Consider the following 56,440-nt stretch of genomic DNA (forward strand, 5'->3'; position numbering starts at 1 on the left):
CCAGGAGTTCGTGGACCTGGTCACCTCCCCGGAGGGGCAGCAGGTGCTCGCCGCGCACGGGTTCGGCGGCCCGTGAGCTCGCTGCCCCGCTGGGTGCTGGTGCCCGCGCTGCTGGGCGGCGGCCTGGTGCTGCTGCCGCTGCTGGCGGTGGCGCTGCAGGTGCCGTGGGGCCGGTTCGGCACACTGATCACCAGCGACTCCAGCCTCGCGGCGCTGCGGCTGAGCCTGCTCACCGCCGGCGTCAGCACGCTGCTGTGCGTGCTGCTGGGGGTGCCGATGTCCCTGCTGCTGGCGCGCGCGAGAGTGCCCGGCCTGCCGCTGCTGCGGGCACTGGTGCTGATCCCGCTGGTGCTGCCGCCCGTCGTGGGCGGCATCGCCCTGCTGTACACCTTCGGCCGGCAGGGCCTGCTGGGGCGCACCCTGGAGCTGCTGGGGGTGCAGATCGCGTTCTCCACCACGGCGGTGATCCTCGCCCAGACCTTCGTGGCGATGCCGTTCCTGGTGATCAGCCTCGAGGGCGCCCTGCGCACGGCCGGCACCCGCTACGAGCGTGCCGCCGCCTCGCTGGGCGCGCGGCCCTCCCGGGTGCTGCTGCAGGTGACGCTGCCGCTGGTGCTGCCCGCCCTGGCCTCGGGGACGGTGCTCAGCTTCGCCCGGGCGCTGGGCGAGTTCGGCGCCACCATCACCTTCGCCGGCTCGCTGCAGGGCACCACCCGCACCCTGCCGCTGGAGATCTACCTGCAGCGGGAGAGCGATCCGGACGCCGCCGTGGCGCTGTCCTTCCTGCTGATGCTGGTGGCGGTGCTGGTGATCGCGGTGGCGCGGCGGAGGGCGACAGCATGACCCTGCACCTGCACGCGGACGTCCCCTCGCGGGGTGTGGACCTCCGCCTCCAGGTCCCAGACGGCGGCACTCTCGCCCTGGTGGGCCCGAACGGCGCCGGGAAGTCGACAGTGCTCTCCCTGGTGGCGGGGACCCTGCGCGACGGGCACAGCCGGGTGGAGCTCGCCGGGCAGCTGCTCACGGGGCCGGGCGCGTGGGTGCCGCCGCACGCCCGACGGGTCACCACGCTCAGCCAGGACCCGGTGCTCTTCCCGCACCTGACGGCCCGGGCGAACATCGCCTTCGCCCTGCGTGCCCGGGGCGTGAGCCGGGCACGGGCCCGCGGCGAGGCCGCCCGGTGGCTCGACGAGCTGGAGCTCTCGGCGCTGGCGGACCGTCGGCCCCGGCAGCTCTCCGGCGGTCAGGCGCAGCGGGTCGCGATCGCGCGGGCGCTCGCCGCCGCGCCGCAGCTGCTGCTGCTGGACGAGCCGATGGCGGCGCTGGACATCGACGTGGCCGCGGCCCTGCGCGAGCAGCTGCGGCACTACCTGGCCGGCCGCACCGCGGTGATCGTCACCCACGACGTGCTCGACGCCCTCACCCTGGCGGACTCCCTGGCGGTCCTCGAGGGGGGCCGGATCGTGGAGCAGGGGGCGGCCGCCGAGCTGCTCACCCGCCCGCGCTCCGCCTTCACGGCCCGCTTCGCCGGGCTGAACCTGCTCACGGGCCGCTGGGACGCCGGTGCCGTGGTGCTCGAGGACGGCTCGCGCCTGCCGGCCGCGGGGGCGCATCCCGCGGACGCCTCCGTGCACGCCGCCTTCCGCCCGGCCGCGGTGCGGCCCGTCGCCGACGGCGGTCTGCGGCGCACGGTGCGCAGCCTGCTCCCCCACGGGGACCTGGTCCGGGTGCGCACCGAGGATCTCGCCGCGGACCTCTCCGGGCAGCAGGTGGCCGCCCACGCTCTGCGCCCGGGCGCTCCGGTGCGGCTCGCGGTGCCGCGCGAGGACGTGGCAACCTACCGCGCATGATCGCTCTGCGCCCCCTGCACCGCGAGCTCCGCGCGCTCCACGGCCCGCAGGGCTGGTGGTGGCCCGGCGAGGAGCCCTTCGAGATCGCGCTCGGCGCGGTGCTGGTGCAGCGCAGCCGCTGGGAGCAGGCCGCCGCGTCCCTCACGGCGCTGCGTGGGGCGGGCCTGCTGGCACCAGCGCCGCTGGCCGCCGCCGAGGAGGGGACGGTGCGGGAGCTGGTGCGGCCGGCCGGGTTCCCGCGCGCCAAGCCCCGCCGGGTGCAGGCGCTGGCGCGGTGGTGGGCGGAGCACGCCGAGGCGGCCCACGCGCTGGACGATGCGGCGCTGCGCCGCGACCTGCTCGCCGTGGAGGGCGTGGGCGAGGAGACGGCCGATGCGATCAGCCTGTACTGCTTCGGCCGGCCCGCGTTCCTGTGCGACGAGTACGCCCGGCGCCTGCTGCGCGAGCGCGGCATGGCGGTCCCCGCCTCGTACCCCGCCTTCCGTCGCGCTCTCGAGCAGCCGCTGGCCGCGGCCGGGTTCACGGTGGCCGAACTCGCCGAGCTGCACGGACTGATCGTCGAGGAGGGCAAGGCCCGCGCGGCCGCGGCGTCCCGTCAGGCGAGCCGCAGCCCCCGGTAGCGGTTCACGGCCGCGTGGATCTCCAGGGCGCGCGGCCGGGCGAGGTGGCCGGGATGGCCGCGATGGGGCGAGAGGGCCTCGAGCCCCTCCGCGTCCAGGCGGGCGCACAGTGCGGCGATCGCGGTGCCGAGATCCTCGGCGGCTCCGGTGCCGGGGGCGTCCAGCAGCTCGGCGAGGCGGTCCAGGGCGTGCGCGACGGCCTGGGTCTGCGCGGCGTCGACCAGCTGGGACTGCGCCGCGAGGTCGATGCTCTCCTGCCCGAACCGGATCGTGGCCCGGCCCTTCGCGGCGGCGGGCCGGCGCTTCCCGGCCGGGCGCAGCACGCCGGGCGCGGGACGACGGGGGCGCGAAGGCCCGAACACCCCGCCCGCCGTCGCCTTGGGCGCGGCGCCGGCGAGCTCGCGGGCCCGGGCGGTGACGTCGTGGGGGACGTACTCGTCCATCGCGATGACGCAGTCGGCCACGTCGAGGAAGGCGGCGGAGCCGCCCGCCACCAGCACGGTGGAGACGCCCCGCTCGTGCAGCAGGGGCCGCACCCGGTCCACGAAGGGGGTGATCGGCTCCCGCTCGACGGAGACGAGGGCCCGCATGCGCTCGTCGCGGAACATCATGTTGGTGGCCGAGGTGTCCTCGTCCAGCAGCACCGCCGATGCGCCGGCGTCGACCGCCTCGACCAGCGAAGCGGCCTGGGAGGTGGAGCCCGAGGCGTTGGTGGTGGAGAAGGCGCGGGTGTCGGCGCCGGAGGGCAGGCCCGCGAGGAACGGGGAGATGTCCACACCGGCCACGGAGCGGCCGTCCTCGGCGCGCAGCGCCGCGGCGTCGGCCCGGGCGATCACCCATTCGCGGCCATCGCCCTCCACGTGCGGGTGCACGCCCCGCGCGAGCGCCCGCAGCAGCGTGGACTTGCCGTGGTAGCCGCCGCCGACGATCACCGTGACCCCGTCGGGCACGCCCATCCCCTGCACGCTCCGACCGCTGGGCAGCTCGAACCGGACCCGCAGCGAGGCGGGGCTCGTGAAGGGCACCGCGCCGCCGACGAGCGGGAGGTCCGAGTCCCCCGCACGGCGGGGCAGGATCGCGCCGTCCCCCACGAAGGCCACCAGGCCCCGGCCTGCCAGCCGGTCCCGCAGCGCCTCCTGGTCGCGGTGCAGGGTGACGTGCCGGCGCAGCGCCTCCACGTCCAGGGTCGCGGCCCGCAGCGATGACTCCGCGATCCGGGGCAGCGCCTCGGTGAGCAGGCGCGCCGCCTGCCGGCCGCGCACTCGGCGCCCGGAGGCGGGCAGCGGCACCGCCAGTCGCGCCTCGATACCCTCCGCGGTGACGGCCACGCTGGTGCGCTCGAGCACCTCCTGCCCGGGCGCTCCGGTGAGGATCCCCTCGCCGTGACGGGCGGCGGCGGCCGCGACGGCACGGGCGAGGAAGTCGGTGGTGGCGACTCGTCCGCGCCGGTCGTCCAGGAGGTCCTCGGGCAGGGCCGCCTCCGCCCGGTCCACGATCAGGCGCATCAGCGAGGGCGGGGCGTAGGGGTCTGCCTGCACGTGGTCGACCACCAGGCGGCAGGGCCCGAGGTCGTAGCGGCCGTGCAGCTCCTTGTAGGCGCCGTAGCCGCGGGAGTCGATCGCGGTGAGGGTGCGTGCCAGGGCGGTCGCGTCGGCGGTCATGGCTCTCGCGCCTCTCGCTCGGGGTCAGGGGCGGTGGACCACGCTATCGCCTGTCGGTCACAGCGCGTCCACCAGCTCCTGCACCGCGGCGTCGAACAGCTCCGGCGCCTCGAGGTTCGGGTAGTGGGCGGCGCCGGGCACCTCGACATGGCGCGCGGGACCGCTGACGGAGCGGACGAGCCGTGCCCCCATCCCCCGGTGATCGTCCCCGTCGAGCGCCCCGGAGAGCGCGAGCACGGGGGCGGCGATCTCCCCGAGCCGTCCCCAGGGGTCGGCGACCGGGGTGGGCGGGACCGGGGGCAGAGGGCGGCCGTCGGGGTCGAGCCGCAGGTGCTGGGCCAGGGTGTCCCGGGCCATGGTGTCGATGAGCGCCCACACCGCGGGATCGACCTGCCCGCGCGTGCGGTGCGGGCCCGCGGTGAAGCGCTGGAGCACCGCGATCCAGGCCTCGGGGTCGGTGCCCTGCTCCGCCTCCCGCCAGTCCGCGAAGGCCTGCAGCGCCCACGGGTCGGTGAACTCCGGCTGACTCGTGCCGGTGCCGCTGACCACGAGTGCGGCGACGCGCGCCGGGAACTCCAGGGCCAGGTCCACGGCGGTGCCGCCGCCCATGGAAATCCCGATCGGCACGGCGACGTCGATCTGCAGTGCATCCATCAGCGCGATCACGTCGTCGACGAGACGGTAGGGGGCCTCGGCGTCGCTCGAGCCGCCTTGCCCGCGCGCATCGGGCGCGATGACGCGCCGCCCCGGGAACGCGTCCAGCTGCGGTCCCCACATGCGGGAGTCCACCGCCCCGCCGTGCAGCAGGAGCAGCGGCGGGCCTCCCCCCGAGGGGCCGCTCTCGCGGTAGGCGATGGTCTGGTCCGCCAGGTCGAGGAAGTTCACTCCGGGGTGCGTCTCTGCAGGGCTCATGACACCCAAGGTGTCATGCCGCGCGCAGAATGACAACCCGAGTGTCATACTGGCCGGATGAGCGATGTCCCCCTCCCCCCGGACGCCCGCGCCGCCCGACTCGCCGAGGTGTACGTGGCCCTCGGGCCCGTGTACCGCCGCGTGGCCCGGATCGTGGAGCAGGACGAGCAGGTCAGCGGCCTGTCGGTGGGAGTGCGCAACGTGCTGGACCAGCTCCGGCGCGACGGGCGCCGCACCGTCCCGCAGCTCGCGCGCACCCAGGACCTCAGCCGGCAGTACACCCAGCGCATGGTGGACAGGGCGCGCGCCGACGGCCTGGTCGAGCTCGTCGACAATCCGGCACACCGCCGCTCCCGACTCGTGCGCCTCACACCGGCGGGCGATGCCGCCATCGCGGCCGTCCTCGCACGCGAGCGGTCCCGGCTCGAACGCGTGGGCGGCGATCTCACCGCCGCAGAGCTCGCCGGGACGCTGCGGGTGCTCCATCACATGGACCAGGCGCTCCTCGCCCTCGAGGAGGAGGGGTGACGGACGATCACCCCGACACAGCAGCAGGGCCCCGGCATCTGCCGGGGCCCTGCTGACGAGTCACTGTCTCACGGTTTCTCGAGTGGACGCGGGTGGACTCAAACCGAACACCTGGCAGCGGTTCGAGCGGCTCAGCTCCGCGTGGAATCAGGCGAAACTCGGCTCCGGCGATGAACCGCAAGATGCCGTCGAAGACGAGCCGAGCGTCGTGACGAACCCTAGGAGACGAGCTAGAACACCGCTGACGGACAGCCAAGTGGACGATATCCGAACTGCGCGAGCGAACGGCGAGAGCGTGATCTCCATCTGTCGGCGGTTCGATGTGCATCGGATGACGGTGTGGACGCACACGAAGCACCTGCTGTCGTGATCGACGCCGCGCCTCAACACACTCAGCAGGATTGCGACGTCAGACGGATCAGCTCCCCGTGATTGGGAGCGAACCGCGCTGAGGCTACGTTGCGTCGACCGTGAGCGGCACACGGAGATCGGTCGCGACGGGCGTGTAGAGGTCAACACCCTGTTCCCTGGTCTTAAGAGAGACGATCAGCGAGTACCAGACAGGCAAGTCAAGCCGATCCTTTCGGCTGATGAATCGCACCGGGTTCACTGGCTCTTCCCCAGCTGCCGGACAGGCCTAGCGCAACCGGGGCGAGCGCCTCATCGAGCAGCGCATCCGCGACCGTCCCTGCCACCGCGTCGAACGACATTAGGTCGACTCCGGCGGGATCGTTCGACCAGAGTGTGAGCGCGGGGGCAGTCACGACACCCCTCCGAACCATAACGCGGCACCACGCCTTGCAAGGTCGCGCTTGCGCTCCTCGTAATCCGGCATAGCGCGGGCGAGCAGTTCCCAGAATGTCGGGCCGTGGTGTGCCTCACGGAGGTGTGCTAGCTCGTGCACCAAAACGTACTCAACGAGTGCCGGTGGCAGCTGCAACGTTGCCCAGTGGATACGCACCTTGCGGCCCGCGGTCGCGGTCCCCCACTTGTGCGCGAGGTCCCGCACTTCGATCGGGACATCGTCAACGCGCAGCCGCTCCGCCCACGCCCCAGCACGTGGCCCGAGCCAAATCTCGCCGCAGCGGCGGTACCACGCGATCAGAGCCGCGTCGCCCGCCGGAGCAAGACGTTGAGGCAGGACCAGCCGTCCGCGTTCGAGGCGGACGTCGCCATCTGAGTCCACAAGCTTGAGCCGGTAGCTGCGGCCGAGGTACGAGAAGCCCTCGCCGTCAACCAGCTCCTTGGTGACCGGCTCGTGCTGCAGAACCTCCTTCTCCGCGAGCTTGCGGTAGACCCACTCGCGCTTCGAGGCAAGGAACTGCTGCAGCTCCTCGGTTGCCACGTCTTTGGCGGCACGCAAACGCAAGGAGCCGTCAGCCTCGATGGTGAGCTTTGCCCGGCGGCTGGTGCCGCCAATCTCAACAGGCACCTGGAGATCGTCGAGCTGAAGGAGGGCCGTCATGAGCGCCCTCGGCCCTTGACGTGCTCAGCGATCAGCGACTGGTTCGCCCGCGCCAGTTCCATGAGCCGATCGGCAATGGCAGCCTGCTCGGAGAATGGGAACAGATCCCGGTCGTCCAAGCGGCGGATGATGTCTTTATGCAGCTCATCCTGTGCATGTGAGTTATGCCAGAACCGGACGATGCCCGCGTGCTGAGTGACCTCAACGACGAGCTTTGCGGCCAGATGCATGATGTCCGCCCGCACCTCGTCGGGCAGGGTGGCGCTGGTGGCGAACTCACTCTCCAGCAGACCGTAGAACCGGGCGACCAGCGGGTCCTCATGCACGCGCGTCGCGGCCGGCTCGTCGACGACATCGCGAAGCAACACCTCAAGCGCCAGGCTGAGCTGATCCCACTTGCCGGTGAGGGTCCTTAGGATCTCGTCGAGCCGCTCGGAGAGCTTGGTGTAGCGGGCCGGGTCCTCGTCGAAGTTCTTCCGGATGTGGAATCGCAGAGCGTGCTCCATCTCGGAGGCCTTGGCCTTGTCCGAGGTGAGGCCCTTGACCTTGGCCAGGAACTCCGGGTCGGTCACCGAGACGGGCGGGATCTTGGTGGCGATGTCGAGCGCCGTCACGTGCTCGTCGATGAGTGTCCGGACCTTCTCGCCGTAGAGCGAGGCATCGAAGTCACCGAGTCCATCGTCGCGGTAGCGGCGCCTGGCGACCTTCTGAATGAGACCGAAGCGCTTGGCGTCGGCCACAAACGGCAGCGCCTCCGGACGAGGCAGGATGGTGTTGAGCGTGGTGAGAAACTGCTTGAGCAGCACGCCGAAGCGAGCCCTAAGAGCGTCGTCTGAGAGCAGATCGACACAGGCTTCAATGTCCTCATCGAAGTCGAAGCTCTCGATACCAGCCTGAGCAAAGAGCGCCACCACGCGTGCGTGCCGATCACGCAAGTTCGGCACCTCGTCGGTGATCGAGGCGAGCGCGCCAACCGCATCCTCGGCGTCCTCGGGGGCGTAGGCCTGCAGCGCCTTCTGCAGGTGGGCGCCGACGCCGAAGTAGTCGACCAGGAGGCCAGCCGCCTTGCCCGGTGCCGTCCGGTTCACGCGAGCGATGGCCTGGAGCAGCTCGGCGTCCTGGATGAAGCGGTCAAGGTAGAGCGCCTGCTCAACGGGGGCATCAAAGCCGGTCAGCAACATGGTGCGTACCAAGAGGAAGGCGACCGGGCTGGTGTGCTCTCCGGGCAAGCCGAGCGGCTGCTTGAACTCCGCAATGACCTTGTCCTGACGGCCCTTATCTGTCCACTGCGCCCAGGCCGGATCGTCGTTGTGGTCGCCGGAGATCACCGGCACGAAGTCGAGGATGCGAATGAGCTCGAGGTGGGGCAAGGCGCGCACGAGCACCTGCCGCCGTCGGTCCAGCCCGTCGATATCGAGGCTGCCGTCCTCAGCCCCGCGCACCAGGTACTCCGGGAGCCTCTCGATCTGCGCGACGAGTTCATCACGGGCCGTGAGCAGCGCCTCCCGGTAGCGGACGGTGGCAAGCCTGCTGGTTGCCGACAGCTGCGCCTTGAAGCCGCCAGGGAGCACCGTCGACACGTAGTGCCACAGAATCGATTTCGCCTTGGCTGCAATGAGCTTCGGCGCCTCCAACACCGCGCCGGTCGTGGCGTAGCGCGCCTTGAGCTTCTCGACCTCCTCGGTCGTGTGCTCGGCGAACATGTCCTCGAACAGCTCATCCAGGTCGCTGCCGCCAGCCACTGCACCCTTGGCCGTGCGCCCCTCGTAGAAGATCGGGACGACGGCACCATCGTGCTCGGCCTGTCGGATCGTGTACTTGTCGATGAACGGTCCGAAGATGGCGTCGGTGCGCTTCTTCCCTTCCCGCATGATCGGTGTGCCGGTGAAGCCGATCTTGGCCGCGTTAGGCAGCGCCGCCATGAGGTTGGCGTGCAGTGTTGAGGTCTGGGAGCGGTGCGCCTCGTCGACGAGGATCACGATCGTCTCGTCAGTGTTGAGCACACCAAGCGCCTCATTGGCGTCGTCCCCCGCTATATGGGCCACAGTCGCATCGGCATAGTCGGTGTCTCGGTACTTCTGGATCATGGCGAAGGCCAGCGCTGGACCCTTCTCAGCGAGGATCGTCTTGAGCTTGCTGGTACGGCGAGCGCGCACGACTCCTTCGCCGGAGAGCTTGGCGGTCTCGGACAGCTGCTTTTCAAGGTCGGTCCGGTCGGTGACGACCACGACTTTGAAGGCCCGGAGCACAGGGTCCGAGCGCATCGCGCGCACCAAGAAGACCATGGTGAGTGATTTGCCCGAGCCCTGCGTGTGCCAGATGAGGCCACCGCGTCGATCGCTCTCGCTATCCTGACCACGGGTCTTGCCGGTCTTGAGCCGCGTGAGCGCTCGGCCAACTGCGCGGTACTGCTGGTAGCGAGTGACGATCTTGATCCGCCGGCCATTTACTTCGGTGAACAGCGTGAAGTGGCGGACGATATCGAGCAGGTTAGATGGTGTCAGCATCCCGGCAGTGAGCAGCTCCTGGCCGGTGAGGTCCGCCGCGGGCTTGCCGAATTGTGATGCCAGCTCGTCACGGATGAGCGGGAAGGGGTCCTTCCACTCGATGAAGTGCTCCGGTCCAGCGGTGAAGGTGGCGACGCGAGCTTTGTCGCCGTAGGTGGAGACCACGAACTGGTTCGTCCAGAACAGCTGCTCGTTGCCCTCGGGAAGCCCGAGGTGACGCTGGTTGGCATAGCGCCGCAGCTGGTTGATGCTCTCAGCCATAGGGTCGGTGACGTACGGGCTCTTGCACTCGATGACTACAAGTGGGATGCCATTAACAAACAGCACGACATCCGGGGCCACGAACTTCTTGGCCTGGCCGCCGGGCTCATCCACCCGGAACTGGCTGATCGCTAGGAAGTCGTTGTTGGCTGGATTCTCGAAGTCGATGAACTGGACACGCTGTGAGCGCCCCTGATCCCAGTCCGGCAGGCCGGCTACCGACACGCCCTCAAGAAGGCGCTCAGTCATCCGCTCGTTGAGCTCGACGAGCTTGCCCACTTCAGCGCGTGTCAGGGACGAGACGACCTCGGCCAGGCGGCTGTCGTCCAACCACGCGTTGCCATCCGGGCCAGGGTTGATCTTGAGCAGCGCAGCGCGGAGCCGGTCCTCGAGGATCGAGCCACGGAACGAGTCGCGTTCCGTCACCGCCGGGTCCGACTTCGAGCCCTCGATCACCTTCCAATCGAGGCCAGACAACTGATCAAGCAGCGGCTTCTCGACCTCGGTGTACTCGGGGCTCTGGCTCATGAGGAGACCACGGCTGGAACGCGGACACGGCCAGTAAGGAGATCGCTCGCAAGCCCGAGTTTCAAAGTTCGGAGTTTCTCGCGCTCTTTCTCTTCAGCGACAATGCGCCTCTCGATAGAACGATAGACAGCAACCATTCGTTGCTGGCACTCAGGACTCGGTGCCGGAAACCCGAATTTCTTCAACACGTGGATCGAGACCTCAGCTCGCGTCGTGCCGACAACAGCCAGGTCGAGGCGTCGCTGAGCTTCGCGACTCAGAAGATAGAGGCGCGCAAACTCTGGCAATATATTCTTCCCAAACCGGAGGCGTGCCAGCTCTCGGCTGATGTTTCCCGTGTAGTGTTCCGGGGCAACTCCGGCACGCCCGATAGTCCCCTTGATCGAGAGTAGGACATCTCCCGGAGCAACCCGGCTTCGCCGATACTGTGCGTCGATTGCCGGCTTCGTACGATGCAGGTCAGTCTCGAAGTCGCCGCTGAGGTCTCGGATCGAGAGGACGGGGACACCACCGGCCACGAACTCACCGGACTGAACGATGCCGTAGCAAATGTCCGCCACACAGAGATGGGCTAGAGGCTCTCGTTGTTCTGCTGGGATCGCCGCGACGAGGTCATCGACGAGACCATTAGCCTGAAGCCGAAGCTTGTTCACCAACTCGTTTGAGATCCGAATCTGGCAATCCAGTGTGTCGAGCAGTTCCGCGATCGCCCCCTGCTCGTCGAGGCCTGGCAGTCGAATCAAATAGCGATCCAGGTCACCACGAGTTACGTGCTTCATTGTCGTCCCATGCGACTTCGCCGCAAGGCGGTCGAGGTGATAATTGATGAGATGGTGAAGGAATCGCACGTTCACATCGGGAGCCGGGGTCACCTTGAACAAGTGCTGATTGAGGTACGCGGGCCCGCGATTCCAGAACACAACTGCGAGTGTTGCGCTCCAGGAGAAAATTAGATCTCCGTCCTCAATGAGGTAGGGCTCTGCCGTCGGCCCCTCGTAACGATCCGGTTCAACGGTAGGATCGAGGAGTTCTCGAATCCTAACGATCGGCAGGCCGTTCTCGCCCCAATGCTGGGGCTTGAAGGCAAACCCGTTGAGATACGTGCCGAGGGAGGCTAGGGAGCGAGGTTCCCACTCCGAGTACGCTCGTCTATTCATAGCCGAGCTCCTTCAGCATCCCGGCAAGGGTTGTTGTGACGGCGTCACGTTCGGCCTCGAGCGTCGAGAGCGGCGTCCGGTACTTGTCCCACCATGCCTCGAAGGCCGCGATCGCGGCTCGTCGGTGCCTGGTGATTCGGTCGGTGGCCTCGGCCAGCAAATCGTGTTGTAAGGCATCGAGCACGATCAGGCGGGCCGACGTGTCGTCGAGGGCTGTGCTCGCTGCCGCTAGATGATCGGCGAAGGACGCCTTCTCGACCTTGCGCTGCTTCTTGGTGGCCGTCAACTTGCTCTTCAGCTTCTTGAGTTCGGCCGGCGACAGGGCCTCTTCGGCGGGTTCGTCGCTCTCCTCCTCATCATCGGAGACAGTGTCCGCCTTGATCGTCCTATCCAGCTCAGCGACCTCGGCTTCGAGCGTGGCCAGCCGGTAGAGGTACTCCGGCAGCAATGCACGGGCCACCTTGTGGTCGAGCGGGTTGACCTTGGCCTTCTCTTCGGCCAGGGCGTCGAGCACCGTGGCGACCCAGGCCTCAATAAGACCGCGGTAGCCGTGCGTCGCGAGCGTTTTCAGGTCCGGCAGGCTCTCGCCCCACCAGGACGCCACGATGCCGCGGATCGCGAACGGATCGAGCAGTGGCGTCGAAGCGAGGGCCTCCCGGAACGTCTCGATCAGGTCCTTGCGGAGGTCGACGAGGTCACCCGGCTCCTCCAGCTTGTCGACGCGGGCTTCCTGCTCCTCCCACCAGACGCCAATCACATCGAGTACAGCGCTCTCCGCCGCGAGCACTCCAGCGTCGGCTTCGATCAGGCGACGGAGGTCGCGCCGCTCGGTCACGACGTCCGCAAACTGTAGGTAGTCGTCACTCCTTGGCGCCAGCAGGTGCTCGGACATGAGGCCGTGCGCTGCGAAGAGATTCGCCTTTGCGCTCACCTCGCTCTTTGGGATGCCGCCGTGCAGGTGTGCCCGAACGTCCTGCGGTTCGGGAGGCGGCGTGGTGTCGACGTAGCGTCGGATGTTGAGGTTGTCGTCGTTCTCGGCCAGCTCGCTGCGACTGACTCGGCGCGCGAAACCGGGGACTTCCTCGAACGTGCGGTATGCCGAAACGATCTTCTCGAGGTGCTCGGGCTCCAGGTAGTTCTGTGCCCTGCCCTCTCGGTAGTCCCGGTCCGCGTTGATGAACAGCACCTTGCCTGCGCGGTCTCTCGGCTTCGAGCCGAGCGGCCGCAACACGAGGATGCAGGCTGGGATGCCCGTGCCGTAGAAGAGCTGCGGGCCGAGGCCGATGACAGCCTCGATGAGGTCGTCGTCCAGGAAGCCAGTGCGGATCCTCCCCTCGTCACCACCGCGAAAGAGCACGCCGTGCGGCATGACCGTGGTTACGAGGCCACCAGGCCGGGTGACGGCCAGCATGTGCTGGACGAACATCAAATCGGCCTTCTTGCCCTTCTCGGGCGTGTAGCCATAGCGAAACCGCTCAGGGAAGGGCATGGCATGGGCTGAGTAGTTCATCGAGAACGGCGGATTGGTGATCACGCGGTCGAAGCGCTGCAGCTCCCCGCCCGTGATATGGGCCGGGTCCTCGAGCGTGCCGTCGTCGTTGTTCCGCAAGTCAGCGTCGGGGATGCCGTGCAGGAGCATGTTCATCTTGGAGATGGCCCAGACGCTGCCGTCCTTCTCCTGTCCCGCGAGCGCCAGGTTGCGGCCGTCGCCGCCCGACTCCTCCACATACTCCTTCGAGAGGATCAGCATGCCGCCAGAGCCCGTACACGGGTCGTAGACGCTCATGCCGGGACGCGGGTCGGCGATCTGCACCATGAGACGGACGACATCGCGGGGCGTGTAGAACTCCCCGCCCTTCTTGCCAGCCGAATCAGCGAAGTCACGGATCAGGTACTCGTACGCAGCGCCGAGGAGGTCTGGGAACTCAAAGTCCTGCTGCTGGAGGGGCACCTTGTTGAAGTGCATGATCAACTCACGCAACTTCTTGTCAGACATCGACGATTGTCCGATCTTGCGGTTGAAATCGATGTGCTGCAGCACCCCGTCGAGCGACCGGTTGCTGTGCTCCAGCTCCTCCAGGGCCTTGTTCAAACCGCTGCCCACCGCCTTGTGGAGATGATCACGGATCTGCTCCCAGCGCGCCCGCTGGGGCACGTAGAAGGTCTTGTAGAACGACGGTGACTCGGCGCGCTGCTCGGCCTCGGCCTGGGAACGTCCACGGGAGCGCTGCTCGGCAATGACCTGCTGCTGCTCCGCCTCGAACTGGTCCGAGGCGTACTTCAGGAATAGCATCCCGAAGATGTACTCCTTGTAGGCGGAGGCCTCCATGGAGCCGCGGAGCACGTCGGCGGCGGCGAACAGGTGCCGCTCTAGTTGCGGCAACGTCAAGCGAGGCATCCGGCAGCTCGTCCTTTCTGGCGCGCGTCAGCCCCATCCCAGGGCCTGGCAGCGGTACAGGCGGAGCTACATACGGCAATTTTAGCAGTGGAGGCCGACAGAACGGCCCAACTCCAGGCAAGGCGCCAGGGCGGTGTCGGCGCAAGATCGTTCCCGCGAGTCCGACGGCGAGCACCGCTCGTAAACGAGGCAAGTCGGATCAGCCATGTGGCTGCGGCCACGAGCGGGTCTCCATGCAGTGCTCCTGGCGCCGCTGTATCGGTCATCGAGGTCGGAGCACCTGGCTGAACCCGCTCGCAATGCCATTCATTCGGGATGCGACACCAGCCGAGGCAAGGAGTCTCAACTAGAACTCTGTGGACGCGGGCGGACTCAAACCGAACACCTGGCAGCGATTCGAGCGGCTGAGTTCCGCGTGGAATCAGGCGAGACTCGGCATCGATGATGCGCCAGACAGTGCCATTGACGACGAGCCGGGGGTCGTCGCGAACCCTAGGAGACGAGCTAGAACACCTCTGACGGAGAGCCAAGTGGACGCTATCCGAACTGCCCGCAAGAACGGTGAGAGCGTGATCTCCATCTGCCGACGATTCGAGGTGCATCGGATGACCGTCTGGACGCATACGAAGGATCTGATCGCGTAGACCTCTCGAGTTCAACCCAGGAGGTAGTCCTCGGCGCTAAGCGTCCTTCCGATTGACACTGCCTCAGGTACTCAAAGACGTTGACAACTCCGGCCTATGGGACCGGTCTATCCACCTTGGACCTCGTCTCGGCTAGTCGGAGTGCCATCAGGGTGTGACCCTCCGAACGCGGCCTCGATCTTCGCGGTCGCGTCGATGTCGATTCTGGGTCGGGGTGTCTCGTCATCCCGCAAGTCATGCCAACACCGGCGCACCCGCTGGGGTCACAAGTGCCGGAGCGCCTTGCGGCCGAATGATCGCCACCTGGTGTCGCGCGCGGGTGATGCCGACGCGCAGCAGACGTCGCGCTGCGGCTCGCTGCACCTCGGTGTCCGTGTCGCGAAAGAAGTTGCCCTGGTACTGCCCCTCGACGAGCAGGACGCCATCGAACTCCTTGCCCTTGGCCTTGTGGATGGTCATGAGCACGCAGCCGCGTGGGTCGCGCTGGTCGGCCTGGAGTCTGCCTACCTCGAGCGCGCGACGTACGAGGCCGACGGCGCGGCCGTAGCTACCGTGGAGATCCCACGCCGAGGCAAGTCGGCTTCCGATCTCATCGGTTGCGCGGAAGAGTCGGACGAACTTGGCGTTCGCCAAGAGATCAGACAAGTCATTCCCGGCGCCGAGCAGATCACGCGCGTGTAGCCAGTCCTGTGCCGGATCGCCCTGAAGCACTAGACCGCTGTCGTACGAGGCGGTGAGGGCCTTGGCGCTCTTCAACCGCTGCATCTCACCTTTACGCGCTCGGTCAGCGGCGGTCCGATACCGCTCGCTGGTCTGCCGGGCGGTGTTGCTCGCGTTGGCAGCATTCTTCGCATCAAAATAGTCGGCGATGCGATCGAAGGTCTGGCCAAGTGCAGCCTCCTTGGGGTAGCTCTGCCATTCCAGAATCGAGGCCACTACCAGGGCGGCCGCTGCGGTGAGGTCTGCGTCCCACAGCACGTCGTGCTCAACGGGTCTGATCGTCTGGCCGTTGAAGCTGTGTTCTTGCCCCAGGATTGTCGATAGCTTCCCAATGAGCGCGTTCGTTCTTGCGAGTACGACGACGGACGGATGGGCGATGCCCGCCTTGCGGAGCGAACTGAGCATCCAGATGACGCCGGCGTGGACGGTGCTGTCGAATGCGTTGGCCCAGTAGGCGCGCGTGATCACGTCCTTGGTGTCCGGGAGAGGCCGGTTCATCAGCACTGCGTTGGCGTACTGCAGGATACCGGCGTCAGGGCTTCGGTGGTTCTCGCCACTGAGGTCGAACTCCGCGGGTCCGAGGTGATCACGCAGATGGTTGATGCGCTCCGGGTCCACACGCGCGTCATAGTCGAAGATCCGCTGATCCGGGTCGGCCATGAACACGGTCTTCGAGCGTGCGGACAGCGCCTTGACCAGCGCCCATTGTGCGTCGTCGGTGTCTTGGAACTCGTCCAGGATGATCACGGGGTACTTGTTAGCGAGTAGGGCCGCAATCGATGAGCTGCCAGCGACGAGTTGGGCAGCGGCTGCGGCGAACTGCCCGAACACGTAACGGCCTTCATCGCGTGCGAGACGTTCGACTTCAGCGCCCCAGTCACCGTCGAAGGCGGCCTTGGCGAGGTTCTCATCGCCGGGATAGACAATGCGCGGAACGCGTCCGGTGAGCAGGCGACCATGCGCACGTAGGATGTCCATCGCGAACGCGTGGTAGGTGCGCACGACGATCTGCCGACGCTCGTTCGAGCGCAAGATGTCGCGGCAGCGGATCTCGACCTGCCGGACGGCTGCTCGGGAGAAGCTGAGGAAGAGGATCTCCTGGCCGGGCTGCAGGACGTGGAGCATCGCTTGCGCTTTCAGGAGCGACAACGTGGTCTTGCCGGAGCCGGGGCCACCGAGCACCAACACGGGGCAGTCGCGATCCAGGGCTCCCTGGGCGGTCTCGGATAGCTGCACCTCCACGGCGCCTACTCTTCGGGCTCTGCGGAGCCGGTCGCTGATTGAGCGTCGTCCAGTATTAGTTCAGGCTCGTCCTGGAGCTGTTCGTTGATAGTGAGAAGCGCGTCGCGGATGAAGGCGGGCAGCTCGTCCTCGGTCTGACACTGCTCGATGAGCGTGCCGGTGTACCCGAAGCCGAACGCATCACCCTTGCGGGCCTTCAATACCTTCACCGCCAGCGCGGCCAGGTCATCTTCAGCAACCTGCTCGGCCACGTACGGATAGCTCGTCGGATAGTCGTCACGCTGCACGACTTCGTCGAGGAAGCTCCGCATCACACGCGTCGGAACCTGCTTCACGAGGATCTGCTCAATGCCCGTCTCCGGCGACTCCCAGAACTCGTCGAACGACTTGATGTTCTCCGTCGCGTCCGCTGCATCAGGGGCCTTCAGCTTGTCACGTATGCCATAGACCCGCTTGCCGAGAGACTTGAAGATCGGAGCATACCGCGGCACCTCGCGGTCGTTACCCGCGTTGAAGAGAGTGACGCCAGTGAGATCAACGTGCGAGTAGTCGCCCCGGAACTGCTCGAGCGCCGATGAGACGGCGTGCACGGCAACCATCTCCGTCTGCCCCTCAAGGACGAGGACGGCGCGGCTCAGGATCGCCTCAGCAAACTGGCGGCGCTGCGTGCGGTACGTCTTCGGCTTCACGCTTGTAGTGTCGATCGGTGCGCCGGAGAAGGTATCCCCGTCACGAGAGAGGATCACCACGTTCTCTGGGTCGAACTGCTCGATGATATAGGGCGAATGGGAGGTGACGATCGACTGTCCCATCTGTTGCACTACGTACTTCGTCACGCGCCGCTGGGTGTGGGGAGGAAGCGCGATCTCCGGCTCCTCCATCACGAAGATGACGGATTGGTCTTGCTTCAGATCCGCGATGATCGTCAGCAACGCGAACACCAGCAGATTGATCGAGCCGGTGCCCTGCTTGGCGAACGGCACCGAATGGTTGCTCGGTTGCGTCGCAACGAAAAGGCGGACGACCTCGCGGAGGTGCTCGCGCGTCAGGTCTGAGGCGAAGAACGCCGCGGAGTCCTCACCTGGGGCCAGGTTGACGAACTTGCCGAGGCGCGTGCGGATATCTTCTCGGATCACCTTGAGCTGTTCGATCTCTCCGATTGCCGGATCAAGATCTTGCAGCGCTCCAAGTGCGTCCTGCCACATCTCTGCTGCGCCCTCGCCGCCCAGCCGAAGTATCGTGTCGAGCAGCGAACCGCGTTGCAGGCTAAGCGCGCGAGATCCGGTGCGCAGTGCTCGCAGGAAGATGAAGCCGCAGAGCCGCTTGTGCGCACGGCTGAACTGCGCGCGGCCCGATCCGAGTGATGCGCGCTGGTCTTCGTCGAGCTCGTCAAGCTCGGGTAGCGGGTGGTCGAAGAACGTCTCTCCGATGAAGTCGTCTTCTTCGCGGTCATAGCGTCCTACAAAGATGATAGGGAGCGCCCAGACAGTTCCATCGTCGTCAGCGGATTGGACGCTGTCCGGTTCCTCATCGATGAACGAGAGTTCCTCGTCGTCCCAGCGCCGGAGGTGTTGGAAGAACCGGCGCAGCTGCTCGTCCGAAAGGTCGGTCAGCACGGCGCGAACGCGAATCTCGCGTGGGTCGCCCTCGTCGCCAAGATATGTTCCGTGGGAGAAGTCATGCTCGTCGATGACCGGACGACGGTAGAGGCGCTCCGGACCCAAGACCAGCTCGAGCGCCTCGCACACCGTGGACTTCCCGATGTTGTTTCCGCCGACCAGCAGGGTGTGCTGCTGGAAGACGATGCGTCCCTCTGTGATGCCGCGGAAGCTCTCGATCTCGAGCTGTCTGACCCTCATACCGCAGTCTCCTCGTCATCGGGGGACGTCGGCACGTTGGTATCAGTCGCTTCGTCCAGAGCCGCTCGGACCAGAAGCAGCGAGATCACCTCGTCGACCAGCTTTCCGAGCTTGCGGACGTTGCCGGTGCCGCTCGCATGAGCGTAGAGCAAAGACTTGATCTTGTCGCTGTCGAGTGCCGCCTGCTCATCGGTCGAGAGAACTTCAAAGCGACCATCTACCAGCCGATCGATAACCTGCCTAATCTCGTCGGGAGACAGCGGCTCGAACGGGATCAACGCATCGAAGCGCGAGTACAGAGCGTCCCCAAGCGCTTGGCGGACCTCGTCTTCTGAGCCGTAGTTCGATGTACAGATGATCAGTGCCGGACCAAGCTGCACCCGATAGTTCTTATCTTCGAAGACGCCTTGGTCAAAGACTTCGTAGAAGGCGCTATGGAAGACGGAGTTAGCCTTGTCGAATTCGTCGATCAGAATCACACCCGAGGACCGGTCGAGAAGATCCCGCGCGAACGAGCTCTCGGAGTGTGTGCCGCCAAAAACATAGGAGGCGAACTTGTCACTATGGAACATCGAGAACTGCTTACGAAGCAGCTTGCCACCAAGAAGTCCGTTGATGAACTGGGCAGTCTCGGTCTTGCCCACGCCGGACGGACCGTAGAACATCAGGACGACTGGCTTGGGGCGCCGATCCGTAGTCAGGGGGTAGAGGGCAGCCAGCATCCGTTCTCGGACTGCCCGCTGTCCAACGAGATGCTCCGCGAAGCCGTCGCGGAACTTAACCAAGGTGTCGCGCGTGACGACCGGGTAGGCAAAGGACTCAACCTTCGTCTTGAACACTCGGTCCAGCTGCGTATGGATGTGTTCTGGCGGGTTGTGTAGGAGCAAGTGCTTTGGGTTGATCTCTCGCACGAGACCAACGAAGTTCGTGATGGCGTGCTCATGGACACTCGCGTAGTCACTGGACATCGCGATCAGGCGATCTGGTCGCGGCGCTGGCGCCTCCTCCTCGGCGCTCTCTTGCCCATCGACAGTGTGCCGGATGCGGCGTCTGGCTTCGTCGCGTTCGTTGACGGCGTCGAGCAGGTACCGTCGAGATCTCTTGCCGAGTTGCTTCTCGAACCATGAAAGGGGGCCGTAATAGACCTTGACCTTCGTGTCACTCCCCATACTCGACTCCCGCAAGGATGACGTCGTACACGTCCAGAAGCGTGTTTGACTCCGTTGAGACGCCGTCGACCACGTCCAGGCCCGTCACAGGTGCGGGCTCGGCACCGGGAGCCATCTCGGCCTGCATAGTCAGGCTGGATTCCGAGGCCTTGCCGACACGGATGCCGTGAAACACAAGACGCATCCGACCAAGATCAACCAGTCCATAGTTGTTTCGGAACGCCTGAATGTTGAAGCGCAGGATGCGCTTCGTGCCGTCCGCACTCTGTCCGAGTAGCTCGTAATACCCCTTCGCCGACGTCAGTGCGCTATCCAATTCGGCAAGATTGACGGGTAGCTCATCTATCTTAAGCATCGCCAAGTACGGCGTGTACATCTTCATATACGCCGCGGATTCGCTACGAGCAGTAACCGTCAGGCCTTCAAGCCGCTCGATACCCTTCAGCTCACCAAGCTTGCTGAGGTAGTCGGTCAGGATGGTATTCGAGAGCGTCTTGTTGAGGATGCTGCGTCCAACCGCCGACGCACTCGCAGCAGCGCCAGCCTCGACAGATCCCCCGAAGAAGGGCAGCCAGTTGAACTTTGCGGCGGCCTTCGCACGCGCCTCAGCCTCCACCTCAGCTGTCCGTTCCTTGGTCAAGTCCTTCGAAGAAGTCTCTTTGCCCCCCGCCACGATATCCAGCAAGTCCGAGGCCGACTCCTCATCGAAGTAGACAATCTTGATCAGAGGCGGATTCGCCTGGTCTTTGCTTGCACCAACCATCAGTCTTCACCTCCGGCTCCGCCGCTCAGCAGCCTGGGCTTGTCGGCCGTGTAGTTGTAGCTGACCGCCCCGATCGGTGCGGCGTCGAAGTGGTGGTCGACAAAGCGGGTACGCGTCGCCCGGCCCCAGTCCAGGTCGTCGAGGATCATTTCCCCCAGGGCATCGAACCCGACGAGGCTCAACGTGCTTGGGTAACCCCAGGGCCAGATCTGCGGAGATACCGCCGCCATCGTCTGCCTCGCTCTCTGGCGATGGCTCGGCTGCGCGAACTCGCCTGGTGTCAGAGATTCATGTCATCTACCAGTATCTCGAAAAGGTCGCCGCGAACGGGCGACGACACGACCGCGCGCTGCGCACGAGTCGGCCCTCACGGCTACATGGCGGATGACATCCGCGACTGTCAGCGTCCCACCGAGCAGGATGTGGACGCCGCCGCGAGCTACGGCGAGCAGCCGAGTAGCGCCGCTCCCGCACAGGATGCTGCGCTGATCCGCGTAGACGACCATTTCGTCGGCGGTGACGCGGACGCGCTCCGTCATGCTTCTTCACGCCCGCCCGCCTGAGTCGTTCACAGACGGTGCCCGTGATCGATTCGCGGCGCGCGCCTGTACGGCCCAGCATCTATGCGCTGGCCGATTGCTTGGGCGCGGCGCAGAGCGGCCGTGGCGGCACGGTGTTCGGCGCCTTGTTCAGCGGTGACGCTTGTCTTCTTGTCGCCCAGCGGCGAAGTGCCGATGATGTCGTAGCGGTAGCGGTACAGCGCGACGGTGGCCGCGTGCGCTTCCCACCGCTCTCGCGCCTCGGGTCGTGGACTCGGCTGCCCGAGCCGCGCCACCCAAGCGGCTCTGGCTTCCTGGGCATCGTGCAGGAGTCGGCGCGCGGCGGTCTCGATGAGCGTCTGCCGCTCTGTGAGCGCGGGCCGCATGCCGTCTGCGATTGGCTCGGCAAGCGTCGAGATGAGTCCGGCGACTCGTGCCCTGCCTCGTCTACCTGGGGACTGCCGCACGATCAGGTGACAGTTTGACCTGCCCGACGGTTTGGTTTCCACTCTTGGTCGCTAGCTTCCGGTGGTGGTGAGTGCCCGTGGGGTGCGGGCGAGGTCGTAGTCGTGGGGTGTCGCGTACTCGAGGGAGGAGTGCCGTCGACGACGGTTGTAGAACACCTCGATGTACTCGAAGATCGCGTTCGCGAGCTCGATGCGCGTCTTCCACGTCTTCCGGTTCAGCAGCTCGATCTGCATCGTCGACCAGAACGACTCCATCATCGCATTGTCGAGGCCATCGCCAACGGTCCCGAACGACGGCAGCAGGCCCGCTGAACGGATCTTCTGAGTGAAGACCCAGGAGGTGAACTGGACTCCATGATCCGCATGAACGATCCCTCCAGGACTCGGCTGACGTGCACGGATTGCCATGTCCAGAGCGTTCACGACCAGGGCGGAGTCCTGTGTGGAGTCGATAGCCCAGCCGATGATCTTGCGGCTGCAAGCATCCAGCACGGCGGCGCAGTAGATCTTGCCCTCCCGGGTGGGATGCTCTGTGATGTCCGTGACCCACAGCTCGTTCAGCGCGAGACGGTGGAACTTGCGGTTGACCAGGTCGTCCGCTGTGGCGACCCCTTGAGTCGCTTGATTCTGGCTGGGCCTGGAAGGCCACCGATTCCGGCGCGAGTCATGAGGACGGAGATGAGCCGGCTGGAGCACGAAATGTTCATTCCGATGGTGAGCTCGGCGTGGATGCGGCGGTAGCCGTAGGTGCCGCGGGAGGCGACGTGGATCTCCCGGATCAGGCCGGTCAGCCAGCGGCGGCGCAGCTCAGTGGCACTGGTCGGGCGCTTTCGGTACCGGTAGTAGCCCTGACGGGAGACGCCCAGCAGGCGGCAGCAGGTGCTTGTGGGTGCCCCGGCGTCGACGAGTCGGTCGATCACCGGGTGCGCCCTTTTGGGGCGACTCCTCCCTCCTCGTCGAGCCACGTCGCAGCCCGGCGGAGGATCGCGATCTCCTGCTCGAGCTGCCGGACACGGCCGCGCGCCGCGCGGAGCTCGGCAGATTCCTGACTGCTTCGTCCCGGCCGACGGCCGTGGTCGATATCGTCCTGTCGCAGCCAGTTGTGGAGGGTGACCTCGTGGATGCCGAGGTCCAGTGCGGTCTGCTTGACCTGGCGGCCCTCGCGGACCAGAGCGATGGCACGGGCACGGAACTCGGGAGGGTACGGGCGGGGCATGCGAAGAGCCTTCCATGAAGACCATCGACTAGCGACGTCAACTGGAAACCGAGCCATAGGTCAGGTCAAGATGTCACCTATCCGTGCGGCAGTCCCACTCACGCAGAAGTTCGAGACCGGCGGCACCCCCATGCGTGCACCGATCGGCTACCTCAACGTCCGCAAGCGCGACGAGCAGGGACGGGAGTACCGCACCGTCGAGATCGACCCCGATCGTGCACCCCTGGTGCGGTGGGTGTTCGAGCAGTACGCCACCGGGGAACGCACCGTCGTGGACCTCCTCGCCGAGGTCACCGCGCGCGGCCTGACCACCGTCCCGACACCGAAGCGTCCATCCGGTCCGGTCGCACGGTCCGGATTCTTCAAGCTGCTGCGCAACCCGTACTACGTCGGCATCGTCCGCTACAAAGGCGCCGAGCACCCCGGAGTCCACGAGCCGCTGATCGACGTCGACACCTGGCAGCAGGTTCAGACGCTTCTCAACGCCAACCGGATCGCTGCCGAACGGCGCCGCTCCCACGACCACTACCTCAAAGGCACCCTGTTCTGCGGTTCGTGCGGGTCCCGGATGCAGCTGGACTACCCGGCGAACAAGCAAGGCATCCGCTACGCCTACTACGTCTGCTCCGGGCGCGCATCGAAACGGAAGTCCTGCACTCGCCGCGCCGTGCCCGTCGGCATCGCCGAGCAACTGGTCGCGGACTGCTACCAGGAAATCTCGATCACCGAGGCCGAGTACGCCGCTCTCGCCGCGAAGGTCGAGGCGGCGTCCGATGAGCGCCTCGCTTCACGCTCACAGGAACTGGCCGACCTGACCGAGAACCGTCAGCGACTCCAGAACGAGAGCGACAAGCTGCTGGCCGCACACTTCGCCGACGCCATCGATCTGGAGACGTTGAAGCGCCACCAAGACCGCATCCGCGCCGGGCTCGCGGACATCGACCGTCGCCTCGCCACCGAACACGACCACCACGCGGGAGCGCGTAAGCAGCTCGCCACTGCCCTGAGCCTGCTCGTCGACTGCGCCAGCCTCTACGCCCGCACCGACGAGCAGGGCAAGCGGCTGGCGAACCAAGCACTCACCAGCGGCATCGAGATCAGCGAAGACGAAAGGGCGACGATCCGACTCGCTGAGCCGTTCGCCGCCCTGACACCCGCACCCACATCGGCAGATGTCAGGAGTTCTAGTACGTCTTCAATTGTGGAGCTAAGGGGATTCGAACCCCTGACCTCTTCCATGCCATGGAAGCGCGCTACCAACTGCGCCATAGCCCCGTATCGGGTGCCGCCTCATCGGGCGACTCGTAGAGAATACAACGCTCCGATGATCAGGGGAAATCGGGAGGGAGGTTGTGTGACACCAACCTCATCAGGCCGTTCGCCGGCTCGCCGTGCAGCGGCTCGAGCACGGAGCGGTGGCAGTTCTCGAGCCCGGCGATGCCCCGGAAGTCGTGCGTGTCCAGGCCCAGCAGGGCGGTGATGCCCAGCGTGATCGCGGCGCCGTGCGCCACCACCATCACGGTCCCGCCGGGATGGTTCTCCATCAGGGTGCGGCAGGCGGAGGCGACCCGTGCGGCCACCTCCGGGCGGTCCTCCACCCCGAGGCCGAGCACGGGCCGGTGGGCGCGCCAGTCGGCGTGCTCGTCCGGCCAGCGCCGGCGGATCTCCTCGCCGCGCAGCCCCTCCCACTGCCCGAAGCCGCGCTCGAGGAAGGCCTCGTCGGTGCGCACCTCGAGATCGGTGTCCCGGCTGATCACGCGCGCGGTCTCGCGGGCGCGCAGAAGCGGGGAGGCGATCAGCACGTCGGGCGGATCCGCGGCGACCACGGGCGCGAGCGAGGCGGCCTGGCGCAGCCCCGCCTCGTTGAGGGGGATGTCCACCTGACCCTGCAGGCGGCCCTCGCGGTTGTAGTCCGTCTGCCCGTGGCGCACCAGCACCAGCCGGGTGCGGGGGCCCCTCACGCGGAGCGGTCCGCGTCGATCTGCAGGTCGATCACGGGGGCGTCCCGCCACAGCCGCTCGAGGGCGTAGAAGGCGCGGTCCTCGGCGTGCTGCACGTGCACCACGATGTCGCCGTAGTCGAGCAGCACCCAGCGGGCGTCGCGCTCGCCCTCGCGGCGCAGCGGCTTGCGCCGACGCTCGGTGAGCAGCGCCTCCTCGACGCCGCCCACGATGGCGGAGACCTGGCGCTCGGACTCCCCGCTGCACACCAGGAACACGTCCGTGATCACCACCAGCTCGGAGACGTCGAGGCCGATCACCTCCTCGGCGAGCTTGTCGGCGGCGGCCTGCGCGGCGACGCGGGCGAGGTCGAGGGATTCGTCGGGAGCGGTCACGCGGCAGCGTCCTCCAGGAGCGGATGGTCGAGGGCGATCCCCGGGAGCGGGGAGAGGGCGTCCGCGGAGGACGCCACGCCGGGGCCGAGGACCCCGGTGAGCAGCAGGGCGATCAGCGCCACCAGCGCGAGCGCGATGAGCACCCACACCACCCACACCAGCGCGCGACCGCCGGTGTTCTCGGGCCGGTGCAGCACCTGGCCCTCGAAGCGCGGGGCGGGGCGCGGCTCCGGGGCTTCGGTGACGGGGAGCTCGCCGAGCTCCACCCCGTCATGATCGTGGGTCGCGGTGGCGGCGCCGTCCTCGGCCACGGGGGCCTCCGGCGCGGGCTCCGCGGTGCGGGCGACCTCGGGGGCCGGCTCCTCGCTGAGCTCGATGATGCGCGCGCGGCGCCCGAACTTGCGCAGGGTGGGGACCGGGGCCTCGGCGGTGGGCGGGGCGACGGCGCCGCGCACCCCGGGCACCGCGGGCTGTTCGCCGGAGGCCTCCACGGAGGCGCGCGCCTCGAGGGCGGCGCTCTCCTCGGCGCTCAGGGCCCGGGCGCGGCGGCCGCGCCGCGGGGTGGTCTCGGGCTCGGTCATCGGCCGTCACCTCCTGTGTAGAGGGCGTACTTGTTGATGTATTGGACGACCCCGTCGGGGACGAGGTACCACACCGGCTCCCCCGCGGCGACGCGGATGCGGCAGTCGGTGGAGCTGATCGCCATCGCCGGCACCTCGATCAGGGTGACGCCGTCCTCGGGCAGGCCGGAGGTGTCCAGCTCGTGGCCGGGGCGGGTGACGCCCACGAAGTGCGCGAGCTCGAAGATCTCCTCCGTGTCCTTCCAGGTGAGGATGTTCTGCAGCGCATCCGCGCCGGTGATGAAGAACAGATCCGCCTCGGGGTGCTCGTGGTGCAGATCGCGCAGGGTGTCGATCGTGTACGTCGCCCCCGGCCGGTCCACGTCCACCCGCGACACGGTGAACACCGGGTTCGCGGCGGTGGCGACCACCGTCATCAGGTAGCGGTGCTCGGGATCGGAGATCTCCGAATCCGCCTTCTGCCAGGGCCGGCCGGTGGGCACGAAGACCACCTCGTCGAGGCCGAAGACGCTCTGCACCTCGCTGGCGGCGACGAGGTGGCCGTGATGGATGGGATCGAACGTCCCGCCCATCACGCCGATCCGCCGTCGCTGCAGCTCCACGGAGGTCAGTGGTCGGTGTCGCCGGAGGCGTCGCGCTTCGCGTCGAGGCTGCGGTGGTGGGCACCGCCGGTGAGCCAGGTGATCCCCAGCAGCACCATCAGGATGGCGAAGATCCCGATGCCGACGGCGGGGGCGCTGAGACCCTCGCTCGCTTCGGCGCCGGACTCGGCGAGGATCATGAGCTGATCGATCATGGTTGTGCAGGCCTTTCCACGGGTGACCGGCCCATCATCCCACAGGGCCGGCGGAGGTCGGCGCCGGACGCGCGCGCGGTGTCCGCTCGGTCACGGCCGCACGTGTCCCTGCCCCACCACCAGCCACTTGCTCGCGGTGATCTCCCGCAGGCCCATGGGCCCGCGGGCGTGCAGCTTCTGGGTGGAGATGCCGATCTCGGCGCCGAACCCGAACTCGCCGCCGTCGGAGAAGCGGGTGGAGGCGTTGGCCATCACCACGGCGGAGTCCACCTCGGCGAGGAAGCGCTGCTGGCTGCGCAGATCCCGGGTGAGGATCGACTCGGTGTGCCCGGTGGAGTGGGTGCGGATGTGCGCGAGCGCGGCGTCGAGATCCTCCACCACCGCGACCGCGAGCTCGCGGGCCAGGTACTCGGTGTCCCAGTCCTCGGCGGTGGCGGGCACCACCTCCGCCGCGGTGCCCGCGGCGGCGAGGATCTCCCGGGCGGCGTCGTCCGCGTGCAGGCGCACGCCGGCCTCGGCGAGCGGGGCGGCGAGCAGCGGCAGCGCCTCCTCGGCGATCTCGCGATGCACCAGCAGGGTCTCCAGCGCATTGCACACGCCGATCCGCTGGGTCTTGGCGTTGACGACGATCGGCACGGCCTGTGCCGGATCGGCGGAGGCGTCCACCAGGATGTGGGTCTTCCCCGTCCCGGTCTCGATGACCGGCACCAGGGAGTTCTCCACCACACGGCGGATCAGGCCGGCCCCGCCGCGGGGGATCAGCACGTCCACCAGGCCGCGGGCCCGCATCAGCACGTCCACGCCCTCGCGGCCGTGGGCGTCGATGCCGACGATCAGGTCCTCGGGGAGGTCGTGGGCGGCGAGCACCGAGCGCAGCACGCCGATCAGCGCGGTGTTGGAGTGCAGGGCGGCGGAGCCGCCGCGCAGCACCACGGCGCTGCCGGCCTTGAGCGCCAGACCGGCCGCATCGACCGTCACGTTCGGCCGCGCCTCGTACACCATGCCGATCACGCCCATCGGCACCCGCACCTCACGCAGCTCGAGCCCGTTGTCGAGCATGGAGCCGCGGATCACCTCGCCGATCGGGTCCGGCAGCGCGGCCGCGTCACGCAGCTGCTCGGCGATCGCGGCCACGCGCTCCTCGTCCAGCGCGAGACGGTCGCGCAGGCCGGGGGCGATGCCGGCGGCGTCGGCCGCGGCGAGATCGCGCGCGTTGGCGGCGACCACCTCTCCGGCCCGGTCCACGAGGGCGTCCGCCATGGCGCGCAGCACGCGGTCCTTCTCGGCGCGGTGGAGTCGCGCGAGCGCCGGCTGCGCCTCCTTCGCGGCGCGGGCGGCGTCGAGCACGGCGGCGGTCACGGGAGTCTCCATGGCGGGAGTCTACGAGCCGGGCCGGGAGAGCGGCTCAGAGCACCACCAGCTGGTCACGGTGGATCGCGGGGCGGCGGAACCGCTCCCCCAGGTGCTCGCGCGCCTCGTCGGTGCCGCGTCCTGCCATCGCGCGCAGCTCGTCGCTGGAGAAGGAGGTGAGCCCACGGGCGATCACGGTCCCGTCGGGCGCAGCGACGTCCACCGGCACCCCGGCCGGGAAGGTGCCCTCCACCTCGTGCATGCCCACGGCCAGCAGCGAGCGGCGCCCGCTGCGCACTGCCCGGGCGGCGCCCTCGTCGAGGTGCAGGGTGCCGGCGCCGCGGGTCGCGAAGCGCAGCCACACCAGGCGCGAGCGTCGGCGCCCGTGATGGGCAGGGAAGAAGGTGCCCACGTCCTCGCCCGCGAGCGCGGCGGCGAAGGACGCGGCGGAGGTCATCAGCGCGGCGGTGCCGGTGGTGGAGGCGAGCTGGGCGGCAGAGAGCTTGGTGACCATCCCGCCGGTGCCCACCTTCGACCCCACGGAGCCGATGTTCACCCCGGCCAGGCGCGCCACGTCGTCGACCACGCCGATGCGTTCGGCGCCGGGCTCCCGCGGCGGCGCCGTGTACAGCGCGTCGACGTCGGTGAGCAGGATCAGCGCGTCGGCGCCGAGCAGCTGCGCGACCAGCGCGGCGAGCCGGTCGTTGTCCCCGAAGCGGATCTCGTGGGTGGCGGTGGTGTCGTTCTCGTTGACCACGGGTACGGTGCCCAGGGTGAGCAGGGCCTCCAGCGCGGTGCGCACGTTGCGGTAGGTCTGCGGACGGATGACGTCCGATTCCGTGAGCAGCACCTGCCCGGTGATGAGGCCGTGCCGGGCGAAGGCGCCCTGCCAGGCGGTGGCCAGCAGCGCCTGGCCCACGCTCGCGGCCGCCTGCTGCAGCTCCACCTCGGCGGGCCGCTCGGCGAGGCCCAGCGGGCCCAGCGCCGCCGCGATCGCACCGGAGGAGACGATCACCAGCTCGGTGCCGCCCGCGGCGAGAGTCGCGGCGACATCCGCGATGTGCCGGATGCTCTCCTCGTCGAGGCGGCCCCGGGCGTCGGTGAGGCTCGAGGAGCCGATCTTCACGACCAGGCGGCGGGCGCCGGGAAGAGCGGCGCGGGTGGCCAGCCGCTCCGGCTGGCGCAGCTCCGCGACGCTCATCGCATGCCGTCGTCGGTCGGATCGGACCAGTGCCCGGCCCGCCGCTCGGCCTCCATCGCGGCGAGGCGGTCCATGCGGGCGGCGGTGCGCTCGCGCTGCTGGGCCTTCTTCGTCTCGCGGGTGGGGCGGTGGTGGTCCTCGAGGCGGTCGTCGGTGCCGCGCCGGCCCAGCAGCTCGGCGCCGCCCACCATCGTCGGCTCCCAGTCGAACACCACCGCGTCGTCCCCCGGGCCGATCAGCACGGTGGAGCCGGCCACGGCCCCTGCGGCGTACAGCTGGTCCTCGACGCCGAGCTTTGCGAGCCGATCGGCGAGGAAGCCCACGGCCTCGTCGTTGGTGAAGTCCGTCTGGCGCACCCAGCGCTCGGGCTTGTCGCCGCGCACGCGGAAGGCGGTGCCGCCCTCGTACTGCTCGGTGACCACCGCGAAGCCCTTCTCGTCCACGGCCTTCGGCGCGATGACGATCGGGGCGGCCTCGGGGGCGGGCAGCGCGGCGCGGGCCTGCTCCACGAGCTCGCCCAGGGTGTAGGCGAGCTCGCGCAGGCCCTTGCGCGACACCGCGGAGACGTCGAGCACGGGCACGTCCCGCTCGGCGAGCTGCGCGCGCACCATGTCCGCCATGTCCTCGCCGTCGGGCAGATCGGTCTTGTTCAGCACGATCACGGTGGGCCGCTCCATCAGCGGCACGCGCCCCTCGGTCTGCTCGTCGAGGCTCGCGGCGTAGGCGGCGAGCTCGCCCTCGATGGTGGCGAGGTCGCCCACGGGGTCGCGCTCCGACTCCAGGGAGGCGGCGTCCAGCACGTGCACGATCACGTGGCAGCGCTCGATGTGGCGCAGGAAGTCCAGCCCCAGGCCCTTGCCCTGGCTGGCGCCCGGGATGAGGCCGGGCACGTCGGCGACGGTGTAGCGGTGCTGCCCCGCCTCGACCACGCCCAGGTTCGGCACCAGCGTGGTGAAGGGGTAGTCGGCGATCTTGGGGCGCGCGGCGCTCATCGCCGCGATCAGGGAGGACTTCCCGGCGCTGGGGAAGCCCACCAGCGCGACGTCCGCCACGGACTTCAGCTCGAGCACCAGGGTGCGCTCCTGCCCGGGCTCGCCCAGCAGCGCGAAGCCGGGGGCCTTGCGCTTGGTGTTCGCCAGCGCCGCGTTGCCGAGGCCCCCGCTGCCGCCGCGGGCGGCCACGTACCGGGTGCCGATCCCGATCATGTCCGCCAGCACGGTGCCGTGCTCGTCGGTGACCACGGTGCCGTCCGGGACGGGCAGCACGAGGTCCTCGCCGCGGGCGCCGTGGCGCAGGTCCCCCTTGCCGAAGCCGCCGCCGGTGGCGCGCTGATGCGGGCGGTGGTGGTACTCCAGCAGCGTGGTGGTCGAGGCGTCGACCTCGAGGATCACGTCGCCGCCGCGGCCGCCGTCGGCGCCGTCGGGGCCGGCCAGCGGCTTGAACTTCTCGCGACGGATGGAGGCGGCGCCGTGACCGCCGGATCCTCCGACGACCTGCAGCTGGACGCGGTCGACGAATGTGGCCATGGGAGTGCTCCGATGCTGGGGAGGGAGAAAAGCCTCGAGGGGCGGAGCGTTCGGCTCCGCCCCTCGAAGGACGCTGGGTGCCCCGGCATGCGGGGCGAGCGATCAGACCGTCTCGACGACGCTGACCACGCGGCGATCGCGCTTGCGGCCGAACTCGACGGTGCCCGCGGTGAGCGCGAACAGGGTGTCGTCGTTGCCGCGACCCACGCCGTCACCGGGGTGGATCTTGGTGCCGCGCTGGCGGACGATGATCTCGCCCGCGCCGACGACCTGGCCGCCGAAGCGCTTGACGCCGAGGCGCTGGGCGTTGGAGTCACGCCCGTTCTTGGAGGAGCTGACGCCCTTCTTTGATGCCATCTGGAATCAATCCTTTTCCGTGTTCGAAGGGATCGCTCAGGCGATGCCCGTGATCTTCAGCCGGGTGAGCTCCTGGCGGTGGCCCTGGCGCTTCTTGTAGCCGGTCTTGTTCTTGTAGCGGAGGATCCGGATCTTCTCGCCGCGGAGGTCCTCGACCTTCTCGGCGGTGACCTTCACCTTGGCCAGCTCGTCCTGGGCGGACGTGACCGTGTCACCGTCGACCAGCAGCACGGGAGCGAGATCGATGCTGTCGCCCGCCTCGCCTGCCACGCGGTTGATCACGATGGTGTCACCGACCGACACCTTCTCCTGACGACCGCCTGCGCGGACGATTGCGTACACCACGTCAATGCTCCATCTTGTGATTCGGAATTGCTCTGAGCGCCGCGCTCCCTGCCGGGTGTCACCGCGGACCTGCGACCGTCGACCGGCCGGGACCGGGAGATGCGGTCGGCGATGTCCACCGAGAGCACGACTGCGACGCGTTCTGCGCCAAGGAACAGCTTACGATCCCGCGACCTGCCGGTCAACCACCGGACACGCCGCGACCTGCGAGAACGCGGTCACACCCTGTGGAACGCGTCACCCCTCGGCAGGGGCGTCGGACTCGGTGTGGCCATGGTTCCCGGACGCGGCGGCGATCGAGGCGATCGTGGCCCGGGCCTGGGCGCGGCTGTCCTCGTCGGCCTGCAGGCGGTGCACGTCCCCCTGCGCCTCCTCGGTGGCGCTCTCGCTGCCCTCGGCACCGTCCTTCGCGCCTCCGCGGGAGCGGCGCCCGCCGCGGCGGCGCGAGGACTTCCCGCCGTCCTCGGAGCCGCCGCCGTTCCCGCCGCCTCCGCCGTGCTGGTGGTCGCCGTCCACGTCCACCACCAGGCCGCGGCCGCTGCAGTGCTCGCAGGTGGTGGAGAAGGTCTCCACCAGGCCCTGGCCCACCCGCTTGCGAGTCATCTGCACCAGGCCCAGCGAGGTCACCTCGGCGACCTGGTGCTTGGTGCGGTCGCGGCCCAGGCACTCCACGAGCCGGCGCAGCACCAGGTCGCGGTTGGACTCGAGCACCATGTCGATGAAGTCGATGACGATGATCCCGCCGATGTCGCGCAGTCGCAGCTGGCGCACGATCTCCTCGGCCGATTCGAGGTTGTTCTTGGTGACGGTCTCCTCGAGCGTGCCGCCGGAGCCGGTGAACTTGCCGGTGTTGACGTCGATGACGGTCATCGCCTCGGTGCGGTCGATCACCAGCGAGCCGCCGGAGGGCAGGTACACCTTGCGGTCCATCGCCTTCAGCAGCTGCTCGTCGATGCGGTGCTTGGCGAAGACGTCCTTCTCGCCCACGTGGCGGGTGACGCGCTCGAGCAGGTCCGGCGCCACCTCGGAGACGTAGTCGTGGACGTCCTGGTGGACCTTCTCGCCCTCGACGATCAGGGAGGTGAAGTCCTCGTTGAACACGTCGCGCACCACCTTGATGGCGATGTCGGGCTCCTGGGAGAGCGCGACCGGCGCAGACTTCGACTTCTGCGCCTTGGTGATCTTCTCCCACTGCGCCCGCAGCCGCTCCACGTCGCGGGTGAGCTCCTCCTCGCTCGCCCCCTCGGCGGCGGTGCGCACGATGACGCCCGCGTCCTCGGGGATGATCTGGCGCATGATCTTCTTCAGCCGGGTGCGCTCGGTCTCGGGCAGCTTGCGGGAGATGCCGGTCATCGAGCCGCCGGGCACGAACACCACGTAGCGGCCGGGCAGGGAGATCTGGCTGGTGAGGCGGGCGCCCTTGTGGCCGATCGGGTCCTTGGTGACCTGCACCAGCACCGGGTCACCGCTCTTGAGCGCGAGCTCGATGCGGCGCGGCTGGCCCTCGAGGCCCACGGCGTCCCAGTTCACCTCGCCGGCGTACAGCACGGCGTTGCGGCCGCGGCCGATGTCCACGAACGCGGCCTCCATCGAGGGCAGCACGTTCTGCACCTTGCCCACGTACACGTTGCCCACCATGGAGGTCTGGGACTTCTGGGCGACGTAGTGCTCGACGAGCACGTCGTCCTCGAGCACTGCGATCTGGGTGCGGCCGGGGCGCTCGCGCACCACCATCGAGCGCTTGACGGACTCGCGGCGGGCGAGGAACTCGGCCTCGGTGATGACGTTGCGCTTGCGGCCGTTGTCGCGGCCCTCCCGCCGGCGCTGGCGCTTGGCCTCGAGCCGGGTGGAGCCCTTGACGGCCTTGACCTCGTCGCGGGCCTCGCGCACCTTCACCACGGTGTTGGGCGGATCATCGGAGGAGCCGGACTCGTCGCCGCCTCCCCCGCCGCCGGAGCGGCGGCGGCGCCGGCGCCGGCGCGAGCTGGACGAGCTCGATGACCCGGAGCCGGAGTCCCCGCCCGAGCCGTCCTCGCCGTCCTCGCCGTTCGTGTCGGTGCCGTCGGCGCCGGAGCCCTTCTCGTCGTCGCCGTCCCGGCCCTCGTCCTCGGAGCCCGCGGCGTCGTCCTCGCCGCGTCCGCGGCCGCGTCGACCGCGCCCGCCGCGGCGCCGGCGTCGACGGGAGCCGCCGGACCCGCCGGAGCCTCCCTCGTCGAAGTCGTCGGAGTCCGCGTCGCCCTCGGAGTCGTCCTCGGTGCCGGACTGCTCCTGCGCCTGCTCGGCGCCGCCCTGGGCCGCGCCGCCGTCACGCTGGCCGGAGCGGCGCGAGCGGCTGCGGCTGCGGCGCGACCGCGAGGACTGCTCGTCCTCGCCGTCGGTCTCCGTCTCGTCCTGGCCCTCGCCGTCCTCGGCACGGCCCACGTCCTCGAAGGAGATCTCGGCGGTGCCCTGGGCGCCGTCCTGCGGGGCGACGGTGGTGCGCGGCTGCGGGGTGGGGGCCTGGAAGAGCAGGGAGGCGAAGTCCATCTGCACCTGCTCGCGACGGCGGGCGCGATCGTCGTCCTCCGCCGCCGGCTCGGGGGCGGTCTCCGCGCCGCGCGCGGAGGCGAGGGCGCGCAGGTCGCCCACGACGGGGTTGTCGTCCTCGACCGCCGAGGCCTCCGCCTGGGGCGCCGCCTCCTGCGGCGCCGTCTCCTGCGGCGCGTCCTCGTGCGCCGGCTCCTCCGCGACGGGGGCGGGCACCACGGGCGCACCGGCGGGCGCGCCAGCACGGCGGCGGGGCCGCTTCGCGGCGGGCGCGGGCGCGGGCTCCGCCGGGGCGGCGTCCTGCGCGGCGACGACGGTGCGGGGGCCGGTGCTCTCCGGCGCGGGCAGGGTGGGCGGGGTGAACGCCGGGGCCCCGGCGGGCGCCCCGGCGCGGCGTCGGCGGCGCGCGGGCGGCTGCGCCGCGCTCTCCTGCGAGGTGTCGTTCTCGGGGTCGTGGGTGCTGTCAGCCATAGGGCCGTCTCCTTCTGGAGGACCAGCGCACCCTGGTCCCGTCTGGTCATCGTCCCTGGGGACGGAAGTCTCTAGCCCTCGCCGTCGCGCAGCTCCCCGCGGGGAGCGCTGCGATGCCGCGCATGGAGCACTGCGGTCGCGGTCCTCCGCGTCACCGGCGCTCCGACGTCACGACGCCGGGAGGTTCTCCCACCCGGTACGGGGCGGAAGAGTGCCTCGGCCAGTATGGCACAGGGCCTCCGCGCACCCCGGTGGGACATGCGCGCCCCGAGACCGCCCGGCGGGCACCCCGATGTGTCGCCGGTCTCACCGGGGGGCGCCGATCCCGCCCGGGGACCACCACCTGGATGCCCTGCCCGGCGGGGTGAAGGACGATGGTCCCCGGACGCACCCGCCCCGTTCCGTAGGTTTCACGACAGTGCGTCATTCACTTCGGAGGATCTGATGGAAGCCCTCGACATCGCCCGGTGGCAGTTCGGCATCACCACCGTGTACCACTTCATCTTCGTGCCGCTCACCATCGGGCTGTCGCTGATGGTCGCCATGATGCAGACCATCGCGCTGCGGTCGAAGGACCCGGCCCGCAAGGATGCCTGGATCCGGATGACGAAGTTCTTCGGCTCGATGCTGATCGTGAACTTCGGCATCGGCATCGCCACCGGCATCGTGCAGGAGTTCCAGTTCGGGCTGAACTGGTCCGAGTACGCCCGCTACGTGGGCGACGTGTTCGGGGCCCCGCTCGCGCTGGAGGGCCTGGCCGCCTTCTTCCTCGAGTCGGTGTTCCTGGGGCTGTGGATCTTCGGGTGGGGGCGGATGCCGGAGCGGATCCACCTGCTCACCATCTGGGCGGTCGCGCTCGGCACCACCCTCTCGGCCTACTTCATCATCGCCGCGAACTCCTTCATGCAGCACCCCGTGGGCGCGATGCTGAACCCCGAGACGGGCCGCGCGGAGCTCGACCCCTCCCAGGGCTCGATCCTCTCCGTGCTCACCAACATCACCACCCTGGCCGCCTTCCCCCACGTCGTCTCCGGGGCCTGGCTGGTCGCCGCCGCGTTCGTCACCGGCATCGCGGCCTGGCACATGGTGCGCCACCACCGCCGGGCCGACGAGCTGGGCCGCGACACCGCCGAGGGTGCGGACCACGACCACGCCGCCCGGCAGCTGTTCCGCCCCGTGCTGCGCTTCGGCGTGGTCGCCATGTTCGTCTCCGCGCTGGTGCTGGTGGTCTCCGGGGACTTCCAGGCGAAGCTGATGTTCGAGCAGCAGCCGATGAAGATGGCCTCGGCCGAGGCGCTGTGCACCACGCAGGAGAGCGCGCCGTTCTCGATCCTCGCCGTGGGCGGGCCGGACGCCTTCAGCACCGACTGCTCCGGCGTCACCCACCTGATCGAGATCCCGTACGTCACCGCGATCCTGGCCACCAACGATCCCGGCGCCACCCTGCAGGGCGTCGACGATCTCAACGCCCAGTACAAGGAGCAGTTCGGCGAGACCGTCACCGACATCCACGGCCAGGAGGTCGCCGCGGACTACCGCCCGAACCTGTTCGTCACCTACTGGTCCTTCCGCCTCATGATGGGCCTGGCCGCCTTCAGCGGCGTGCTCGCCCTGTGGGCGCTATGGGTGACCCGCGGCCGCGGCGAGAACGCCCGCACCACCGGCTCGCGCGCCTTCCAGTGGTTCGCGGTGCTGGCGATCCCGATGCCCTTCCTCGCCAACTCCGCGGGCTGGGTGTTCACCGAGATGGGCCGCCAGCCCTGGGTGGTCCACCCCAACCCCGATGACCCCACCGTGCGCCTGATGACCATGCAGGCCGTCTCCAGCCATCCCGCCTGGATGGTCGCGACCAGCCTGATCGCCTTCACCCTGGTGTACGGCGTGCTCGCGGTGATCTGGTTCCAGATGATGCGCAAGGCCGCCCTGAAGGGCGTGCCGCTGCCGCAGCGCGATCCGGAGACCGACGAACTCGACACCCCCACCCTCGCCTTCGACTACTGAGAAGGGACCCGTTCAGATCATGGACGCCATGCTCGACCCCACGGCCCTGCAGGCCCTCTGGTTCGCCCTCATCGGCTTCTTCTTCCTGGGCTACTTCGTGCTCGAGGGCTTCGACTTCGGGGTGCAGATGAACGTGGCCGCCTTCTGGCGGCGCGGCTCCGGCACCCGCGGCACGATCCTGAAGACCATCGGCCCCGTCTGGGACGGCAACGAGGTGTGGCTGATCACCGGCGGCGCGCTGCTGTTCGCCGCCTTCCCGGAGTGGTACGCGACGCTGTTCTCCGGCTTCTACCTGGCGCTGCTGCTGCTCCTGCTGGTGCTCATCGTGCGCGTGTGCGCGTTCAAGTGGCGGGACAAGGTGGACGACGCGCGCTGGCGCACCGCCTGGGACGCGGTGCACGTGCTGGGCGGCTTCGCGCCGGCCCTGCTGTGGGGCGTGGCCTTCGCGAACATCGTCGCGGGGGTGGGGATCGACGAGAACCGCTGGGTGACCACCTCCCTGCTGGGGCTGCTGAACCCCTTCGCCCTGCTGGGCGGGGTGGTGTTCGTGCTGCTGTTCTGGCTGCACGGCACGCTGTACCTGGCGCTGAAGGTCGAGGGGCGCCTGCGGGAGGACGCGGCCCGGCTCGCGGGCGTGCTGGTGTGGCCCACGATCCTCGCCGGCGCCGCCTTCCTGCTGTGGTTCCAGTTCGCGCACTCGAACACCTGGTGGACGCTGCTGCCGGTGGGCGTCGCCGCCGTCGCCCTGCTCGCCGTGGTGGTGCTGAACCGCGCCCGACGGGAGGGGCTCTCCTTCCTCGCCACCTCCACCGCCATCGCGGCGGCGACCATCGCCCTGTTCGGCGGTCTGTTCCCCTACGTGATGCCGGCCAGCAACGATCCGGCGCTCTCGCTCACGGTCGCCAACGCCTCCTCCACCGAGCACACCCTCACGGTGATGCTGGTGGCCCTCGCCGTGCTGATGCCGATCGTGATCGCGTACACGATCTGGACGTACCGGGTGTTCCGGCACCGGGTCGCCGACGAGGACTCCCCCGCCCCCGGCGCCGAGCTGCTGGAACGGGCGAGGAAGGGCTACCGCGACGCCTTCTCCCAGGAATGACGGCCTGACCCGATGAGCTCCGCCACCACCGCCCCCGCCGACGTCGACGCGCCCGCCGTCGACGCCTCGGCGGCGCCGCGCCGGCGCCGCGCGCCGCTGGACCCGCGCCTGCTGCGGGAGGTGCGAGCGGCCCGCCGCCACGTGGCGCGCACCGCCGCGCTCGGCGTGGTGCAGGCGGGGTGCGTGATCGTCACCGCGCTGGTGATCGCGCGGCTGGGGGCGCGCCTGCTCACCGAGCGCACGCTGCCGGCCGAGGCCCCGGGGCTGCTGGCGGTGCTGGTGGGGGCGCTCGCGGTGCGCGCCGTCGCGGTGCTGGTGGAGGAGGCCACCGCCCACCGCGCCGCGACGGCGGCGATCGGTGCTCTGCGCACCCGGATCGTGGCCCATGCCGCCCGGCTGGGCCCTCGCGGCGGCGCCGGACGCGGGGCGGATCTCACGGCGCTGGCCACCACCGGGATCGAGAAGCTGCGCCCGTACCTGGTGGGCTATGTCCCGCAGCTGGTGCTCACGCTCACGGTGACCCCGCTGGCGCTGCTCACGATCGCGCTGCTGGACCCGCTCAGCGCCGTCATCGCAGGGGTCACGCTGCCGCTGGTGCCGCTGTTCATGGTCCTGGTCGGGAAGCTCACCGTGGGCCGCTCGGACCGCCTGCTGGCGGACATGCGCTCGCTGTGGTCCCAGCTGCTGGATCTGGTGGAGGGGCTGCCCACCCTGCGGGCGCTGGGCCGGGAGAGGGGGCCGGAGGCGGTGGTGCGCCGGCTCGGGGAGCGCCACCGCGCCTCCGCGATGGGGTCGCTGCGCTACGCCTTCCTTTCCTCGATGGTGCTGGAGCTGCTGGCCACGCTGTGCGTGGCGCTGGTGGCGGTGAGCATCGGGATGCGCCTGGTGTACGGGGAGATGCCGCTGGAGCCCGCGCTGGCGGTGCTGGTGCTGGTGCCCGAGGTGTACCTGCCGCTGCGGGCCGTGGGCGCCCGCTACCACGCCTCCACCGACGGGCTGGCCGCGGTGGGCGCCGCGTTCGAGGTGCTGGACGAGCCGGTGGTCCCGGACGGCGACCTGCCCGCCCCGGACCTGCGCGGGGCGAGCCTCGCGCTGCGCGGAGTCTCGGTGCGCTCGCGGAACGGCTGGGCCCCGCACCGCGCCGAGCTGGTGGTGCGGCCGGGCCGGGTGCTCGCCGTGACCGGCCCGTCGGGCGCCGGGAAGACCACCGCGGTGCAGGTGCTGCTGGGGCTGCTGGAGCCGGAGGAGGGCCGCGCCGAGGTGATCGCTGCCGACGGCACCGTCACCGCGGTCCGGTCGCTGGACCGTCGCACCCTGTGGGACCAGGTGGCCTGGCTCCCCCAGCGCCCCGTGCTGCCCCCGGGCACCCTCCGCGCCGTGCTCGCCGACGCCCGCCCGGACGCCTCGGAGGCCGAGCTCTCGGCGGCCGCGGCCGCGACGGGCCTGGATCGCGTGATCGCCGAGCGCGGGGCGGAGACGGAGCTGGGCCGGGCGGGCGGCGGGCTCTCGCTCGGTCAGCGTCAGCGCCTGGCGCTCGCACGGGCGCTGCTCTCCCCCGCCCCGCTGGTGGTGCTCGACGAGCCGACCGCGCATCTGGACGGGGCGAGCGAGCAGGTGGTGCTGGATCTGATCGGGACGCTGCGCGACCAGGGCCGCACCGTGGTGGTGATCGCGCACCGCTCGCGCCTGGTGGAGTGCGCCGACGACGTCGCCCGGGTGGAGGCGGGCCGATGAGCGCGCTCACCGCCCCTGCCTCCCCGCTGCGCCGCACCGTGGGGGCGCTGGAGATCCCGCGCGCCCGCTTGCTCGCCGCGGTGCTCGCCGCCTGCGCCACGCTCGCCTCCGCCTTCGCGCTGGCCGCGGTCTCCGCCTACCTGGTCACCCGGGCCTGGACGATGCCGCCGGTGCTGGACCTCACGGTCGCGGTGGTCATGGTGCGGGCGCTCGGGGTGTCCCGCGGCGTGCTGCGCTGGCTGGAGCGGATGCTCACCCACGACGTCGCGCTGCGCGGCGTGGTCTCGCTGCGCACGAACCTCTTCACCGCCCTGGCGGCCCGCACGGACGACGGCCTGACCCGGCTGCGCCGCGGTGATCTGCTCTCCCGGCTGGGCGATGACGCTCAGGAGCTCGGTGACCACGTGATCACGGCGGTCGTGCCCGGGCTGGTGGCAGCGGTGATGACGGTGGTGGTGCTCGCCACCTTCGCCCCGCTCTCCCTCCCGGCCGCCGCGGCGATGCTGGTCTCGCTGCTGGTGGCGAGCGGGATCGCGCCGTGGGCCTCGTACCGTGCCGCCCGCCTGGCCGAGCAGGCGGTGGTGACCTCCCGCGCGCAGGTGGGCGCGCAGGCGCTGACGATCCTCGACGACGCGACCGCGCTGCAGGTGCAGGGGCGCCTGGACGGCGCCGTCGCCTCCCTGCGCACCCGACAGGCCGAGCACGACCTCGCCCTGGACCGGGCGGCGCTCCCGGCCGCGGTCGCCGCCGCCGCGGTGCCGCTGGCGATGATCCTCGCCGTGACGGGCTCCCTGCTGGCCGCCGGGGCGCTGTGGGTGGACGGCGGTGCGAGCGCGGGTCAGATCGGCATCCTGCTCCTGCTGCCGCTGTCCTCCTTCGAGGCGGTCACCGCCCTGCCCGCGGCCGCCGCCCAGCTCGCCCGCTCCCGGGCCGCCGCCGCACGGCTCGACGCCCTGAGCGGCGACGTGCACGACCGGCCGGCCCCCGCCGATGCCCCCGACCCCGCCCCCGCTCCCGCGCCGGAGCGCCCGCACACCGCAGCGCTGCGCGCCGTCGGCCTCACCGCGGGGTGGAGCCCGGACGCCCCCCGTGTGACGGGGCTGGACCTGGAGCTGCCGCCCGGGGCCCGGCTCGCCGTGGTGGGCCCTTCCGGGTGCGGGAAGTCCACACTGCTGGCCACGCTCGCCGGACTGCTGGACCCGCTGGCGGGGCGGGTCGAGCTCGACGGTGAGCCGCTGCCGGGGTGGAGCGTGCCCGAGATCCGTGCCGGGGTGACGATGTTCGCCGAGGACGGCCACGTGTTCGCGACCACCGTGCGGGAGAACCTGCGGGTGGTGCGGGGCGACCTGGGGGACGATACCGCGCGCGCGGCCCTCTCCGCGGTGGGCCTGGACGACTGGCTCGAGGCGCTGCCGCGGGGCCTGGACACGATGCTCGGTCCGGACGGCACCACGATCTCCGGCGGGGAGCGGCGTCGCCTCCTGCTGGCCCGGGCCGTGGTGCGGCGCGGGCCGATCCTGCTGCTGGACGAGCCCACCGAACACCTGGACACCGCACGCGGCGACGCCCTGCTGCGCGCCCTGCTCGATCCCCGCGACACCTCCCTGGTGCCTGCCGACAGCACCGTCGTGGTGGTCACCCACCGCGTCGAGGCGGTCCCCGCCGACACCCCGATCCTCCGCCTCGAGGAGACCCGATGAGCCCCCGCACCCCGCCCTCCCGCACCGGCCGGCCCCGCCTGCAGGATCTCGCCGAGGCCGTGCTCGCCGGCGGCGACGCCGAGGACCTGCTGGAGCTGCTCGTGCACTCGGCGCGCAGCGACCTCTCCGCGCGCAGCGCGCTGCTGGTGATGCCGCTGCGCGGCACAGGGTGGAGCATCGAGATGGTGGACGGCCCGGACGCCCCCGCGCTGCTGGGCCAGGACGTCGCCCCGGACTCGCCGCTCGGCGAGGCGCTGGGCCGCGCCGACGCGGACGCGCTGGAGGGGATCGACGCCCTCGACGTGGACGGCACGCGGCGACCGGCGCTGCTGGCCGCGGTCGACGCCGCCGAGCAGGGCACCGGTCTGCTCGCCGTGCTGCGCGAGGAGGGGGCCGATCCCGTCACCGCCGCGGACCGTGAACGGCTCGACGCCCTCGCCGGCCTGGTCGCGCTCACCCTGCGCGTCCCCTCCCTCGGCTCGAGCGCGGAGATCGACGACGAGCGCAGCCGCATCGCCAGGGACCTCCACGACCTCGCGATCCAGGAGCTCTTCGCCGTGGGCATGGAGCTGGAGGCGCTGGTGGACTCCCTGGAGTCGCCGGGGGCACCGCCCTCGAACGCCCGGATCCGCAGCTCGGTGGCCATCTCCGTGCAGGGGGTGGAGAACGCGGTGGCGCAGATCCGGCAGATCGTGCAGTCGCTGCGGCGCGAGCGCTCCGAGGCGACGCTCACCGAGCAGCTGCGCCGCGAGGTGGGGCTGGCCACGGCCGGGCTGGGCTTCGTGCCCTCGATGCGCCTGCCCCCGCGCCCGGCGGAGATGGATGCGGAGCTGCCGCCGGAGATCGCCGAGGACGTGGTCGCGGTGGTGCGGGAGTGCCTGGCCAATGCCGCCCGCCACGCGCATGCCACCGCCGTGGCGGTCTCGATCAGCCTCTTCTCGGAGGGCGTGGACCGGGTGGTGCAGGTGAACGTCTCGGACAACGGTCGCGGGATCGACCCCTCCGTGCGGCGTCGCAGCGGCCTGGCGAACATCTCCTCGCGGGCGCGGCGTCACTCCGGCTGGGTGGACGCGCTGGGCCTGGAGCCGGGCACGATGATCTCCTGGCGGGTCACGCTGCCGCCGGCCTGAGCGGCCCGACGCCGAGGCGGCGGGGACCTACTGCGGCTTCCAGCCGGCGCGACGCCGGGCGGCGACCATCGCGGCCACCTGGGTGCGGCGCTGCATGCCGAAGGCCTGCAGGATCACGGTGACCCGGTTCTTCACCGTCTTCTCCGCGATGCCGAGGGCGTCGGCGATCTCGCGGTTGGAGTGGCCGTCCCCGATGAGCTCCACGATCCGCTGATCGGATTCGGAGAGGTCCGGGCCGTCGTCCACGTGGTCGGTGGGCCAGATCGCCCGCCCGGCGTGCACCGTGCGGATCGCCTCGACGATCTCCTGGGAGCGGGCGGACTTCAGGATCAGCCCGTCGGCGCCGGCGGCGCGGGACTCCCGCAGCGCGGCGTCGTCGTCGAAGCTGGTGAGCACCAGCATCCGCTGCGCCGGGTCGAGCTCGCGGGCCCGCTTCATGACGTCGATGCCGGTGCCGTCGGGCAGCTGGAGGTCCACCACCAGCACCTCGGGGCGGATCGCGGGAAGCCGGCGCGTCGCCTCGGCCACGCTGGAGGCCTCCCCGGTCACCGTGAGCGCCGCGCTGGCGTCGATCGCGGTGACGATGCCGCGGCGCACCACTTCGTGATCGTCCACCAGCATCACGCGGATCGGGCCGTCCTGTCCGGTCGCTGTCACGAAGCGTTCTCCTTCACGTCGTCCGGCGCGTCCGCCCGAGGGATCCTGGCGCTCCTCAATCTACCGCACCGGGGACGGCGCGACGGCCGGTGTCCTGCGCCGCTGGCACCGCGGGCAGAAGTGGCTGGAGCGGTTCATGGACACCACGCGCCGCAGCGGCGTCCCGCAGCGCGGGCACGGCTCCCCCTCGCGCCCATAGGCGCTGAGGCTCCGGGCGAAGTAGCCGCTGCGCCCGTCCACGTTGACGTACAGCGCATCGAAGCTGGTCCCGCCCACCTCCAGCGCCCGCTCCATCACGGTGCGGGCCTCGCGCAGCAGCTGCAGCGCCTTGCGCTGACTGAGCACCTCGCCGGGGGTGTCGTAGCGCACGCGCGCCGCCCACAGCGCCTCGTCGGCGTAGATGTTCCCGATCCCGGAGACCAGCTGCTGGTTCAGCAGCAGGGACTTGATCCCGGCGCGCCGGGCGCGCAGGGCGCGGGCGGCGGCTGGGAGGTCCAGTGCGGGGTCGAGCAGGTCGCGGCCGATGTGGGCCGCCTCGGCGGGCAGCAGCGCGTCGGGGCTGCCCAGCGCGGCCGTCCGCCCGTCGGCCGCGTCCACCAGCTCGCTCGTCCACAGGCCGCCGAACAGGCGCTGGTCGATGAGGTCGATGCGGGTGCCGTCGTCGAGGTGGAGGGAGAGGCGGCGGTGGCGCAGCGGATCCGAGGCCGGCCCCGCGGAGGCCGGCGCCGGGGCGAGGGCCGGGGCCTCGCCGCTCGCGCGCACGCGCAGCTGGCCGCTCATGCCCAGGTGGCCCATCAGCGCCTCGCCGGTGTCCGCGCCGTCGGGATCCGCCAGCCGCCACCACAGGAACTTCCCGCGACGCACCAGGGCGGTGAGAGTGGTGCCGGCCAGGGCTGCGCGCAGCCGATCCGCTCCCCCGGCCTGGCGGCGGATGATGCGGGCGTCGAGCAGCTCGACCTCGGCGACGGTGCGGCCGACGGTGCGGGGTGCGAGGCCGCGGCGCACCACCTCCACCTCGGGCAGCTCGGGCACGTTCTCAGCCCCGCGGGATCAGCGACTCGCCGCGCTCGGAGAGCACGGCGCGCACCGCGTTCTGCGCGGCGGCGAGCTCGGCGTCCTTCTTCGAGCCGCCGTCGCCGCGGGCCGTGACCACGTTCGGCACGGTGGCGGTGGCGGTGAAGACCTTCTCGTGCTCGAGGCCGGACTCGGCCATCGTGTACGTGACGGTGGCGCCCTCCGCGGCGGCGATCTCCTGCAGGCGGGTCTTGAAGTCGTACCCGGCCTCGAGGAACTCGTCGGAGTCCAGCAGCGGGCGCAGCAGATCCAGCACGAAGCGGCGGGAGACGTCCTGGCCGAGCGCGAGGTGGACCGCGCCGATCACGGCCTCGGTGGTGTCGGCGAGGATCGAGGCCTTGGCCCGCCCGCCGGTGAGGTCCTCCCCGCGGCCCAGCTTCACGTAGGCGCCGAGGTCCAGCTTCGAGGCGATCACGGCGAGCGCCCGGGTGGAGACCGTCGCGGCGCGGCGACGGGCGAGATCCCCCTCGGGCAGGGAGGGATGGGCGGCGTAGAGGTGCTCGGTGACCGCGAGCTGCAGCACGGCGTCGCCCAGGAACTCGAGCCGCTCGTTGTGGGGCAGGCCGTCGTGCTCGTAGGAGTAGGAGCGGTGGGTGAGGGCGAGGTCGAGCAGCCCGGAGGCGGTGAGGTCCTCGCTCTGCGCACCGTCCAGCGGCAGGCGCTGCAGGAGTCCCGAGGCGGCGGCGGCCTCGGTGGCGCGGCGCCTGCGCGCCATCAGGCCTTCCCCTCGGTGCTGCTGTCGGCGGCGTCGTCGTCGAACAGGCCCTTCAGCGCCGCGAAGCGGTCGTCGATGACGTCGTGGTGGTGCTCCGGATCGTCCTCCAGGCGGAATCCGCACTGGGCGCACAGGCCCGGGCAGTCCTCGCGGCACAGGGGGCGCTCCTCGGCCTCCATCGCCAGGGCGTCGCGCACCAGCGGGCCGAGGTTCACCTGGTCGTCCTCGAGCAGGACGGTGTCCTCCTCCTCGTCGGCGCGCACCTTCTCGGGGTACATGAACAGCTCGTCGAGCCGGGCGCGCACGTCCTGCTCGACCGGGTCGAGGCAGCGGGAGCACTCACCGGTCAGCAGCGCGGCGACGGTGCCATGGGCGTAGATGCCCTCGACCACCGATTCGAGCTCCGCCTCGACGGCGATCTCCTCGCCCTCGGCGACCTGCATCGCGAGGCCGCCGGCCTCGCGGGCGGGCGCGGGCACGGTGCGCTCCACGTGGCGGTGGGATCCGGTGCGGCCGACGAGGTCGACCGCGTCGAAGCGCAGGGCGGCGTCGAGCGCCGTGGAGGAGTCGTTCTCGGAGGTCATCGCGGGCTCCTTCGATCGTGGGGACAGTTCAGGATACGGCGGGCGCGGCCCGCAGCGCGTCCAGGGAGGGGCCGGGGAGCATGTCGGAGACGTCACCCCCGAGGGCGTGCACCTCGCGCACCAGCGAGGAGGAGATGTGGGCGAGGGAGGAGTCCGTGAGCAGGAAGACGGTGTCGATGCTCGCGAGGTGCTGGTTCATCCTCGCCATCGGCTCCTCGTAGGCGAGGTCCAGCTGGGAGCGCAGACCGCGCACGACGGCGCCGGCGCCGACCTCGCGGCAGAAGTCCACCAGCAGGCCCTTCGGCAGGGTGCGCACCTCGACGCTGTCGCGCAGCTGCTCGCGGTCGAGGGTCTGCGTGATCGCACCGGTGCGCGCCTCGAGTCCCAGCAGGCCCTTCTTGGAGGGGTTGTGGGAGACGGCGATGATCACCTGGTGGCCGAGGGCGACCGCCCGGCGGGTGAGATCGAGATGCCCCAGGGTGAAGGGATCGAACGAGCCGGGCAGGACGACGGTGCTCATGGCGCCACTGTAGTGGCTCTCCCGCCCTCGTCCGCCGCGGGCTCAGTCGAGCGCGAGCGTCACCCGGTGCACGCCGTCCTCGTCAATCTCGCCGATCTCGAGCGTGCCGGTGAGGCCGCTGAGCTCGCCGGTGCCGGAGCCGGGGGCGATCACGTACTGCAGGGCGGGGTCACCTGCGGTCATGGTGCCGAGCTGCTGGAGGGTGAGGGTGCCGTTGCGGCCGCCCACCCGGCCCTCGAAGATCTCGGTGGCGACGTAGCCGGCGCTGCCGCCGGCCGAGTCACCGGCGGTGAGCATCGTGCCGCGGGAGGTGCCGTCGAGATCGCCGCTCCAGGTCTTGACGAGGTCGAAGCGGGATGCGGCACCGGGGAGCGGTGCGGCGGGGGTCATCTGCACGGTGAAGGTTCCGGTGAGCGCGGCCATGGGCCCAGTCTCCGCCCGGGCGGCGGGGAGGTTCAACGGCGGGGACGCCGCTCGTTCGCGAGCAGTGCGTAGCTCGCCCCGTCGAGCCAGCGGCCGCTGCGGTGTAGGGAATCCTCGCGGAACACGCCCTCGAGCCGCATCCCGATCTTCTCCATGACGCGGCGGGAGGCGCGGTTCTCGGCGAAGCAGCCCGCCTCGATGCGGCGCACCCCAAGGCCCTCGAGCGCGATGTCGCGCAGCGCGGCGGCGAAGGCGGTGCCGAGCCCGCGGCCGTGCACGGCGGGGTCGAGCACCCAGCCGATCTCGGCCTGTTGCCCGGCGGCCTGTGCGCGCACGTCGTCCTGGGACCAGGCGTCCTGTCGTTCGACCTTCCCGGCGGCGACGATCCGGCCCTCCTGCTCTCCCACGACGCAACTGTCGAGGGTGCGGTCCCACCACGCCTGGTGGTCGGCCAGGGTGAGGCTGAGGGTGGTCGTGTACTCCTGCACCGCGGGCAGGCGGTACCAGGGCCAGACGGCCTCGGCGTCCTCGCTGCGTCCCGGTCGGAGGGTGAGGTGTGCGGTGTGGAGTGGCCAGTCGAGGTCGGCGAGGGTGCGGGTCACCGCGCCAGGCTAGCGCGGTGGCCGCACGGGCGGTCAGAACGGAGGTGGGGCGCCGCCGCCGACGAGCTCCAGGCCGGGCGGTCCGGGATCGTCCGGGCCGCCGGTGTCGGGCCGGGACCAGTAGTCGATGAGGTGCTCGCCCCAGCGCTGCTCCTCCGCGTGCTCGGCCCGCTCCTGCGGCGTCTCGTCGAACTCGCCGCGTCGCACGAGGTCCTCGAACACGAGGTCGGTGAGATACGCGTCCCACGCCTCCTCCAGGCGCTCGGCGAGCTCGCGGGTGACGAGATCGCCGTCGCGCCGCACCTCGCTCACCGCGGCGTTGCCGATCCTCCACCGGGTGACCCCGGTGGTCTCGTCACGTTCCGGATCGAGCAGGCCGGCCGTCTTCATCCGGTGGTGGCTGCGGCAGAGCCGGTGGAGGTTCGCGATGGTGGTGGGCCCTCCCCGGGCGGGATGCTCGAGGTCGAACTCCTCGATGTGGTCGTTCTCGCCGATGGTCATGACGTTGCGCGCGCAGCCGGGCACCGCGCAGACCGGATCGATCAGGCGCAGGTTCTCGGCCATCGCGTGGCTGACGCGGTAGGTGCGGGACGCGGCGGGCAGGTAGTCCCCGGTGGCGGCGTCGACCAGCACCCGCTCGAAAGTCGGGGCCGAGGCGACCAGCTGCCGCGCCATCCGGGCGGGGATCGGGACGGTGCCGTCGAGGGTGGCCGGGGCGTGCGAGCGCCCCAGCAGGGACAGCACCGGGACGACGACGGAGAGGCGGAAGGCCGGCTCCGGCACCTCGACGGCGCCGGTCTCGAGCGCGGAGCGGGTCATGATCGCGTAGCGGAGCGCGGCCAGCGGCAGGTGGCGCTGCTGCCGGAGGGCTTCGCCGTCGAGGTCGAAGGGGAGCGGCGCACCGGTCTCGAGAGCGCCACGCTGGGCATCCTGGACGGCGCGCGCGGCGGCATCGAGCCGCCGCCCGAGAGCGAGGATCTCCGGCGCCGGGCCCACCACGGACAGGCAGGCCGTGCCGTCGCCGTCCGGCGAGGGACGGACATGCACCGCGCGGCGCTCCTCGGGGGTCTCCCGGACGGCCGCGCGCCCGAACCAGTCGATCAGCAGGCGCAGCTCGCGATAGAAGCGCTCCACGTCGATCGCGTCGAGCTCCCAGGCGGCGACACGTTCGTCGACCTGTCGTCGCTGGTGGGCGGTGAGACGCAGGACGCTGCGGAGGAGCCATTCGAACCAGTCCACCGGAAGTTCCCCGGCGGCCACCCGCGCGAAGCATCCGGGCAGGTCGGTGAGGGCGATGTGGGCGTCGCGCAGGCGGTCCTCGCCGCGGCCGAGCTTCGTGCGCAGCCCCGCCGCGGCCGCGAGGGCGTGGAGGGCCTTCTCGTCGCCGTCGTCCTCCTCGCTCCACAGCGAGGCGAGGTCGCGCACCTCGGCGACGTAGAAGGCGGCATGCTGCTCGCGGCGACGCCGGTGGATGCGCAGCACGGTCTCCGCCTCGGGTGTGCGCGGAGCGACCTCGGCGCGCTCGACGAGAGCGGCGGCGGTGAGGGCCCGGCGGGCGCGGACGTCCTTGCGGGGCGGCCCCTCCGCCGCGCCGGGCGGCGCGGGACACACGGGCGACGTGGTCGCGCCGGTCTCGGTGCGGTCGCCCATGGTGCCTCCTTCGGGGTGTCGTCCTGTGGCGATGTCGTCCTGTGGTGATGTTGTGGGCGGCGGTGGTGTCGGTGGAGTGAGCGATCGCGAAGACTCGCACACACGTTCGACACCACATCGTCCTGCCGTCTATTTTAGAACAGAGGCTCGATAAATGCGACCCTTTTCGGATATCCGCCCCAGAATGTGGGTAACCCGCAGGTGTGGAGGAAAGGTCGAAAAGCACATCTGCGATCGGAGCTCACGGACGGGCAGGCACGCCGCACTCCGACGATTTCCCTTGGACACCGCGCGATGCAAAGTCTGTGGCATTTCGCAAGAGGTCAGGGAATGCTGTGGACGGCGCGCCACAAGGCGGTCGAGCCCTGCTCACTCCTCCGCGGCGCCGTCCTCCTCGACGACCGGCCCGCCGAACTGCAACACGGTCTCGCCGTACGTCTTGGTGCCGTCGTCGGCCCAGCCCGCGGGCCACGTGACGGGCCGGCTGCGCGAGGAGCGCTCGAGGACCACCAGGGCGTCATCGGTGAGCGCGGGCCGGAGCGCGAGGAGCAGGCGCTCCAGCTCCTCGGTCGGGACGTCGTAGGGCGGATCGAGGAACACCAGGGTCGCGCCGTGGCCGTCCAGACCCGTCGTGGCGGCGGCCGCCTTGCCGGCGCGCACGTCCACCTGCGCGTCGAGACCGAGCTCGACGGCCGTGCGACGCAGCTGGCGGGCCGTCGGCCCGTGGAGCTCGACCAGAACGGCGTGGGCGGCGCCGCGCGAGAGGGCCTCGAAGGCGAGCGCCCCGGTGCCGGCGTAGAGATCGAGCACGCGGGTGCCCGCGAGCGCGTCCCAGCCGTCGAGCCTGCTGAACAGCGCCTCGCGGACGCGGTCCGAGGTGGGGCGGGTGCCGTTGCCGGGAGGGCCCGGGATCGTGCGCCCTCCCAGGCGGCCGGCGATGATGCGCGGCATGTCAGCTCCTCTCCACGTCGGGGTCGGCGTCCCTCAGCCGGTTCGCGACGGCGCCGGCGAGATCGGGGTGGGCGGTCAGATCCGGATCGTCGGCGACCAGGGCGAAGGCGTCCTCCCGGGCCTGCTCGATCGCGCGCGCGTCGCGCACCACGTCGAGGTGCTTCAACGTGCGCTGCAGCCCGGACTGCTCCTGCCCCACCAGATCACCCGCGCCGCGGCGGCGCAGGTCGAGCTCGGCGAGGGCGAACCCGTCGGGCGCCTCGGCGATCGCGCGCAGATGCTGGGAGTGCTCCTCGTCCACCACGGCCGTGGTGTCGAAGAAGGCGATGCCGGGATGCTCCCCGCGGCCCACGCGTCCGCGCAGCTGATGGAGCTGGGAGACGCCGAAGCGCTCGGCGTCCAGCACGATCATCACCGAGGCGTTGGGGATGTCCACCCCCACTTCGATCACCGTGGTGGAGACCAGCAGGTCGATCTCCCCGCGCACCATCTGCTCCATCACCTGCTGCTTCTCCTCGCCGGTGAGGCGGCCGTGGAGGATGCCCAGGCGGGCACCGGCCAGCTCGGGGCGCTCGGCGAGGCGCTGGGCGGTCTGGGTGACGCCGCGGGCGGGCTCGAGACCGGAGCCGGCACTCGCGCCGTCCTCGTCCGGGGCGGGCGCGGCGGGGGCGGCGTCGGCCTCGTCCTCGTCGATCCGGGCGCAGACCACGAACACCTGCCGCCCGGCCCGGATCTCCTCGCCGGCGCGCTGCCACATGCGCTGCTCCCAGGCGGGCAGCTGCTCGTGGACCACGTGGCTCTCCACCCCGGCGCGGCGGCCGGGACTCTCGGTAAGGGTGAGGACGTCCAGATCGCCCACGGTCGCGAGCGCCGCGGTGCGCGGAATGGGAGTGGCGGTCATCACCACCACATGCGGATTCATGCCCTGCGGCCCCTTGGCGCGCAGGCGCCGGCGGTGGTCGACGCCGAATCGGTGCTGCTCGTCGATGACCACCAGCCCCAGGGAGGCGAACTCCACCCCCTCGGTGAGCAGGGCGTGGGTGCCCACCACGATCCCGGCCTGCCCCGAGGTGACGTCCAGCAGGGTCTCGCGACGGGCGGAGGTGCGCTGCGAGCCGGTGAGCAGGCGCACCCGCGTGGCCTCGGGATGGGCGTCGAGCTGCCCGGCGCGGGAGAGCTCGCCCAGCAGCCCGGTGAGGGTGCGGTGGTGCTGCTCGGCGAGCACCTCGGTGGGGGCGAGCAGCGCGGCCTGATGGCCGGAGTCGACGGCCCGCAGCATCGCGCGCAGGGCGATGACCGTCTTGCCGGAGCCGACGTCGCCCTGCAGGAGGGCGCTGGTGGGGTGGCCGTTCCCGATCCGCTCGGCGAGGCGATCCCCGACCCCTCGCTGGCCGTCCGTGAGGGTGAACGGCAGGCGCTGGTCGAAGAGCTGCTGCAGGGGCCCCTCGGCGCGCAGCTGCGGGGCGGGGGTGCGCTCGTCCTGGGCGCGGCGCTGGGCGAAGATCGCCTGCAGCACGAACGCCTCCTCGTAGCGGAGGTGGGCCATGCCGCGCCGCACGTCCTCGACGGTGAGCGGGCGGTGCACCAGGCGCGCCGCCTCGTCGATCGGGGGGATGCCGCGCCGGGAGAGCACCGCGGCCGGCACCGGGCGGGAGAGGGAGGCGGTGTACTCCAGCCCCTTCGCCGTCGCGGAGCCCATCGTCTGCTGGGCGATGTTCTTGCGCAGGGGGTAGATCGGGCGGGGGCGCTGCGCCCAGGCGCGGCCCTGCTCGGTGTCCTCCACCGGCTCGTAGTCCGGGTGGGCGATCTGGAGGGCGCCGCGGTAGTCGTCGTAGCCCACGGTGCCGCGCACCAGGATCTGCGCCCCCACCGGGAGCCGGCCCCGGTGCCACTGCACCTGCCCCTGCGCGCTGAGGAAGAAGGTGAGCGGGAGCGACTCGGTGCCGTCCGTGACGGTGACCTCGAGGATGAAGCCGTGGCGGCTGCGCATCGCGCGATCGCGCACCGACTCCACCTCGACGATCGCGCTGACGTCCTCGCCCTGGTGGAGCTCGCGCAGGGAGCGCAGCGGCGCCGGCACCACGTAGCGCCGCGGGGCGAAGCGCATCATGGTGTCCAGGTCCCGCACCCCGAAGGAGGCCATCGCCCGGGACTCCTTGGTGATCAGCAGCTCCGAGAGCGGCATCGAGCCGGGGGCGGACTCCTGCCTCCTGGCCATGCGGACCTCTCCTCGTGCTCGACGGTGCGGCCGCGGGCGGTGCGACCTGCGCGGTCCCATCGTGCCACTGCCCCGGGACATCGTGAGGGACTCCACAGCCGCTGTGGACAGCCGTCCCCTTCAGGCACGCGGCCATCTGAGCTATGATTCCGTGGTTGCCCTGACCGCCGGGGGCTCGCACCTCCGTGCTCACCCAGGTCACCGACCCCGCCGTTCCGGCGCGGGGGTGGAGCGGGCACCGCGATCAGAACATCGACGTACCAGGAGACGACAGTGGCTGCTTCCACGTGTGACATCTGCGCCAAGAGCCCGCGCTTCGGCAAGGCCGTGTCCCACTCGCACCGCCGCACCTCGCGTCGCTGGAACCCGAACATCCAGTCGGTCCGCACTGTGATCAACGGCACCAGCAAGCGCGTGAACGTGTGCACCTCCTGCCTCAAGGCAGGCAAGGTCAGCACGCTCGGTGCCTGAGCGAGACCGCAAGGACTCATTCCACGAGAGCCCTCGCCCGATCGGGTGAGGGCTCTCGTGCGTACGGACATCGTTCCCGCACAGGGAGAGTAACAGTTGATTTCCTCTGTGACTCGACTGATCGACGAAACCTGCTGTGGGGCGGGCGCGCCGCCCGCCCCACCCGGTGGTCACTCCGCGGCGGCGCCTGCGAAGGTGGCGGTGTCGATCACGGCGCGGAAGTGCACGTCCCCGGCGACCACGCGGTCGTAGGCGGCGTCCGCCTCGTCGACGGAGATCGTCTCGACCTGGGCGGCGATCCCGTGCGCGGCGCAGAAGTCGAGCATCTCCTGGGTCTCCGCGATCCCGCCGATGTTCGATCCGGCCAGCACCTTGCCGCCGCCGATCAGGGAGCCGAAGCCCAGCGACTGCGGCGCGGGCGGCAGGCCCACCACGGCCATCACGCCGCGCGGCGCGAGCAGGCCCAGGTAGCGGTCCACGTCGATGTCCGCGCTGATGGTGTTCAGGATCAGGTCGAACTCGCCGCGGTGGTCGCGGAAGAAGCCCTCCTCGCCGGTGGCGAGCACACGGGTGGCCCCCAGGGCGAGGGCGTCCGCCTCCTTGCGCAGGGAGCGGGAGAGCACGGTGACCTCCGCGCCCATCGCCGCCGCGATCTGCACGCCCATGTGGCCCAGTCCGCCCAGGCCCAGCACGGCCACCCGCCTGGCGCGGCCGTCGACCTGCTGGTCGGCGCCCCAGCGGCGCAGCGGCGCATACGTGGTGATGCCGGCGCACAGCAGCGGGGCGGCCCGGTCGAACGGGAGGGCGTCCGGGATGCGGCATACGAAGCGCTGGTCCACCACGACCTTCTCGGCGTAGCCGCCCTGGGTGATGGTGCCGTCGACGTCCTGCGCGTTGTAGGTGCCGACGTTGCCCTCCAGGCAGTTCTGCTCCTGGCCGGCGCGGCACTCGAGGCAGGTGCCGCAGGAGTTCACCATGCAGCCCACGCCCACGCGGTCCCCCACCGCCCAGTCGGTGACCTCGGCGCCCACGGCGGAGACGGTGCCGGCGATCTCGTGGCCCACGGTGAGCGGAAAGTGGGCCTCGCCCCACTCGTTGCGGATGGTGTGGATGTCGCTGTGGCAGATGCCGGCGGCCTCGATGTCGATCACCACATCGCCCGGGCGCGGGTCGCGCCGTTCGATGGTGGCGACGCGGAAGGGCTGGTCGGGGCCGGTCTTCTGCAGGGCCTTGACGGTGAGCGGCATGGGGGTACCTCCAGCGGGTCGGGGTGTGCGGGCGCGACGCGCGCCGCCTGTGAGCCTAGACCTGCGGGCCCCGCCCCCGCGCCGGTGTACGCGTCACGCGAAGTGGTCGAAGCCCTCGCCCGCGACCGCCCGGCCCTCCAGCAGCACCGCGGGGGCGTCGGCGCCGGCGGCGCGGAGGCGGCCGACGGGGCGGAAGCCCGCCGGCACCTCGCCCGGGGCGAAGGCGGCGAGCATCGCGTGCTCCTCCCCGCCGTGGAGCACCCAGTCCCAGGGATCGGCGTCGAGCTCCGCGGCGAGATCCGCGAGGGCGCCGACGTCGGGGGCGAGCGCGTCCCGGTCGAGGTCGACGACGAGCTGCGAGGCGCGGGCGAGACGCCCGCCGTCGCGCACCAGCCCGTCGGAGAGGTCCATCATCGCGTGCGCCGCACGGCCGCCGGTCCAGCCCAGCGAAAGATCCGGCTCCGGGGCGTCGTGCCACTGCACCAGCTCCGCGGCCGACGGGTCGCGGATCTCCCGCAGCACCACCGTCGGCGCGGTGCCCGCCGCGGTGCGCACCAGGGCGCGTCCGCCCAGGACGAGCGCCAGACCGGCGGCGGAGCGGCCCAGGCGGGGCGTGCCGATCGCGAGCACGTCCCCGGGGCGGCCGCCGGAGCGCAGCACCGGCTCCTGCCCCTCCTCCAGGGCGCCCATCGCGGTGACCGTGAGGGTGAGCCGGTCGGCGCGCCCTAGGTCCCCGCCCACGATGCTCGCCCCGTCGGCCTCGGCCCGGGCGGTCATCCCGATCGTGAGCTCCTCGAAGACGGCGGCGGGGGTGCCCGCCGGGGCGGAGATCGCGGCGACCAGCGCGGTGGGCCGGGCGCCCATCGCGGCGACGTCCGCGAGGTTCTGCACGGCGGCCTTGCGACCGATCCAGCGGGCGGTGGTGGCACGGGGCAGGAAGTCGTGCCCCTCGACGAGGGTGTCGGTGGTGACCACCAGGCGCGGGGAGCTCAGGCGCACCACCGCGGCGTCGTCCCCGGGCCCCACCTCCACCTCCGCACCGTGGCGCAGGTGCGGGAGCATCCGGCCCAGCAGGGCGGCCTCACCGCGGAGGTCGCTGGGCCGTGCCGGCTCGGGGTGGGGAGGATCGCCTGCCATGTGCCCAGTGTGCCCGACGTCCCCGGGTAGGCTCGCAGGGTGCTCCGCTCCCGCCTGCTCGCCCTGCCCGCCGCCGCCCTGATGGCGCTCGGTCTCGCCTCCTGCGGCACCGTGCAGGTGCCCGCCGGCAGCGATGCCGCGAACCCCGTCTGCGCGCAGATCGTGCTCAACGCACCGCCGGAGGTGCTGGGGATGGAGCGGGTGGAGACCTCCAGCCAGGGCACGGCGGCCTGGGGCGACGGGGAGGACACCATCGTGATGCGCTGCGGCGTGACCCCGCCCGGTCCCACCACCGACATCTGCACCACGCTCGCCGACGGCGACGGCGTGGAGGTGGACTGGATCGTTCACGAGCTCGACCACGAGGTGTTCCTGTACACCACCTACGGGCGGGAGCCGGCGATCGACGTGAGCGTGCCGCGCTCGGCCGCGCCGGACCAGCCCTCCGGGGCGGCGCTGGACCTCACCACGCTGATCACCCGGAACATCGAGGCCACCGATCGCTGCGTGGGCCCCGGGGACCTCGCCGACTGAGCCTCAGCGCGCGCCGAGGCGACGGCCGCGCGCCGTCTCGATGAGCTCGCCGATGAGGTCCGCGTAGCTCAGGCCCATCGACTCCCACAGCACCGGGAACATGGAGTACGGGGTGAACCCGGGCATGGTGTTGACCTCGTTGACCAGCACCCGGTGGTCCCGGGTGACGAACATGTCCACCCTCGCCAGTCCCTCCAGGCCCAGGGCGCGGAAAGCGCGCAGCGCCGTCTCGCGCACCTCCTCGAGCACGGCGTCCGGCAGCGCGGCGGGCACGTCGATGCTCACCGTGCCCTTGCCGAAGTACTTCGCCTCGTAGTCGTAGAAGTCGAGGTCCGCGCCCACCTTCACCTCACCGGGCAGCGTGGTGGACGGCTCGCGGCCGTCGCGCCCCTGCAGCACCCCGCACTCGATCTCGCGGGCGTCGAGCCCCTCCTCGATGAGCACCTTGGGATCCTCGGCGAAGGCGCTCTTCACGGCGGCGTCGAGCTGGGCCTGGTCGCTCACCCGGGTGACGCCGAGGCTGGAGCCGGCGCGGGCGGGCTTGACGAACCACGGCAGGGGGTGCGTGTCGCGCAGGTAGGTGGTGACGCGGTGGGACTCGGCGGCCCACTGGTCCTCGTGCACCACGATGCCGGGGGCGCAGTCGATGCCGGCGGTGCCGAGCACGAGCTTGGTGGCGGCCTTGTCCATCGCGGCGGCGGAGGCCAGCACGCCGCTGCCCACGTAGGGGATGTCGAGCATCTCGAGCATGCCCTGGACGGTCCCGTCCTCGCCGTAGGCGCCGTGCAGCAGCGGCCACACCACGTCCACCTCCGCGAGGTCCTGCACGCGGCCGTCCCGCACGGTGCGCAGCATGATCCGCTCCCCCGGGCGGTGGCGGGCCTCGGGCAGCAGCACCTCGTCCCCGCCCGGATCGACCTCGGGGGTGCGCCCGTCCACCATCGTCCAGTCGCTGGCATCGGCGGAGACGTGCACCCAGCGCCCCTCCCGGGTGATGCCCAGGGCCACCACCTCGAAGCGCTCGCGATCGATCGCGGCGAGGATGCCGCCGGCGGTGACGCACGAGATGCCGTGCTCTCCGCTGCGGCCGCCGAACAGCAGGGCGACGGTGGTTCTCATGGGGGCAGGATATTCATTCCGAGCGCACCGAGCGCGACAGCAGGGCCGTGGTGACCTCGTCGATGCGCGCACCGTGGTCCACCACCGAGACCACCGCGCGCGTGATCGGCATGTCCACGTCGAGGCGGGCGGCGAGGTCCGCGACCGCGCGTGCGGTGGCGACGCCCTCGGCCGTCTGCCCCACCTCCGCGGCGGCCGCCTCGACGTCCAGGCCTCGGCCCAGCGCCAGTCCCAGGCGGTGGTTGCGACTCAGCGGGGAGGCGCAGGTGGCCACCAGGTCGCCCATCCCGGCCAGGCCCGCGAAGGTCTCCCGCCGGCCGCCGAGGGCGACGCCCAGGCGGGTGATCTCCGCCAGGCCGCGGGTGATGAGGCTGGCGGTGGTGTTGTGGCCGTGGCCGAGCCCGCTCGCGGCGCCCACGGCGATCGCGATGACGTTCTTCACGGCGCCGGCGATCTCCACGCCCACCACGTCGGTGGAGGTGTAGGCGCGCAGGTACGGGGCCGTGCACCAGCGGGCGAGCCTGTCGGCGAGCTCCTGGTCCGGGGCGGCCACCACGCTCGCGCAGGGGCGGCGAGCGGCGATCTCCGCGGAGAGGTTCGGGCCGGAGAGCACGCCGATCAGGGCGGGGTCCGCGCCGCCCGCGGCGGCGATCACCTCGCTGATGCGGGCGTCGGTGCCGCGCTCGATGCCCTTGGTGAGCGACAGCACCGGCACCGCGGGGAGGTCCGGCCACGGGGCGAGGGTGGAGCGCAGCGACTGGGCGGGGAACGCCACCACCACGGCGTCGGCGCCGTCGAGCGCCTCCTCGGGCCGGGAGGTGCCGTGCACCGCGTCGGGCAGCACCAGCTCGGGGAGATAGGCGCGGTTGCGGTGCTC

50 protein-coding genes, 1 tRNA gene and 2 pseudogenes (2 of these 53 only partly in view) are annotated in these 56,440 nt (G+C 70.6%); 13 read left to right on the forward strand and 40 right to left on the reverse strand.

Annotated features, from left to right (window positions below):
* The 4 genes in view from modA to DWV08_RS06425 are tightly spaced (each overlapping or abutting the next) and all read left to right on the forward strand, a layout consistent with a single transcriptional unit that may run on beyond the window.
* Positions 1–76 carry the 3' end of a molybdate ABC transporter substrate-binding protein gene (gene modA / locus DWV08_RS06410; protein WP_115413039.1) on the forward strand. Its footprint begins 716 nt before the window's first position, so only the last 76 of its 792 coding nucleotides appear in the window; its start codon lies beyond the left edge, outside the window; the stop codon is at positions 74–76.
* Complete coding sequence (locus DWV08_RS06415; RefSeq protein ID WP_115413040.1) at positions 73–843, forward strand: ABC transporter permease; 771 nt, start codon at positions 73–75, stop codon at positions 841–843. The genes modA and DWV08_RS06415 overlap by 4 nt, the downstream gene beginning before the upstream one ends.
* Positions 840–1,850, forward strand: a complete 1,011-nt coding sequence (locus DWV08_RS06420) for a sulfate/molybdate ABC transporter ATP-binding protein (RefSeq protein ID WP_115413041.1) — start codon at positions 840–842, stop codon at positions 1,848–1,850. The genes DWV08_RS06415 and DWV08_RS06420 overlap by 4 nt, the downstream gene beginning before the upstream one ends.
* Positions 1,847–2,470: an endonuclease III gene (locus DWV08_RS06425; RefSeq protein WP_115413042.1), complete on the forward strand. Its 624-nt coding sequence runs from the start codon at positions 1,847–1,849 to the stop codon at positions 2,468–2,470. The genes DWV08_RS06420 and DWV08_RS06425 overlap by 4 nt, the downstream gene beginning before the upstream one ends.
* Here DWV08_RS06425 and DWV08_RS06430 read toward each other — a convergent pair.
* Entirely contained in the window at positions 2,446–4,131 is a 1,686-nt protein-coding gene (locus DWV08_RS06430) for an ABC-ATPase domain-containing protein (protein ID WP_115413043.1), read from the reverse strand. The two genes, DWV08_RS06425 and DWV08_RS06430, sit on opposite strands and share 25 nt — an antisense overlap.
* Positions 4,132–4,188: 57 nt before the next feature.
* On the reverse strand, positions 4,189–5,043 hold the full coding sequence (locus DWV08_RS06435; RefSeq protein ID WP_162801512.1) for an alpha/beta fold hydrolase: 855 nt from the start codon (positions 5,041–5,043) through the stop codon (positions 4,189–4,191).
* 57 nt (positions 5,044–5,100) lie between these two features.
* On the opposite strand from DWV08_RS06435, the gene DWV08_RS06440 reads away from it, so the two are divergent.
* On the forward strand, positions 5,101–5,571 hold the full coding sequence (locus DWV08_RS06440) for a MarR family winged helix-turn-helix transcriptional regulator (RefSeq protein ID WP_115413045.1): 471 nt from the start codon (positions 5,101–5,103) through the stop codon (positions 5,569–5,571).
* A 760-nt stretch (positions 5,572–6,331) separates the two neighbouring features.
* Here DWV08_RS06440 and DWV08_RS06445 read toward each other — a convergent pair.
* From DWV08_RS06445 to DWV08_RS06495, 11 genes and pseudogenes are all read right to left on the reverse strand, one after another.
* A complete protein-coding gene (locus tag DWV08_RS06445; RefSeq protein ID WP_115413046.1) occupies positions 6,332–7,036 on the reverse strand; it encodes a YgjP family zinc-dependent metalloprotease in 705 nt (234 codons plus the stop codon).
* Complete coding sequence (locus DWV08_RS06450) at positions 7,033–10,332, reverse strand: type I restriction endonuclease subunit R (protein WP_115413047.1); 3,300 nt, start codon at positions 10,330–10,332, stop codon at positions 7,033–7,035. Before DWV08_RS06450 ends, DWV08_RS06445 begins: the two co-directional genes overlap by 4 nt.
* On the reverse strand, positions 10,329–11,489 hold the full coding sequence (locus DWV08_RS06455; RefSeq protein WP_115413048.1) for a restriction endonuclease subunit S: 1,161 nt from the start codon (positions 11,487–11,489) through the stop codon (positions 10,329–10,331). The genes DWV08_RS06450 and DWV08_RS06455 overlap by 4 nt, the downstream gene beginning before the upstream one ends.
* On the reverse strand, positions 11,482–13,887 hold the full coding sequence (locus DWV08_RS06460) for a type I restriction-modification system subunit M (protein WP_115413049.1): 2,406 nt from the start codon (positions 13,885–13,887) through the stop codon (positions 11,482–11,484). Before DWV08_RS06460 ends, DWV08_RS06455 begins: the two co-directional genes overlap by 8 nt.
* 878 nt (positions 13,888–14,765) lie before the next feature.
* Positions 14,766–16,493, reverse strand: a complete 1,728-nt coding sequence (locus DWV08_RS06465; protein WP_115413050.1) for a UvrD-helicase domain-containing protein — start codon at positions 16,491–16,493, stop codon at positions 14,766–14,768.
* 5 nt (positions 16,494–16,498) lie between these two features.
* On the reverse strand, positions 16,499–18,352 hold the full coding sequence (locus DWV08_RS06470) for an ATP-dependent nuclease (protein WP_115413051.1): 1,854 nt from the start codon (positions 18,350–18,352) through the stop codon (positions 16,499–16,501).
* Positions 18,349–19,521 (reverse strand): AAA family ATPase, encoded by a 1,173-nt coding sequence (locus DWV08_RS06475; RefSeq protein WP_115413052.1) that lies wholly within the window; start codon positions 19,519–19,521, stop codon positions 18,349–18,351. Before DWV08_RS06475 ends, DWV08_RS06470 begins: the two co-directional genes overlap by 4 nt.
* On the reverse strand, positions 19,511–20,284 hold the full coding sequence (locus DWV08_RS06480; RefSeq protein WP_115413053.1) for a DUF6414 family protein: 774 nt from the start codon (positions 20,282–20,284) through the stop codon (positions 19,511–19,513). The genes DWV08_RS06475 and DWV08_RS06480 overlap by 11 nt, the downstream gene beginning before the upstream one ends.
* Positions 20,284–20,466 carry a hypothetical protein gene (locus tag DWV08_RS06485; protein ID WP_162801513.1) on the reverse strand — a complete coding sequence of 61 codons (183 nt, stop codon included), beginning with the start codon at positions 20,464–20,466 and terminating at the stop codon, positions 20,284–20,286. The genes DWV08_RS06480 and DWV08_RS06485 overlap by 1 nt, the downstream gene beginning before the upstream one ends.
* Positions 20,467–20,852: 386 nt before the next feature.
* Positions 20,853–21,209, reverse strand: coding sequence for a hypothetical protein (locus tag DWV08_RS06490; protein ID WP_206516754.1), 357 nt, complete (start codon positions 21,207–21,209; stop codon positions 20,853–20,855).
* A 132-nt stretch (positions 21,210–21,341) separates the two neighbouring features.
* Positions 21,342–22,506, reverse strand: a pseudogene (locus DWV08_RS06495) (IS3 family transposase).
* Between the two features lie 130 nt (positions 22,507–22,636).
* On the opposite strand from DWV08_RS06495, the pseudogene DWV08_RS17410 reads away from it, so the two are divergent.
* Positions 22,637–23,197, forward strand: a pseudogene (locus DWV08_RS17410) (recombinase family protein); the annotation flags it as partial.
* 102 nt (positions 23,198–23,299) lie between these two features.
* Here the strand turns inward: DWV08_RS17410 and DWV08_RS06510 are convergent.
* The 13 genes from DWV08_RS06510 to DWV08_RS06570 all read right to left on the reverse strand — a co-directional run bounded on the left by DWV08_RS06510 (position 23,300) and on the right by DWV08_RS06570 (position 33,994).
* Positions 23,300–23,581: a hypothetical protein gene (locus DWV08_RS06510; RefSeq protein WP_115413055.1), complete on the reverse strand. Its 282-nt coding sequence runs from the start codon at positions 23,579–23,581 to the stop codon at positions 23,300–23,302.
* 127 nt (positions 23,582–23,708) lie between these two features.
* Positions 23,709–23,781: transfer RNA gene (locus DWV08_RS06515), tRNA-Ala, on the reverse strand.
* Between the two features lie 53 nt (positions 23,782–23,834).
* On the reverse strand, positions 23,835–24,467 hold the full coding sequence (locus DWV08_RS06520; protein ID WP_115413056.1) for a histidine phosphatase family protein: 633 nt from the start codon (positions 24,465–24,467) through the stop codon (positions 23,835–23,837).
* Entirely contained in the window at positions 24,464–24,841 is a 378-nt protein-coding gene (gene rsfS / locus DWV08_RS06525; RefSeq protein ID WP_115413057.1) for a ribosome silencing factor, read from the reverse strand. The genes DWV08_RS06520 and rsfS overlap by 4 nt, the downstream gene beginning before the upstream one ends.
* Positions 24,838–25,422 (reverse strand): flagellar biosynthesis protein FlhF, encoded by a 585-nt coding sequence (locus DWV08_RS06530; protein WP_115413058.1) that lies wholly within the window; start codon positions 25,420–25,422, stop codon positions 24,838–24,840. Before DWV08_RS06530 ends, rsfS begins: the two co-directional genes overlap by 4 nt.
* Positions 25,419–26,024 carry a nicotinate-nucleotide adenylyltransferase gene (gene nadD, locus DWV08_RS06535; protein ID WP_115413059.1) on the reverse strand — a complete coding sequence of 202 codons (606 nt, stop codon included), beginning with the start codon at positions 26,022–26,024 and terminating at the stop codon, positions 25,419–25,421. The genes DWV08_RS06530 and nadD overlap by 4 nt, the downstream gene beginning before the upstream one ends.
* A 5-nt stretch (positions 26,025–26,029) precedes the next feature.
* A complete protein-coding gene (locus tag DWV08_RS06540) occupies positions 26,030–26,218 on the reverse strand; it encodes a hypothetical protein (protein ID WP_115413060.1) in 189 nt (62 codons plus the stop codon).
* Positions 26,219–26,308: 90 nt separating this feature from the next.
* A complete protein-coding gene (locus DWV08_RS06545; protein ID WP_115413061.1) occupies positions 26,309–27,589 on the reverse strand; it encodes a glutamate-5-semialdehyde dehydrogenase in 1,281 nt (426 codons plus the stop codon).
* A gap of 34 nt (positions 27,590–27,623) precedes the next feature.
* Entirely contained in the window at positions 27,624–28,769 is a 1,146-nt protein-coding gene (proB, locus tag DWV08_RS06550) for a glutamate 5-kinase (RefSeq protein WP_115413062.1), read from the reverse strand.
* Positions 28,766–30,295 (reverse strand): GTPase ObgE, encoded by a 1,530-nt coding sequence (gene obgE, locus DWV08_RS06555; protein ID WP_115413063.1) that lies wholly within the window; start codon positions 30,293–30,295, stop codon positions 28,766–28,768. Before obgE ends, proB begins: the two co-directional genes overlap by 4 nt.
* A gap of 102 nt (positions 30,296–30,397) precedes the next feature.
* Positions 30,398–30,652, reverse strand: a complete 255-nt coding sequence (gene rpmA, locus DWV08_RS06560; RefSeq protein WP_115413064.1) for a 50S ribosomal protein L27 — start codon at positions 30,650–30,652, stop codon at positions 30,398–30,400.
* 36 nt (positions 30,653–30,688) lie between these two features.
* Complete coding sequence (gene rplU, locus DWV08_RS06565) at positions 30,689–30,997, reverse strand: 50S ribosomal protein L21 (RefSeq protein WP_115413065.1); 309 nt, start codon at positions 30,995–30,997, stop codon at positions 30,689–30,691.
* A 237-nt stretch (positions 30,998–31,234) separates the two neighbouring features.
* The gene (locus tag DWV08_RS06570) at positions 31,235–33,994 is read right to left on the reverse strand and encodes an Rne/Rng family ribonuclease (RefSeq protein ID WP_115413066.1); all 2,760 of its coding nucleotides are present in this window, start codon (positions 33,992–33,994) and stop codon (positions 31,235–31,237) included.
* Between the two features lie 444 nt (positions 33,995–34,438).
* Here DWV08_RS06570 and DWV08_RS06575 point away from each other — a divergent pair, with 444 nt between their 5' ends.
* The 5 genes from DWV08_RS06575 to DWV08_RS06595 are packed head-to-tail and all read left to right on the forward strand — an operon-like array spanning position 34,439 to position 41,661.
* Entirely contained in the window at positions 34,439–35,995 is a 1,557-nt protein-coding gene (locus tag DWV08_RS06575) for a cytochrome ubiquinol oxidase subunit I (protein ID WP_115413067.1), read from the forward strand.
* Between the two features lie 19 nt (positions 35,996–36,014).
* Positions 36,015–37,097 (forward strand): cytochrome d ubiquinol oxidase subunit II, encoded by a 1,083-nt coding sequence (gene cydB / locus DWV08_RS06580; protein WP_162801514.1) that lies wholly within the window; start codon positions 36,015–36,017, stop codon positions 37,095–37,097.
* A gap of 12 nt (positions 37,098–37,109) precedes the next feature.
* The gene (gene cydD / locus DWV08_RS06585) at positions 37,110–38,831 is read left to right on the forward strand and encodes a thiol reductant ABC exporter subunit CydD (RefSeq protein WP_115413068.1); all 1,722 of its coding nucleotides are present in this window, start codon (positions 37,110–37,112) and stop codon (positions 38,829–38,831) included.
* Positions 38,828–40,531 carry a thiol reductant ABC exporter subunit CydC gene (gene cydC / locus DWV08_RS06590; protein ID WP_115413069.1) on the forward strand — a complete coding sequence of 568 codons (1,704 nt, stop codon included), beginning with the start codon at positions 38,828–38,830 and terminating at the stop codon, positions 40,529–40,531. Before cydD ends, cydC begins: the two co-directional genes overlap by 4 nt.
* Complete coding sequence (locus tag DWV08_RS06595; RefSeq protein ID WP_115413070.1) at positions 40,528–41,661, forward strand: ATP-binding protein; 1,134 nt, start codon at positions 40,528–40,530, stop codon at positions 41,659–41,661. The genes cydC and DWV08_RS06595 overlap by 4 nt, the downstream gene beginning before the upstream one ends.
* A 27-nt stretch (positions 41,662–41,688) precedes the next feature.
* Here the strand turns inward: DWV08_RS06595 and DWV08_RS06600 are convergent, their stop codons facing one another.
* The 10 genes from DWV08_RS06600 to DWV08_RS06645 all read right to left on the reverse strand — a co-directional run bounded on the left by DWV08_RS06600 (position 41,689) and on the right by DWV08_RS06645 (position 51,055).
* Entirely contained in the window at positions 41,689–42,318 is a 630-nt protein-coding gene (locus DWV08_RS06600; protein ID WP_115413071.1) for a response regulator transcription factor, read from the reverse strand.
* A gap of 60 nt (positions 42,319–42,378) precedes the next feature.
* Positions 42,379–43,350, reverse strand: a complete 972-nt coding sequence (mutM, locus tag DWV08_RS06605; protein ID WP_115413072.1) for a bifunctional DNA-formamidopyrimidine glycosylase/DNA-(apurinic or apyrimidinic site) lyase — start codon at positions 43,348–43,350, stop codon at positions 42,379–42,381.
* Between the two features lie 4 nt (positions 43,351–43,354).
* Positions 43,355–44,107 (reverse strand): ribonuclease III, encoded by a 753-nt coding sequence (rnc, locus tag DWV08_RS06610; RefSeq protein ID WP_115413073.1) that lies wholly within the window; start codon positions 44,105–44,107, stop codon positions 43,355–43,357.
* A complete protein-coding gene (locus DWV08_RS06615) occupies positions 44,107–44,691 on the reverse strand; it encodes a YceD family protein (RefSeq protein WP_115413074.1) in 585 nt (194 codons plus the stop codon). Before DWV08_RS06615 ends, rnc begins: the two co-directional genes overlap by 1 nt.
* Positions 44,692–44,719: 28 nt before the next feature.
* Positions 44,720–45,211, reverse strand: coding sequence for a pantetheine-phosphate adenylyltransferase (gene coaD / locus DWV08_RS06620; protein WP_115413075.1), 492 nt, complete (start codon positions 45,209–45,211; stop codon positions 44,720–44,722).
* A 42-nt stretch (positions 45,212–45,253) separates the two neighbouring features.
* Positions 45,254–45,634 (reverse strand): DUF3224 domain-containing protein, encoded by a 381-nt coding sequence (locus tag DWV08_RS06625; RefSeq protein WP_115413076.1) that lies wholly within the window; start codon positions 45,632–45,634, stop codon positions 45,254–45,256.
* Positions 45,635–45,666: 32 nt separating this feature from the next.
* Positions 45,667–46,236, reverse strand: coding sequence for a GNAT family N-acetyltransferase (locus DWV08_RS06630; RefSeq protein WP_115413077.1), 570 nt, complete (start codon positions 46,234–46,236; stop codon positions 45,667–45,669).
* Positions 46,237–46,269: 33 nt separating this feature from the next.
* Positions 46,270–47,886 carry an HNH endonuclease signature motif containing protein gene (locus DWV08_RS06635; RefSeq protein WP_241237369.1) on the reverse strand — a complete coding sequence of 539 codons (1,617 nt, stop codon included), beginning with the start codon at positions 47,884–47,886 and terminating at the stop codon, positions 46,270–46,272.
* Between the two features lie 369 nt (positions 47,887–48,255).
* Positions 48,256–48,837 (reverse strand): 16S rRNA (guanine(966)-N(2))-methyltransferase RsmD, encoded by a 582-nt coding sequence (gene rsmD / locus DWV08_RS06640; RefSeq protein ID WP_115413078.1) that lies wholly within the window; start codon positions 48,835–48,837, stop codon positions 48,256–48,258.
* Position 48,838: 1 nt separating this feature from the next.
* Positions 48,839–51,055, reverse strand: a complete 2,217-nt coding sequence (locus DWV08_RS06645; RefSeq protein ID WP_115413079.1) for an ATP-dependent DNA helicase RecG — start codon at positions 51,053–51,055, stop codon at positions 48,839–48,841.
* 273 nt (positions 51,056–51,328) lie between these two features.
* On the opposite strand from DWV08_RS06645, the gene rpmB reads away from it, so the two are divergent.
* Positions 51,329–51,526 (forward strand): 50S ribosomal protein L28, encoded by a 198-nt coding sequence (rpmB, locus tag DWV08_RS06650; RefSeq protein WP_082358657.1) that lies wholly within the window; start codon positions 51,329–51,331, stop codon positions 51,524–51,526.
* 170 nt (positions 51,527–51,696) lie between these two features.
* On the opposite strand, the gene DWV08_RS06655 is transcribed toward rpmB, so the two are convergent.
* Positions 51,697–52,773, reverse strand: coding sequence for an NAD(P)-dependent alcohol dehydrogenase (locus DWV08_RS06655; RefSeq protein WP_115413080.1), 1,077 nt, complete (start codon positions 52,771–52,773; stop codon positions 51,697–51,699).
* A gap of 93 nt (positions 52,774–52,866) precedes the next feature.
* Positions 52,867–53,910: a thiamine-phosphate kinase gene (gene thiL, locus DWV08_RS06660; RefSeq protein ID WP_115413081.1), complete on the reverse strand. Its 1,044-nt coding sequence runs from the start codon at positions 53,908–53,910 to the stop codon at positions 52,867–52,869.
* A 39-nt stretch (positions 53,911–53,949) separates the two neighbouring features.
* Here thiL and DWV08_RS06665 point away from each other — a divergent pair, with 39 nt between their 5' ends.
* On the forward strand, positions 53,950–54,444 hold the full coding sequence (locus tag DWV08_RS06665; RefSeq protein WP_115413082.1) for a DUF3515 family protein: 495 nt from the start codon (positions 53,950–53,952) through the stop codon (positions 54,442–54,444).
* Positions 54,445–54,447: 3 nt separating this feature from the next.
* On the opposite strand, the gene DWV08_RS06670 is transcribed toward DWV08_RS06665, so the two are convergent.
* Positions 54,448–55,563: a D-alanine--D-alanine ligase family protein gene (locus DWV08_RS06670; protein ID WP_115413083.1), complete on the reverse strand. Its 1,116-nt coding sequence runs from the start codon at positions 55,561–55,563 to the stop codon at positions 54,448–54,450.
* 13 nt (positions 55,564–55,576) lie between these two features.
* Positions 55,577–56,440: the 3' portion of an NAD(P)H-dependent glycerol-3-phosphate dehydrogenase gene (locus DWV08_RS06675; protein ID WP_115413084.1), read on the reverse strand. The gene runs 159 nt beyond the window's last position; 864 of the gene's 1,023 nt are visible here — the last part of the coding sequence; its start codon lies off the right edge, out of view — the gene reads right to left on this strand; its stop codon occupies positions 55,577–55,579.

The sequence above is a fragment of the Brachybacterium saurashtrense genome (assembly GCF_003355475.1).
Classification (GTDB): Bacteria; Actinomycetota; Actinomycetes; order Actinomycetales; family Dermabacteraceae; genus Brachybacterium; species Brachybacterium saurashtrense.

Coding starts and splice junctions, on each gene's coding strand:
- DWV08_RS06420 (WP_115413041.1), top strand. CDS start 840: ATGACCCTGCACCTGCACGCGGACGTCCCCTCGCGGGGTGTGGACCTC.
- DWV08_RS06425 (WP_115413042.1), top strand. CDS start 1,847: ATGATCGCTCTGCGCCCCCTGCACCGCGAGCTCCGCGCGCTCCACGGC.
- DWV08_RS06430 (WP_115413043.1), bottom strand. CDS start 4,131: ATGACCGCCGACGCGACCGCCCTGGCACGCACCCTCACCGCGATCGAC.
- DWV08_RS06435 (WP_162801512.1), bottom strand. CDS start 5,043: ATGAGCCCTGCAGAGACGCACCCCGGAGTGAACTTCCTCGACCTGGCG.
- DWV08_RS06440 (WP_115413045.1), top strand. CDS start 5,101: ATGAGCGATGTCCCCCTCCCCCCGGACGCCCGCGCCGCCCGACTCGCC.
- DWV08_RS06445 (WP_115413046.1), bottom strand. CDS start 7,036: ATGACGGCCCTCCTTCAGCTCGACGATCTCCAGGTGCCTGTTGAGATT.
- DWV08_RS06450 (WP_115413047.1), bottom strand. CDS start 10,332: ATGAGCCAGAGCCCCGAGTACACCGAGGTCGAGAAGCCGCTGCTTGAT.
- DWV08_RS06455 (WP_115413048.1), bottom strand. CDS start 11,489: ATGAATAGACGAGCGTACTCGGAGTGGGAACCTCGCTCCCTAGCCTCC.
- DWV08_RS06460 (WP_115413049.1), bottom strand. CDS start 13,887: ATGCCTCGCTTGACGTTGCCGCAACTAGAGCGGCACCTGTTCGCCGCC.
- DWV08_RS06470 (WP_115413051.1), bottom strand. CDS start 18,352: ATGAGGGTCAGACAGCTCGAGATCGAGAGCTTCCGCGGCATCACAGAG.
- DWV08_RS06475 (WP_115413052.1), bottom strand. CDS start 19,521: ATGGGGAGTGACACGAAGGTCAAGGTCTATTACGGCCCCCTTTCATGG.
- DWV08_RS06480 (WP_115413053.1), bottom strand. CDS start 20,284: ATGGTTGGTGCAAGCAAAGACCAGGCGAATCCGCCTCTGATCAAGATT.
- DWV08_RS06490 (WP_206516754.1), bottom strand. CDS start 21,209: ATGCGGCCCGCGCTCACAGAGCGGCAGACGCTCATCGAGACCGCCGCG.
- DWV08_RS06530 (WP_115413058.1), bottom strand. CDS start 25,422: ATGACCGAGCCCGAGACCACCCCGCGGCGCGGCCGCCGCGCCCGGGCC.
- DWV08_RS06540 (WP_115413060.1), bottom strand. CDS start 26,218: ATGATCGATCAGCTCATGATCCTCGCCGAGTCCGGCGCCGAAGCGAGC.
- DWV08_RS06545 (WP_115413061.1), bottom strand. CDS start 27,589: ATGGAGACTCCCGTGACCGCCGCCGTGCTCGACGCCGCCCGCGCCGCG.
- proB (WP_115413062.1), bottom strand. CDS start 28,769: ATGAGCGTCGCGGAGCTGCGCCAGCCGGAGCGGCTGGCCACCCGCGCC.
- obgE (WP_115413063.1), bottom strand. CDS start 30,295: ATGGCCACATTCGTCGACCGCGTCCAGCTGCAGGTCGTCGGAGGATCC.
- rpmA (WP_115413064.1), bottom strand. CDS start 30,652: ATGGCATCAAAGAAGGGCGTCAGCTCCTCCAAGAACGGGCGTGACTCC.
- DWV08_RS06570 (WP_115413066.1), bottom strand. CDS start 33,994: ATGGCTGACAGCACCCACGACCCCGAGAACGACACCTCGCAGGAGAGC.
- DWV08_RS06575 (WP_115413067.1), top strand. CDS start 34,439: ATGGAAGCCCTCGACATCGCCCGGTGGCAGTTCGGCATCACCACCGTG.
- cydB (WP_162801514.1), top strand. CDS start 36,015: ATGGACGCCATGCTCGACCCCACGGCCCTGCAGGCCCTCTGGTTCGCC.
- cydD (WP_115413068.1), top strand. CDS start 37,110: ATGAGCTCCGCCACCACCGCCCCCGCCGACGTCGACGCGCCCGCCGTC.
- cydC (WP_115413069.1), top strand. CDS start 38,828: ATGAGCGCGCTCACCGCCCCTGCCTCCCCGCTGCGCCGCACCGTGGGG.
- DWV08_RS06595 (WP_115413070.1), top strand. CDS start 40,528: ATGAGCCCCCGCACCCCGCCCTCCCGCACCGGCCGGCCCCGCCTGCAG.
- rnc (WP_115413073.1), bottom strand. CDS start 44,107: ATGGCGCGCAGGCGCCGCGCCACCGAGGCCGCCGCCGCCTCGGGACTC.
- DWV08_RS06615 (WP_115413074.1), bottom strand. CDS start 44,691: ATGACCTCCGAGAACGACTCCTCCACGGCGCTCGACGCCGCCCTGCGC.
- coaD (WP_115413075.1), bottom strand. CDS start 45,211: ATGAGCACCGTCGTCCTGCCCGGCTCGTTCGATCCCTTCACCCTGGGG.
- DWV08_RS06625 (WP_115413076.1), bottom strand. CDS start 45,634: ATGGCCGCGCTCACCGGAACCTTCACCGTGCAGATGACCCCCGCCGCA.
- DWV08_RS06635 (WP_241237369.1), bottom strand. CDS start 47,886: ATGGGCGACCGCACCGAGACCGGCGCGACCACGTCGCCCGTGTGTCCC.
- rsmD (WP_115413078.1), bottom strand. CDS start 48,837: ATGCCGCGCATCATCGCCGGCCGCCTGGGAGGGCGCACGATCCCGGGC.
- DWV08_RS06645 (WP_115413079.1), bottom strand. CDS start 51,055: ATGGCCAGGAGGCAGGAGTCCGCCCCCGGCTCGATGCCGCTCTCGGAG.
- DWV08_RS06655 (WP_115413080.1), bottom strand. CDS start 52,773: ATGCCGCTCACCGTCAAGGCCCTGCAGAAGACCGGCCCCGACCAGCCC.
- thiL (WP_115413081.1), bottom strand. CDS start 53,910: ATGGCAGGCGATCCTCCCCACCCCGAGCCGGCACGGCCCAGCGACCTC.
- DWV08_RS06670 (WP_115413083.1), bottom strand. CDS start 55,563: ATGAGAACCACCGTCGCCCTGCTGTTCGGCGGCCGCAGCGGAGAGCAC.